Origin of the sequence: Winogradskya humida, assembly GCF_016862215.1 — a bacterium.
Lineage (GTDB): Bacteria > Actinomycetota > Actinomycetes > Mycobacteriales > Micromonosporaceae > Actinoplanes > Actinoplanes humidus.
In genome coordinates this window covers 1-55544 of the sequence record NZ_BOMN01000040.1, presented here as the reverse complement: position 1 = coordinate 55544, position 55544 = coordinate 1, and the positions used below count along the sequence as shown (strand labels likewise).

The window sequence follows — 55544 nt, the reverse complement described above, 5'->3', positions numbered from 1 at the left end:
CTTCTGGTTGGCGGCGCCCGTGCAGGTCCAGAGCTGCAGTTTGGCGCCGTTCGCGGAGCTGTTCCCGACGATGTCCAGGCATTTGCCGGCACCGGCGTTCACGAGGTCATGGGCGGCGTTGAAAGTCCACCGCTGATTGGCGCCACCGGCGCAGTCCCACAGCTGCACGGCCGAGCCGTCCGCCGTGCCGTTGTCCTTGACGTCCAGGCACTTTCCGAGCGCGCGAACCGTCCCGTCCGCACCGACCGTCCAGCTCTGATTGGGCCCGGCGGTGCAGCTCCACATCTGCGGAAGATTGCCGTTCACCGTCGAGCCGCCGGTCACATCGAGGCAGGTGCCGAGATTGCTGGTGATCGCGCCACCCGTCGTGCCACCGCCCCCGGACTGTGTGCCGGACCAGGTGAAAGTCGCGGACGTACGGGTCGGCAGGCTGTACACAAAGGACTGGCCGCCCCAATTCACCTTCACGGTCTGCGTGCTGCCGCTGGTGTTGTAGGCGATCAGCGCCTTGGAGCCGTCGGGGTTCTTCCACGCCACGTTCTTGACGGTGCTGTTGGCCGTCGAATCGACGCGTACGGCGCCCGGCCTAACAAATTTCGTCAGGTGACCCATCGTGTAGTACTCGACGGTGTAATCGACCTGCCCGCTGCGGCTGTCCCCGTTGTGCACGGTCACCAGGCCGGTGCAGGTGCCACAACCCCCGTTGTGCGGACCCATGTTCTGGTCGACCGCGAGGCTCCATTTGGTCCACGAACGGGCCCAGTTACGGGTGTAGTCGATGAGGTTGTTCATGTCCTCGGCGTGCTGATTGCCGACCCAGGTGCCACCGGAATGCTCGGTGAAGTACTGGTTCATCGAGGGGTACTGAGTGCGTACCGTCGAAGCCTTGCTCGGATCGCCGCCGTAACCGTGCCAGGCGACGCCGCCATAATTGGGGTGGTTCCGGATCGTCGCGTCGTTGACCAGGGGCGCGCCCCATGTGTCGTAGTCGCTGTAATTCCAGTCGTGCACCAGCAGTTTCGTGCTCAGCCCGGCCGCTTGCAGCGCCGGCAGCAGGTCGTTCTTGGCGAACGACTGCAACCCCGAAACACTCCACTGCATGGACGGATAGCCGGCACAGCAACCGGGTTCGTTCTGCTCAGTCACATAATTCACGTGTACGCCCTGAGCCTCGTACCCCTGGATGTACTTCACGATATACTGGGCATAAGCCTTGTAGTACTCCGCCTTGAGGTAACCCTGGTCGTACGAGTTGTTGTCCTTCATCCAGGACGGCGCGGACCACGGCGAGGCAAAAAGCGTGAGCTGGGGATTGAGGCTCCGCGCCTGCTTCGTCAGCGCCAGCACATCCACGTCACGGGTCAGCGTGAAATCGTTGAGGTCGCAGCACGTCCCGTCGTACGAATAGCTGCTTCTCGCAAGGTCACTGGACCCGATGACATTCCGGACAGCGCTGACGCCGATGCCCGCGGTGGGGCTGAAAAGCTTGTTCATGACGTCAGCCTTCGTGGCCGCACTCAGCGCACCACTGCCATTGATGAGCCACGCCGCGGTGTCCGTGAACGACGCACCGGCACCCTCGAACTGCTGGTACGTGGTGTTCTCATTGACGGTGATCGTCTGGTTGGCACTGCCCGAGCTCGCCGCGAAATTCACCGGCGTCTGCTGCTGCAGCCCACGCGTGACGGTCCGCCCGGCACTGTCACTGGTGGTCGTCAGATAGACCTGCACCTGCTCGTTCGCCGCAAAGGCACTGGGCGCGAGCACCATCGCGGTGCCGGCGCCGACCAGAACCGAAGCGGTCAGCAGGGCGGTCCGGGCTCTCGTTCCTCTGGTTCCTCTGGTTCTTCTGGGGATGGGCACGGTGGGGACTCCTTGGCCGAAGGTGGGGGCCTGGCCGTAATAGGTAAGGCTCTGAACAATAAACATGCCCATCTATGCTGTGTCAACCAGGCATCTCGCTCCCGGGAGCGATGTTTCTGCAGCTCAGAAGCCTGTTAAGACAGTTAATATAAGTTTCGCTTAGCTACTGTCGGCTACCGCTCGGGTGCATAACAAGAACTTCGTCGATCAGAGCCGATCAGGCAGCGGATGCACCCCGCGCCGCCCGACCTTTCTCAGTGGCCTTGAGCTGCGGGTACGCGCACTCCAAGACTGGTCGCAGTCTTGGAAGGGAGCCCGGTCATGCAGCACAGACGCCCCACCAGCCGGCGACGGATCATCGCGCCGGCAGCTTTCGTCGCTGCGGCACTGGCGGTGACGGTTGCGGGGTCGCTCACGTACGCGTCAGCTTCCGACCGCCCGCGCCACCACAAGCCGTCGGCCCGGCCCGCGGCCTCCCCCTCCGTCGCTCCAGCGATCACCGCTTCGGCGTCCCGATCCGCGTCCGCCTCGGTCTCCGCGTCCACGCCGGCCTCCGCCCCGGTCTCTGCCTCCGCCTCGGTCTCCGCGGGGAACGGCTACGTCATGGCGCCCGACCCGGTGACGAACGTGACGCCGTCGAACCTCGTGCCCGAGCACAAGTTGTTCCACGAGTTCCAGGCGAACTGCGCCGTCAGCCGCACCAACCTGCCGGACGACCCGATCGTCTTCCCCAAACTCCCCGGCGCCTCCCACTCGCACACATTCATCGGCAACACGACCACCAACGCCGACACCACCCCGGCATCGCTCTCGGCCGGCGCGACCAAGTGCCTGGCGAAGGGCGACCTGTCCGCGTACTGGATGCCGACGCTCTACAAAGGCGACAAGGCAGTCAACCCGGTCGGCGTACAGACCATTTACTACAAGACCGGCGTCAACGACTACACCTCGGTCCGCCCCTTCCCCAAGGGCCTGCGCTTCGTAGTGGGCAACGCCAAGAACACCGACTCAGCCGCGTTCCTGAAAGCCACCGTCGAAGGCTTCGAATGCGGCGACAGCTACAAGAACGCCGACATCCCCGCCACCTGCCCCAGCACGGCCAGCACCCAGCTCAACATCCGCTACCAGGCCCCGAGCTGCTGGGACGGCATCCACCTGGACACCCCTGACCACCAGAGCCACATGGCCTACCCGATCATCAAGGACTACCCGATCGGCGCCGTCTGCCCCGACGACCACCCGGTCGCCCTCCCGATGCTCGAATTCAAAATGGCCTGGCCCGTCAACGGCGACATGTCCGACATCCACTTCGCCAGCGGCCGCGGCTACACCTTCCACTACGACTTCATGAACGCCTGGGACCCCGCCACCCTCCAAGCCCTGGTCAAGGCCTGCATCAACGGCGGCCGCCAGTGCAACGCCCGGGGCTACGACGAACGCGAATCCCCCTCGACGGCAGTCCTCACCACCGGCTACGTCCTCCCCTGACCACCCACCCATCCCCCAGACAGGGGCCTGGCCGACGCGGGGGCGCGCCGGCCAGGCCCCGTGTCCGTTCAGCACACCCGAACCCCATCTGGCAGACTGAGTACCGCCACAAGCCGGGAGGGCTCGCCTAGTGGCCGATGGCGCCGGTCTTGAAAACCGGTGAGGCGTTACGCGTCTCCGTGGGTTCGAATCCCACGCCCTCCGCTTCAAACACCGAAAGGCCCAGCTGATCGCTGGGCCTTCAGTAGTTCTGCTTCCGGTCAGGCCGCGGCGGGCTTGGGGTAGTGGCGGCGAAGGTTGGCGGCGCTTACTCGGTCGAGGGTTCGGTCGGGGAGGAAGCGGGACAGGCCGATGAGCATCGCGGCGTCGCGGCCGACCGTGTACCGGGTTCGGGGTCTGCGGGCGGTTACCGCCTTCGCGATGATTCGGGCGGCCGCGTCGGCAGTCAGGCCTGAGGCCGTGCCCGTTTCCATCAGGGTGTTGATCGCGTGGACCAGGCCGCCATAGCGACCCTCTTGCTCGGGTGTCATCTGCGCGGCCAGGTGGTTGGCCGTGGCCACCCCGCGGTGGGCGATCTCGGTGCGGACGCCGCCGGGTTCGATCACGATCACGTGTACGCCCAGAGGTGCCACCTCGCGCCGAAGGGCATCGCTCACCGCCTCAAGAGCGAACTTCGCCCCCGCATAGGCACCGTACGTGGGCATGGCGACCTTGCCGCCGATGGAGCTGATGTTGAGCACGCGGCCCTTGCTGCGCAGTAATGCAGGCAACAGTGCCTGGGTCATCGCGATGTGGCCGAACAGGTTGACCTCGAAGACCCGGCGCCATTCCGGTAGAGGGAGGGACTCGACCGGGCCGTTGACCTGGATGCCGGCGTTGTTGATGAGGGCGTGCAGCGGGCGGCGGTCGGCCGCGACGCGGGTAGCCAGCGCTGCCACCTGGTCGGGCTCGGTGATGTCGAGGATGACCGGCTCGACGCCTGCGGTCCGGATGGCGTCGCCGTCGATGTCCCTGCGGACGCCTGCCAGGACGTGAAATCCCTGGCGGGCCAGTTCGTGCGCTGTGGCGGCGCCCAAGCCGGTGGAGGCTCCGGTTACGACGGCCAGTTTCGGGGATGTTGTCACGAGTAATAATGTATGCAGCGACAACAATGATGTCAACGACAACTTTGCCACATGAAAACGGCGGCCGGTCGACCGGCCGCCGTTGGTGAAGAGGGTTAGAGGCGTAGGGCCTGGCGGCCGGAGAAGGCGATGCTGGCTGCCAGGAATGCGCCGTTGATGAGGGTGAAGGCGCCGATTACCCAGATTGTCCATTGGGGAGCAACCGTGAGGACCGCGCCGGCCAGGGCGATCACCGCGCCGTAGTCGCGGACCAGTTTGACCACGCGGATCGGGAGGGCGCTGCTGGTCACCATGCTGGAGGCCTGGTCGCCGCCCTGCATGACCGAGGTGACCAGGTTGACCATCCAGGTGCCGGCGAAGGCTGCCAGGAGCCAGGCCGGGGTGGCCGGGACCTGCGCGGATGCCGTGGCGCACAGAGCCGCTACCAGGGCGATCTGGGCTGCTACGTCGCAGAGGACGTCGACGCGGCCGCCGGCGGTGCTCGCTTGGCCGGTGACGCGGGCGAGTTGACCGTCGGAGCAGTCGAGGCCGTAGGCGAACTGCCAGCCCAGGAGCGCCAGCAGGCCGATCGGCCAGGCCCAGATGCGGCCTTCGGCGACCGGGCCGGCCGCTGCGACCACGATGAAGGACACCAGGCAGCTCAGGCCGAGGTTGGCGACCGAGAGGACCGTGGGGGCTAGTTGGTATTTGTGGGCGAAGACGGCGATGTGGGAGCCGAGGCGCTGGCTGATCGCCTCGCTGAAGAGGCCGCCTCCGCGGTTGACCTTGTAGTAGTCCGCTGCCGTCGGCGCGGATGAGGCAGGCGGCGGCGGGCCTGCCACGGTGGTGGCGTTGGGGGGATTCTCAGCGCTTGGCGACGGCGTCGACATAGTCGGCCAGCTTCCTGCGGATCTCTTCCGGGGTCATCGCGAGGTGTTCGAGGATCGTGTAGCGGTCCGGGCGGGTGCGCGGCGCGAACTCGACGATCTGGACGAACTGCTCCACGTCCAGGCCGACGTCGGCCGGGGTGCGGGGCAGTTGGTGGCGGGCGAGACAGTCCGACATCTCACCGAAGCGACGTTCGTCGCCGCGGAGGAAGGTGCAGAACAGTGCGCCCATGCCGGCGAGTTCGCCGTGCGAGGCGGTGTCGGGAAAAAGCGAGTCCGTGGCGTGCATGATCTCGTGGCAGCCACCGCTGGAAGGCCGGCTGCTGCCGCAGACCGCCATGGCGAGGCCGCTGGAGATCAGGGCTTCGGCGAGCACCGTCACGAACGCATCGTCGGTCATGTCACCGGGCATGTTGAGGACCGCTTCGGCACCCATGCGGGCCAGGGACGCAGCGAGGCCGTCGACCGGTTCGCCGCGGACCTCGCGGGCGAGCTCCCAGTCGGCGAGCGCGCTGATGTTGCTGATCACGTCGCCGATGCCGGAGCGGTTGATGCGTTCCGGGCCGTTCTCGACGAAGTCCAGGTCGACGATGACGGCGATCGGGATGTGTACGCCGTACGACCCCTTGATGCCGTCGTTGACCAGGCTGGCGACCGGGGAGGCGACGCCGTCGTTCGCCAGGCTCGTCGCGACCGAGACCATGGGCAGCGCGTACCGGGTGGCGGCGTACTTGGCGGTGTCGACCGTTTTGCCGCCGCCGATCGCCACCACCGCGTCGTACGAGCGGGAGCGCAGTTTCGCGCCCAGCTCGATCGCCGCGTCGAGGGTGCCGCCGACGGTCGTGTAGACGTCGGCGGACTTGAGTGACGGGCGGATCAGCTCCGCGATCTTCTCGCCCTGGCCTGGGCCGACCACCACGGCCACATCGCCGCCGGCGGAGATCCGGCCGTCGGCGAGGATCGCGCCCAGGTCGCTGACGGCGCCCCGGCGGACGTCGATGTGCAGCGGCGTCTGGACGCTACGGGCTAGTAGCGGCATGCGATTTCCCGCGCCTTGGCGAGGTCGTCGTGGTTGTCCACCTCGACCCAGGGGATGTCGCCGATCGTCGCGGCGCGGATCTCGCCGCCGCGGTTGGCGAATTCCTGGTAGCCGTCTTCGTAGTACAGGTCGGGGTTCTTCTCCCAGGTGGCCTTGAGACAGTCGGCCAGCTCGGCGGCGGCTTCAGCCTCGATGACCGTGGCGCCGATGTACTCGCCGAACGCGTCCGCGGGATCCATGATCTTCGTGATCTTCGTGAGCCGTCCATCTTCCGAGAAGATCGTTTTCATCTCCTCGTCAGCAAGCTTCTTCACATTGTCAACAGCGAGAAGAATGCCCGGGCCACGGCTGGCGAGGAGGGTCTGCTCGACACTGACGGGGTGCACGGTGTCACCGTTCACCAGCAGCGCGCCCTGCGCGAAACGGTCACGCGCGAGCCAGAGCGAGTAGGCGTTGTTCCACTCCTCGGCCTTGTCGTTGTAGACCAGGGTGATCTTGACGCCGTACTTCTGCTCGAACGCGTCCTTGCGCTCCTCGACCGCGCTCGCGCAGTAGCCGACGACGATCGTCACGTCGGTCAGCCCGGCGGCGGCCAGGTTGCGCAGGGAGATGTCCATGATCGTGGTCTCCCCGTCCACGGGGACGAGCGCCTTCGGCAGCGTGTCGGTGTAGGGACGCAGCCTGCGTCCGGCGCCGGCGGCGAGTACCAGACCGATCATGGGGTGGTTCCTTCCGAAGTTCGAGGGGGGTGCCAGCAGAGGATAGTCGGTGCTCTCACGTCCCGAGACCGTGCAGGACCGCGAAGCCGTCCTCCGCGAGCTGACGGATCATGCCGTCGTTGATGTGGGCGCTCTCGTCCAGCACGTCGAGCTCATCGTCGGCGAGCCAGCGGAACTCCGTGTGTTTACCCACTTCGAGCTGTGGGCGTGCGAGATCGCCGTCCACGCGTACCAAAAAGTCTGTTTCCCAGCGCTCGAAGCCGTCCTCGCCGGTGTATCGGTAGTCACCGACGGTGGCGAGCACCTCGGCGAGATGCCAGCCGGTCTCCTCGTGGATCTCCCGGGCGAGCGCCTCGGCGACCGTTTCGCCCGGTTCGAGGTGGCCGCCCACGACATCCCAGGAATTCGGGAAAAGCTTCCGTTGGGCCGATCGCTTCTGGAAGAAAATACGGTTGTCCGCGCCCACGACGAGAGCGGCAGCGACACGTAGCGGTTCCTGGGACACGATTAAAAATGATATAGAGCCTGCTCGTAAGCTGAGGGTATGACCGCTGAGCAGCTGATCTCATTCGCACGAGGCGCACCGTCGCTCGACATCATCGACGTGGCCGGCCTGAAGGCCGCCGCCGCGCGGGCCTTCGACGCCGATCCGGCCGGGATGACGGCCTACGGCACCTCCGTCGGCTACCTGCCGCTGCGAAAGTGGATCGCGGACAAGCACGGCGTCACGCCCGACCAGGTCATCGTCACGAACGGCTCGCTGCAGGCGGATGCCTTCTTCTTCAACCACCTGGTGAAGCCCGGCGATGACGTGATCGTCGAGAAGCCCACCTACGACCGCACCTTGCTGAGCCTGCAGAACCTCGGCGGCAAGGTGCACCAGGTGACGCTCGAGTCCGACGGCATCGACGTCGAGGAGCTGCGCGAGCTGCTGAAGTCCGGCGTACGCCCCAAGTTCGCCCACATCATCCCGAACTACCAGAACCCCGCGGGCATCACGCTCTCGCTGGAGAAGCGCCGGGCCCTGCTCGAGCTGGCCGCGGAGTACGAGTTCCTGATCTTCGAGGACGACCCGTACGTCGACATCCGGTTCCGTGGCGAGGCGCTGCCCTCGATGCTGTCGATGGACACGAACAGCCTGGTCGTGCACGCGTCGAGCTTCACCAAGACGGTCTGCCCCGGCGTGCGGGTCGGCTACCTGGTCGGCCCGGCGGCGTTCATCGACGCGGTCGCCAAGAAGGCCACCAACCTCTACATCTCGCCCGGCATGGTCTCCGAGGCGATCGTGCACCAGTTCTGCGTCTCGGGCGACATCGACCGCTCGGTCCAGACCGTGAGCGCGGCCCTGGGCGAGCGCGCGCGGGTGCTGGCGGAGTCGCTGCGCAAGCACATCCCGGGCGCCACCTTCACGGAGCCCGACGGCGGCTACTTCCTCTGGGTCGACCTGCCCGACGACGTCGACGTGGACAAGCTCTTCCTCGCCGGCATGAAGAAGGGCGTTGCGATCGTCAAGGGCACCGACTTCCTGCTCGAGGGCGGTCAGAGCTCGGTACGGCTCGCGTTCTCCGCGGTGACCGTCGACCAGATCGACGAGGGTGTCCGCCGGATCGCCGAAGCCATCGCCGAACTCAAGGCGTAACCGGCCCACCTGTCGGGTTTCCGACAGATAGCGCTGTCCGCCGGTTCCGGGTTTCCCCCGGGACCGGCGGACAGCTCACAATGCTTGCGGCGTCAGGCTGCATGATCATGCGGTTTGGCGCGTTGACACCCACCCCGCCCCCTGGCGCCGGGCGGGCCGTGCCCGCACCCTTCACCCCCCGAAATGCGGCCGGCCCGCCCGGCGCCCCCCGGCTCCCGGCTCCCGGCCCTGGCAGGCCTGTCTCCCGGCTCTCCCGCCCTGGCGGGCCCGGCTCTCGGCTCTCCGGCCCTGGCCGGCCCGGCATCTGGCGGCGGACCGCCGGGCCGTTCACGGGCAACCCCGCGGGCGTAACCTCGTGCGGGACCCCGCCACCTCGGCCGGAACCGCAGCACCCCTGGGGGAGGCAGTCATGAGCGAAGACAGCGTGCGCCGCAGCCGGCAGGTCGGCGTCAACAGGTCCCTGTCGCGAGCGTGGACCGCCCCCGTCAGGGCGATGAACCGCTTCCTCGGCACGGTGGACGGTCAGCCGCCGCCTCCGGGCGAGAAGTTCCAGGGCAGCTCGGTTGTCGACTGCGGTGTGTACGTCGAGGGCAAGCGCGAGCCCGGCGAGTTCAGCCCCGATGAGGCGCTGGCCGAGGCGTGCAGCCGCGACAACGCGTTCGTCTGGCTCGGCCTGCACGAGCCGACCCAGGAGGAGATGTCCTCGATCGCCCGCACGTACGGCCTGCACGAGCTGGCCGTCGAGGACTCCGTGAAGGCGGAGCAGCGGCCCAAGCTGGAGCAGTTCGGCACGGTGCACTTCCTCGTGCTGCGGACAGCCCGTTACGTGCCGCACGGTGAGCTGACCGAGACGTCGCAGATCGTCGAGACCGGTCAGATGATGATCTTCGTCGGCGAGCAGTTCGTGATCACGGTCCGGCACGGCGACGCCACGAAGCTCGCGCCGGTCCGCGCCGACATGGAGGCCCGGGGTGACCTGCTCGCGCAGGGTCCGTGGGCCGTCGCATACGCCGTGACCGACCGGATCGTGGACGCGTACATCGAGGTGGCCGACCAGGTCGAGGCGGATCTGGACATCATCGAGGAGGGCGCGTTCTCCCGGGACCGGGGCAGCCCGGTGCAGGCGATCTACCAGATGAAGCGCGAGATCGTGGAATTCCGTCGCGCGGTGGTGCCGCTGCAGCGCCCGCTCGCCACGATCACCGCGCCGCAGAGCCGGCTCGTGCCCAAGGAGATCCGGCGTTACTTCCGGGACGTGCAGGACCATCTGACGCGTACGGTCGAGCAGGTCTCGTCGTACGACGATCTGCTGAACTCGATCCTGCAAGCACGTCTGGCGCAGGTGACCGTCGACCAGAACAACGACATGCGCAAGATCGCCGCGTGGGCCGGCATCTCGGCCTGGTGGACGGCGGTCGCCGGGGTCTACGGCATGAACTTCGCGCACATGCCGGAAACCCAGTGGCGCTACGGCTACCCGGTGGTGATCACGGTCATCGTCGGAGTGTCCGTGCTGCTCTACCGTGCTTTCCGTCGCAACGGGTGGCTCTGACCCTGCCCCCCATGAACGGTCGCTGACCTTTACAGTGGCGGTTGTCGAACCGGGGAGGGAAGTCGCGTGCCGTCTCGGCAGGATCAGCTGCACTCGTACCAGTACTCGCAGCAGCGGGTGGTGGCTGCGCTGGTTTCCCACGATCCCGACCCGCACCGCTCACCGCTGCGCCGGGCCGGGGCGACCGTGCTGGTCAGCGTCGTCGTCGCGGCGCTCGCGGTCGGTGGCGCCGCCGTCTACGGCCTGATCACGGGCAACAGCTCGGTCGAGCCGCGGGACGACAAGGTCGTCTTCATGGAGAAGGGCACGGGCGCGCGCTACGTCTATCTGAAGTCCGACGACAAGATGCACCCGGTGCTCAACTACACGTCGGCGCTACTCATCACGAACTCCACGGAACCCTCGATCAAGAACGCCTCCCAGAAGAGCCTCGCCGAGGTCCCGCTGGGTGACCCGCTCGGCATCCCGAACGCTCCCGACACGCTGCCCGCGGCCAAGGACGGGCTGCTGCCAGCGATCTGGACGGTGTGCTCGCAGATCCCCGACGGTTCCGGGCCCAAGAGCGTGGTGTCGCTCGGCGAGTCGATCAGCGACGGCACGCTGCTGCCGGTCCCGCGCGCCGACACCCCCGCCGCTGAGCTGCGCGGCCTGCTGGTCAGCGACTCGTCCGACCGTACGTTCCTGGTCTACGGCAACAAACGCTTCCTGATCCCGGCCAACCGCCTGGAGCAGACGCGGGTGCGTTTCGGGTGGAACCAGGAGCCCCTCAAGGTCGCCCCGGCCTGGGTGAATGCGATTCCGCTCGGGCCCGACCTCGCCGCACCGTCGATCGACGGCTTCGGGGACGACTCCGAGGTGGCCCCGGGTTACCAGGTGGGGCAGGTCCTGCTCGTGAAGGGCGACAACGGCTCGCCCGACCAGTGGGGCGTCGTGCTCAAGGACGGCATCGCCGACCTCACCGACGTGCAGGCCCGTCTGCTGCGCGCCGAGCCCGACTTCCTGGGGCAAAAGGAACTGGACATCACGCTCTACGGCAGCCTGGCCAACAAGGCGCGGTCGAAGACGCAGCTGGTCACCCAGGCCAACGCCGACGGGGTGCCGCCCTCGGTGCCGGTGTTGCTCAACGGCCCGGAAAGCGTCTGCGCCACGTACAACGGCGGCAACAACGGGGCTGTCAGCATCCGGATCGGCCCCACCGTTCCCGTCGGCACGGCTGTTGTCGGCTCCACGACGACACAGGGCGACGTACAGGCCGATCAGGTGAAGGTGCCGCGCGGCAAGGGCGCACTCGTGGTCTCCGCGGCCTCCCCGACCGCCCCGGCGACCATCGGCACGGTCAGTGTGATTACCGACACCGGTCGCAGCTATCCGCTCGCCAGCCGCGATCTGCTGTCCCGCCTCGGTTACGCCGGTGTCACTCCGGCGGCCATCCCGACCCAGCTCGTCGGACTGCTGCCGGTGGGCCCCGCCCTGGATCCGGAGCGTGCCCGGCAGGCGATCACCACCGTCGAGGACAAGCCTACGAACTAAGCAGCGGCCGGGCCCTCGAAAGGGTCGGCCGCCGCTTGGTCGCTGCTGGTCAGATCTTGTTGACCGGGGGAATGACCGGCTCGGTCTTGCCGACCGGCGTCGTGAAGCCCGACGGTCCCGCGAGATCGGCCGGCTCGAACGCCGAGTCGTCCGCCCCGACCTCGGCCGGGTTCACCGGGCCGCTGGGGTCGTACTCGTCCCACTGCGCGTTGCGACGCTTGCGGACGAAGTAGGCACCGGCCGCACCGACCGCGGCGCCGGCCAGCGCGAGACCCACGAGCTTGCGGCCCGTACCACTCTGCTTGCGGCCGATGACCTTGTTGGCCCGCTTCTCGAGCCTCTTGGCGTTCTTCTTGTTGGCCTTGACCGCCTTCTTGCTGGTCACAGCCGACTTCTTGCCCACCTGCTTGGCGTTCTCGCTCGCCGCCGCTACCAGCGGGGCCAGCGTCGCTACAGCGCTTCCCCAACCGCTGGAGGCAGCGCCCACCGCGCGGTCGGTCGCGGGCTGAACCCGGTCACGAGCTGCGGAGATCTTCGGCCCGACGGTTGCGCTGGTCTCCTGGGCGGCGATCGAGGCCGCGCGCCTGAAGTGATCAACGCTCTGACCGAGCTCGCTCTTCATCTTGGCGTTGCGGTTCTTCCGTCGCATCGATGCGAACACCAGTGCCCACCTCCTGAGGTATCTCCCACGACCATGCTGCCCTCTTGGGTACCCCCGCGTAGCCGGTTCAGACACATGGGGGAGGATCCGAACTGCAAAGAACTGTCCTGCGCCGGTCGTAATCTCGCGAACCGGCGACCGCGACACCGATAGGAGTACCCGTGGCTGAGACGCTTTACGCCACCCTGCACACCAACCACGGACCGATCCGGCTGCAGCTCTTCCCGGACCACGCGCCGGCGACCGTGCGCAACTTCGTGGAACTCGCGGAGGGGACCAAGGACTACGTCGACCCGCGGACCGGCCAGAAGGGCAGCGGCCCGTACTACGACGGGACCATCTCCCACCGGGTCATCGCGAACTTCATGGTCCAGATGGGCGACCCGACCGGCACCGGCCGCGGCGGCCCGGGCTTCCAGTTCGCCGACGAGTTCCACCCGGAGCTCCAGTTCGACCGCCCCTACCTGCTCGCGATGGCGAACGCCGGGCCGGGCACCAACGGCTCGCAGTTCTTCATCACGGTCGGCCCGACGCCGCACCTCAACCGCCGGCACACGATCTTCGGCCAGGTCGCCGACGAGCAGTCTTCCAAGGTTGTCGACTCCATCGCGACCACGCCGACCGGCCCCGGCGACAAGCCCCGCGAGGACGTCGTCATCGAGCGCGTCGAGATCGAGCGCGCGTAAGGGATTTTCACCCTCCGGGTAACCTTGGACCATGAGTGAGTCTCCGGTGACGGCGCCCGTCTGCTATCGGCACCCGTCCAAGGAGACATACATCCGGTGCACCCGCTGTGAGCGGCCCATCTGCCCGGATTGCATGAACGAGGCTTCGGTCGGTCATCAGTGCCCTGAGTGCGTCGCCCAAGGGCGGCGCACTCAGCCGGCGGCCCGCACCGCGTTCGGCGGCAGCCTGGCCGGTCGCGCCGCGATAGCCACCAAGTCACTGATCGGCATCAACGTGCTGGTCATGGTCATCTCGATCCTCTCCTCCGGCAGCGCCAACGCGGTCGCCGGCGGGGGGCTCGGTGGCCTGCTCGGCGGCAGCACCCCGCTCACCGACTGGGGCTCGGTCGTCAGCTACACCACGGTCGGTGAGATGGGCATCTCGGGCAACGGCGAGTGGTGGCGCCTGTTCACCGCGATGTTCCTGCACTACGGCGTGATCCATCTGCTGCTGAACATGTACGCGCTGTGGATCCTCGGCCGTGACATCGAGGGCACGCTCGGCCCGCTGCGCTTCACCGGCCTCTACCTGCTGGCGGGCTTCGGCGGCAACGTGGCGGCCTACCTCTTCACCGGCCCCAACACGCCGACCGCCGGTGCGTCGACCGCGGTCTTCGGCCTGATGGCGGCCATGCTGGTCCTTCTGAAGCGGCTCAACCTGAGCATCGCCCCGATCCTGCCGGTGATCGTGATCAATGTCATCTTCACGTTGACGGTCAGCAACATCTCGATCCCCGGGCACCTCGGCGGGATGCTCACCGGGTTTCTGGCCGCGATCGCCATCGCCTACGCCCCGCGGGACAAACGCAACCTCGTCCAGGGTGTCGGGCTCGGCGCGATCTTCCTGGTGCTCGTCGTGCTCGCGGTGGTCAGGACGATGTCTCTGCCGTAATCGCGGCTTCCCGCAGCTCGGCGAGGGCCTCGGCCACCTCGTCCGGCTCGGTGCCCAGCTCGTGCACGCTGAGCAGGTGCAGGCTGTCGCCCGCGTCGATCTCGAGGAGATTGCTGCGGATGCCACGGCGGGCGCGGGTGTCGACGCGTACGTGCTCGATCTGGGACCAGGGCAGGTGGCGCCGGGCGGCGTAGCCGGTGACCACGGTGACCCCCGTCAGGTCCGCGGCGAGCCGGACCGGCCTGATCAGATCGCGCAGCGCCCAGCCGGTGAGACCCGCTGCGACGGTCAGGGCCAGCACCCACTGCACCGGATCATTGCCACCGAAGGCGACCACCAGGACCACGAGCGCCACCGCGCCGAGCAGTTTCGTCACGGGCAGCACGGGCTTCACCCGCCACAACAAAGGCGACATGCCCACCACTATGGCAGCCCGGCATACAGTCGCAAGTATGCGAGATGCGGTGATCGTCGGCGCGGTGCGGACCGCGGTCGGAAGGCGTAACGGCGGGCTGTCGGGCGTACACCCCGTGGATCTTTCTGCGGAAGTGCTCACGGCCCTGAGCGGACGCACCGGTTTTGATCCTGCCGACGTCGAAGACGTGATGTGGGGCTGCGTCTCGCAGGTGGGTGAGCAGTCGTGGAACATCGGCCGCAACGCGGTCCTCGCGGCCGGCTGGCCCGAGTCGGTGCCCGCCTCGACCATGGACCGGCAGTGCGGATCGAGCCAGCAGGCACTGCACGTGGCCGCCGCGACGGTCATGTCCGGCCAGGCCGACCTGGTGGTCGCCGGCGGCGTCGAGTCGATGAGCCGGGTGCCGATGGGTTCGAGCGCCGCAGGCCAGGACCCTTACGGATCAAAGATCCGGGAGCGTTACGGCGACGCCGCTTTCAACCAGGGTGTCGGCGCCGAGATGATCGCCGCGCGGTGGGGTTTCACCAGGGCTCAACTCGATGAGTACGCGCTGAGCAGTCACGCCGCTGCGGCCAAGGCTCAGGACGCCGGGGATTTCGACGCGGAAATTACCGGGGTTGTCAGAGATGAAGGCATTCGTCGCGACACCACGATCGAGAAGCTGGCCGGGCTGAAGACGCCGTTCAAGGCGGGCGGCGTCGTCACGGCGGGTTCGGCATCGCAGGTCTCCGACGGTGCCGCCGCGCTGGGCGTCACGACCTCGGAGTGGGCATCCGCGCACGGACTGCGGCCTCTGGCCCGCGTCCACACCGCGGTGGTGGCCGGCGCCGACCCCGTGATCATGCTGACCGCGCCGATCCCGGCCACCGCGAAGGTGCTGGCCCGCGCCGGGCTCACCCTCGACGACATCGGCGTCTACGAGGTGAACGAGGCGTTCGCGCCGGTCCCCCTCGCGTGGCTCGCTGAGACCGGCGCCGACCCCGCACGGCTCAATCCCCGGGGCGGCGCCATCGCGCTGGGTCACCCGCTCGGTGCGTCCGGCGCACGCATCATGACGACGATGCTGCACCATATGCGACAGACCGGGATCCGCTACGGGTTGCAGACCATGTGCGAGGGCGGCGGAATGGCCAACGCCACGATCGTCGAGCTTCTGTAATTCGATATTCATCTCGACACGGCCGAGCCTTACCACGGACGTCACCGTTAAACGCCACATGGACGTGTTCTCCCGTACGTTCCTTCCCGCCGCCGCCGAAGCCGGAGTTCCCATTCCGACCTTGAGCCGGCACATGCCGATCTTTCGCCGCTGCGTGGATTCGGACGACGCGACCGTACTGGTCACCCGTTGCGTCAGCACCGACCGCCCGATGTCCGGCGAATTCCTGATGGTGCTCACCAGACGCCGGCTCGTCATCACCCAGGAAACCCGGATCCTGCACCGCCTGCGACTGCACCTCAACGCGAACCTGCGCCACCTCAGCGACGTCACCTGGAGCCCGGACCTGCGCGAATCCACGGTCGACGTGGCCGCCACCGCGGTGGACGGGGTCCGCGAACGATTCCGGCTGCGGGTCAGCGAACCAGACCGCGTCTGGCATTTCGACGCATTGCTCAAGCAGGTCTTCCGCGAGCGCCGTGGTGGCCTAGTCCTTTCGTAAAAAGGCGTCGATCGAGGCACGCAGGCCCGCCGGATCAAGACCATGCCATTGAGCATGGTCAGCCGGCGACCCATATCCGCGGTGTTCGGTCCGGCTCACCCCGAGATGCAATTCCCGATGGGGTACGCGAGAAAGCGCCGCCGACACCGCCCGGCTGGAAGTCCCCGCGAGATACGGCTCCACCATCACCATCTCGTCGGTAACCAGCTCCCGCAGACGATTCACGTCCAACGGTCGTGGCGTATTCGTGTAGGCAACGGTCACATCCAGTCCCGCCCGCAGCACGGGATCGAGCATCGGCCCCACCGCCAGCACCACGGCACCATTCTGTGGCCCCCGACGGACGACCTTGAGATCAGTGCCGGGATAGGCCGCCGCGTTCTGCTGCGACGAGAGCCGGATGTAGACACGTTCGTCATGCCGGGCGGCGGCCCACAGCATTCCCGGCACCTCATCCGGATGCCCGGGAACGTGCACGGTCCACCCCTCAAGAGTGTCCAGCAATGCGACGTCACCGGGCGACTGGTGCGTGTAGCCCTCGGCGGAGGCGTCGTAAGACCCCCCGATGCTCACGATCACCGCCCCGGCGTTCTGGTGCCCCAGGTCCAGCTTGATCTGCTCGTACGCGCGATCGATGACGAAGGGGGCGTACGAATGGAGGAAAGGTCGTAACCCGGTCAGCGCGAGCCCGCCCGCCACCCCGGCCATCAACTGTTCCCGGATCCCGACATTGAGCACCCGATCGGGATGCCTGCGCATTGCGGGAGCGAAAGCATCGGCCGAGATGTCAGCGAGCACGAGCGCGGTCCGGGGATCCTCCTCCAGAATCGCGGTGGTCGTGGCGACGAAGGTATCCCGCATGATCAGCTCTCCTTCTTCTCGACCGCGGCGATCACCACGCGGGGGCCGCCTTTCAGCGTCAGCGCCGCCTCGATCTGGTCCCGGTCCCGCCCATCCACATGCGATACCCGCCACCCGATGAACCGTGCGGCGATCCCACCGGGCCACCCGTGCGTCGCGGACCGGTTGTCGATCACGATCGCGGTGAGGTCCAGTCCGACCGCGGCGGCGTACGCGATGGCCTCATGGTTGGATCCCTCGTCCAGCTCCGCATCGCCCAGCAGCACAAACGTCCTGGTCTGCACGTATCCCTGCGCCCGCAATCCGAGCGCGGTCCCGACGGCCAGCCCGAGCCCGTGCCCGAGCGACCCGGTGCCCACCTCGACGCCCGGCACCAGCACCCGGTCGGGATGATGCCCGAGCCTGCTGGTCGCGCTCCCGACATCGTCGAGCCATTCCTCGGGAAAGAACCCCTTGGCGGCGAGCACCGAGTAGTAGGCCAGCGGCCCATGGCCCTTCGACAGGAAGAACCGATCCCGGTCCGGATCGTCAACGGTCTCCGGGCTCACCCGCAGAACGCGGTCATAGAGCACCCACAGAACATCAAGCGTCGAGTACGCACTGGGCGCGTGCTTGGCGTCTGCTCGCTTCAAGGCGTCAATCGTCATACGCTAACCCTGCAAGTTAAAGTTCACTTCAACTCAAGGACTTTTCTGCGGTGGAACTCCTGACGATCAGCGACATGGCCGCCCGAAGCGGCGTAGCCCAGTCCGCGCTGCGCTTCTACGAGAAGGAAGGCCTGATCACCTCCACCCGCACCAGCGGCAACCAGCGCCGTTACGAACGGCACGAGCTGCGGAGAATCGCGTTCATCCGGATCGCCCAGCAGGTCGGCGTGTCCTTGGAGGAAATCCGTTCGGCGCTCGCCGCCCTCCCCGAGAACAGGACGCCCACCAAGACGGACTGGGCACGGTTGTCGGCCCGGTGGCAGCGCAAGCTTGAGGAGCGGATCACGATGATGGAACGGCTCCGGGATCAGCTCACCGGGTGCATCGGGTGCGGCTGCCTGTCACTGCAGCGGTGCAGCTTGATAAACCCCCACGACGAGCTCGCCTCCCGCGGCGAGGGCCCCCAGATGATCCTCAACCCGCCACGCGAGTGACGTAAATTTCCCCTGCAACAGGCCCAAGCGGAACAGGCAAGCCCGGGGCGGTGTGCCATGCTCGATCAGGCGGCAGCTACGACGGGAGAGGGCATGGTCGACAGGTTCACGGTTCCCCTGCTCACCCCCTTCGAGGCTGCGACGCACCTGCAGATACCTGAGCGCACCATGCGCAGATGGCTGGTTCCCGATCCAGGCCACCCCGCGCTGGTGCACAGCGTCAGGCCCGAAAAGCGTGGCTGGCCGTCGGTGCCGTTCATCGCCCTGGTCGAGGCCTACGTGCTCCGCGCCCTACGTGATCTCGGTTTGAACCCGCGAGCGATCGCTGCGGCAGCCGCGGAGGTCCGGGCCGAATTCGGCACCGAATACGGCCTCGCGACCCGACGGATCGCCACCGACGGGATCGATGTGTTCATTCACTACCTGGACAGCGATGAACTCCACCGAGCCACAGACCGGCAGATCCCCATCCGGAGTGTGGTCGAGGACTATCTGAAGTATGTGACCTGGGACGACGACGGCTTCGCCCAGCGCCTGATCCTGCGACGATACGACCCCGCGGTCGCACAGGTAGTCATCGATCCTCGCTTTGCCTGGGGCGCACCGATCATCGAGCCGGCGAAAGTCCCGGTCGATGCGGTGCTCGGTATGTGGCGAGCAGGAGAGTCGTACGAAGTGGTTGCCGACGAGTATGGATTGAGCGTTGACCAAGTCGAAGCGCTTGTCAGAGTCGCAGCCTGAGTTTTTCGCGGACAGGTGCCTCGGACGGGGTGCCCCGGTCCTGCTGAGCGAACTCGGTTGGCTCATACACGTCATCGGTGATCACTTCCCGGATGACGCTCAGCACGCGGGTGACGACGAGTGGATCGAGTTCGGTCTGCGACGTGGCTGGTCGTTGCTCACCCAGGACGAGCGGATCTCCACCCAACCCGCCGTGCGTACGCTGCTGAACCAGTACGGCGGGTGCGTGCACTGCCTCGACAACGCCAATCTGACAGCAGCAGCAAAAGCTGCCCGCTTCGACGCTCACCGGCGTTCGATCTTCCAGCGCGTCCGCGATCGGCGAGTGGGCTTTTACGTGCTCCACGAGTTCGGTCCGCCGAGACGCAAACGCATCGGCTGAATCACGAGAGGGCATCCCGAACGGCGGAGGTCGGGGGCGAGCTGACGGCAGGGTGTCGGCCCCGGACTACGTCCCAGGCGGCTTTGCCGCTGGCGAAGTAGTCGCGGACGGATTTCTCGGCGAGCAGAGCTTTGCCGCAACCGTCGCATCGGGCTTTGACACCGTCGATGTCGAGGCCGATCTGGCGGCAGAGGGTCACCGCGCGGGACAGGTGGTAGGACTGCGTGACGATCAGGGCCTTGGACAGGCCGTAGACGTCCTTGGCCCGGGCGCAGCTGTCGTAGGTGTCCAGGCCGCTCGGGTCGGCGACGACGCGCTGCTTGTCGATGCCGAGCTGATCGGTGAGGTAGGACGTCATCGCGGCGGGCTCGTCGCCCGAATCGCCGCCGCCGTCCCCGGAGACCAGGATCACGCGCGCTTTGCCGGCCTTCACGAGAGCTGCCGCGGTCTGCAGCCGTCCAGCAAGCCTCGCCTCGGGCGTACGCCGATCCGTCGCCACCTGCGTCCCCAGCACAATGACAACGTCAGCGGCCGGAGCGTCAGCCTCGTCGTAAAGGTGCCCCTGAGCAGCAAGCGTCGTCCACAACCAGGGCGCACTCATCAGCACCACGACCACCGCGACCGCCACACCCAGCCGCCGCCAACTCACCCAACGCCGCAACCCGACCTCCCCAAAACGTGCACCCTAGCGATGGCTGTCCACAATGTCGGGCTCCGGAAAGTGTCGTAGGGGTGGAGCATCATCCTGCCTGTGAACATCTTTAGGCTGCGATTCCTTTCCTGCTGCGCATCGCCGGTGACGTCGGGCGGCCTGGCAGGGCTGAGGTGGTTACGCTGGTCGCTTCCATCGGTGCCCACGATGCGGCCATGGGCGCGCTTCCGATGTGGCCGGCCCTTCTGACAGATCCCGATCCTTGGGTACGGGCGGAGTCCGCCACGCTCATCGCGGAGCCGGCTGTGCTGCGGGGGCGGTTCCCCGATGAGCCCGAGGCGTTTGTGCGGGCGAGTCTGGTCGCGGCGGTGGCACGACTGGCTCGTCACGGCGTTGGCGCTGATACCGCCCAGGAGTGGCTCGCCGGTGTCCTCGAGGACGACGAGCCGCGGGTCCGGATGGCAGCGGTGGCGGGGATGGCCCCCGCCGTTGATGTGCGCCTGGCTCGCGATCTGCTCGTTGGCGGATACCGCGGCGATGCGACTGCGGAGTTCGAGACGGTGGTCCGCACTGTCAGCGAAGCGCTCGAGGACCGGGTCGTGGAGCGCGTCACGTTGCTCACCGGGTTGCTGCGGGAGGCTGAGCCGAGGGCTCGACTCGATGCCATGGGGCCGGCGGCCGATCTGGTGCAGCGTTGGCGTGGGTCCTACGACGAGCTGATCGGACTGGTCGGGGATCAGCTCAGCGACGGGCGGCCGCTTCTTCGGGATCGGGCTCTGGGGCTGCTGCGGCGGTTGGGTGAGGGGGCTGGTCCGGCTGCTGACGGCGTACATGTCGCTTTGATCGGCACTGATCGGCGCGTGGCGGAAAGTCCCGACGCTGAGGAGAGCGTGGTCTGGATCAGGCGGTGGACGTCCGGGGAGCCTGCCGTCGGGGTGGCGCTCGCCTGTCTTGCCGGCACCGGCGATGAGCGTGCGCTGGCAATGCTGGAGTGGGTTTTGCGCAACGACGAGTTGGCACGCGATGTCGGGCAGTTCCTGGGTCCGTTCGGGGAGCGGGCCCGGCATCTGGCTCCCGTGGCCCTCGGGCGGCTCGATGAGCTGCGCGGGAAGAACAGGCGTGAGTTGCTGCACGGGCTGGCCCGGATCGATCCGGCTGCGGCAATTCCGTTGATCCTGGTGGAGCCGATGCGGGAGGACACGTTGCGGGTGCTCGCCTCGATCGGATCGCCGGCTGCCGAAGCGCTGCCCATGGTCCGGGGTGCGCTGACCTCGGCCGATCCGGCGACAGCGATGGCCGCCGCCGGGGCGGCGCATGCGCTCGGTGGTGACCCTGCCGAAACCGAAGCCGTTTATGACCGCTATCTCGGCGATCCGGTGTGGCAGGGGCGGGCCACCGAAGGCCTGGGTGAGCTGGGCGAGCACGCCACCGGCAGCGCTGAGAAGCTTCGGGGTCTGCTGGCGCGGTGGGATGACCTTGGTGCGGCCCGGGCGTTGTGGCTCGTGGCCGGGGATGCGAGCGGCCTGGATGTGCTCGAGCGGACGTGGCAGGTGAACCGGCGCGCCCGGCCGTATGTAGCCGAGACCTGGGCGTTGATGGGGACGGGCGCGGCGTCGGCTCGGCCGTTGGTGGAGGTCGAGGTGGCCGCGCGCCGCCGGCACAACGCGGATCCGACGGTGGTCGGTGCCGATGACATTCGCCGCGACGAGCAGCTTCTGCGGGCGTTGCGGAGGTGGTCAGACGCGAACGGGCACGGCTGAGGAGGTGCCCAGGACCTTGCCGGTGGGGTCGAGGGCGTCGACGGCTACGTATTCGGGGGTGCCGGGGAGGGTGAGTTCGGTTTCGAAGCCGGTTCGGGGGGCTTCGACGGACTGGTTGAGGGCGCCCGGCTGAGTGCCGCCTCGGGCTCGCCAGGTGGTGACGGTGGTGGCGCCGTTCCAGCTGGCGGTGATGATGACGGAGCCGGCTTCGGTTCGGACGCCCAGGGCGGGTTGGTCGAGCGGGGTGCCGGTCCAGGCTGCTTTGTAGGCGCGGTACGACTGGTTGTTGAGGGGGATGTGACCGTCGAGGCGGACTGTGCCGTCGGGGGCGTACTCCGTGAACCAGGGCATCTGGCCCCAGCCGATGAAGGAGCCGCCGTCGGGGAGTTCGCGGAAGCTGCCCTGGGTGGGCGCCAGCAGTTTCTGGGGGTGCAGGAATTCCTGAGCGAAGATGACCGTCTTCGCGCGTTCGTCGACCTTGAAGACCAGGCCGCGGGACTGCTCGTGGACCGTGGTGACGCCGGCGCCGTTGTCGAAGACGCTGTAGGTGCCGTCGCGGCGGCGGCGGAAGTCGTGCTGCCAGGCGAAGGCGGCTCGCTCGTCGACGGCGAAGTCGGACTTCTTGCCGCCGATGCGCCAGATCACGTCGCCGGAGGTGCGATTGATCTTGTAGGCCGTCCACGTGTGCCGGGACGAGATGATGATGTTGCCGTCCGTGTCGAGGCCGACCGAGTTGGCGTGGAAGTAGTCGTACGGGAGGTGCGCCGAGTCGCCGGTCGGCAGCGGGGCGTACGACTCGTCGAGGCCCACGTGCTCGCTCGCGTGCCACTCGAAGAGCCGTTTGCCGGTCCTGATGTCGATCTCCTGGATGACGCCGTCGTGCAGCACGCCGTCGGCCGGGCCGCCCAGCGACGTCAGGTCGTACGGGATCGGGTTGTAGACCCAGAACAGCGCGGTGCCCTCCGGCGTGATCACGAAGTCGTGCTGGTCGGCCTGTTCACTGCCGGACGCCCGGACCCGGGTGATCTCCCGGTAGGCGCTGTCGGCGATCACGAACTCGCCCTGCCCCACGCCCTGACCCCCGGTGCCGCCGATGGTCCCCTCCCACCAGGTCAGCACGGGCTTGTTCAGATATTGCTGCGCCTTGAAGTCGATGGCGACCGTTGCCGGGTCGGGCACCTTGCGGAACCAGACCGGCGAGCCCTTCTCGTCGACCATCAGCGGGCCCCACAGGCTCGTTCCCGACGCCGGGCTCAGAAAGACGCAGCCCGGCGTCGTGCCGGTCGCGGGCGTGGTGATCGTGACGTCGGGCAGCGCGCTCAGGTCGGGACGCGAGCGGTATTTCGGCGGCACGGCCTGCGGCGGAGTAGTTCCGGGGTTCGAGCCGTCGGTGTTGGCGATGGCGTAGCCCGCGCCACCGCCGGCAGCCGTCAGTACGACCGCGCCTCCGGCTCCCAGCAGGACGTTGCGGCGTGAGGTCATGCAATCGAGCTTGCCCAGCTCGCAACGGGCCTACCTGGGTGCCGGGTGGGAATTTGCTCGGAGGCCGGTGTAAATGTCGATCAGGCGGGCGGTGAGGACGTCCGGGTGGAACGCGCGCAGGTAGCGGTCGCGGGCGGCCGGGGCATAGCGGGCTGCTTCGGCGGCGGCGATCGGGAGAGCGGCGGCGAGGGCGGCCGGGTCCGGGGTCACGGCCCAGCCTGCGGCGGTGGCGGGTGCGTCCAGGCCGAGGAGGTAGGGGATGCCACCGACGTCGGTGCCGAGGACGGGACGGCCCGCCGACATCGCTTCGAGGATCACCGTGGGGAGGACGTCGTTCCAGGTGGGGACGGCTACTACCACGGCGGCGGCGTTGCGGGCGGCGGTCATGCCGGCGCGGTCGAGGGCGCCCAGGTACGTGACGTCGGTGCGCTCGGCGGCGGCCTGTTCGGCGAGGGGGCGGAGTTCGCCGTCGCCGGCGATGCGCAGGTGGCCGATGGAGGAGTCCGGGTGGCGGCGCCAGGCGTTGAGGAGGAGGTCGAGGCCCTTCTCGGGGGACAGGCGGGCGGCGTACAGAAATCCTGTTCCGAGCGGGGCGGGCTCACCCGGGTCCGGCAGGCCGTTGGGTTTGACCACGATGTGGTCGTCCGGGATGCCGTAATCCGTCAGGTGCGTGGCGATCCGGTCGGTAAGGGCGATGTAGCGGTCCACGGATTTCCAGGTCGGCCGGTGCACGGCGAGGGTGGTCGCCATCAGAGCGCTCTGGGCCGTCGAGCCGCGGTAGCACTTGTGCTGGATCGCCGGCCAGCCGAGCGCCTTACCCCGGCAGTCGAAGCAGTTGTGACCGTCGCGGAAGTACAGCCCCGAGGAGCAGACCTGACGGTAGTTGTGGACGGTCTGCACGACCGGCACGCCGTGCTTATGGGCCGTTTTGACAACCCAGGGCGACAGCAGTGGGTACGGGTTGTGCAGGTGAAACACATCCGGACGCTCGCGGGACAGCAGCTCGCCGAGATCGCGCTGGGCGGACCGGCCATAGATGGGGGAGAGCGGCAGCAGCGCCTTCTCCGTGAGCGGCAGGTCACCGATCGAGTCGGAGGCGCGCTGGAACGGCAGCACCTCGACACCCGCGGCGGTGAGCTGGGCTATCTCGGTGTCGACGATGACGTTCTCCCCGGAGGGGATCGCTTCCCGGTACCGATTGTGCGCAACGACGACCTTCACGGCGACAAACGCTACCGTTGAGGGCGTGCCTGAGTTGCCCGAGGTCGAGGCGCTCGCCGCGTACCTGCGGGAGCGTGCTGTCGGCCATACCGTGGAGCGCTTCGAGGTGTCCTCGTTCAGCGCGCTGAAGACGTATGACCCGGCGCCGAGCGCGGTGGCGGGTCTCAAGATCACCGACGCCGGCCGGCACGGGAAGTTCCTCGACGTGACGCTCGGGGACGACCTGCACCTCGTCGTGCATCTCGCGCGGGCCGGCTGGCTGCACTACCGGGACGCGTTCAAGTCGCCGGCGCCGTTGAAGCCGGGCAGCGGGCCGATCGCGGTGCGCGTACGCCTCGATGACGGGTCCGGTTTTGATCTGACCGAGGCCGGCACGCAGAAGTCGCTGGCGGCCTATCTGGTGCGTGACCCGGCGGAGGTGCCCGGCGTGGCGCGGCTCGGCCCGGACGCGCTCGCCGTCAGCCGCGACGAGTTCGCCGAGCGGATCCGGAGCCGCAAGGGCCAGATCAAGGGCGTACTCGTCGATCAGGAGGTGCTCGCCGGCATCGGCAACGCGTACTCCGATGAGATCCTGCATGTGGCCAGGATGTCGCCGTTCGCGCTCACGGGGAAACTGACCGACGAGCAGATCACCACGCTCTACGAGGCGACCCGGTCGGTCGAAACGGATGCCGTGACCCGGTCGGTCGGGCAGAAGGCCGCGGAGCTCAAGGGCGAGAAGCGGGCCGGGATGCGGGTGCATGCCCGCACGGGGCTGCCGTGTCCGGTATGCGGCGATACGGTGCGTGAGGTGTCGTTCGCTGACAAGAGCCTGCAGTACTGCCCTACCTGTCAGACCGGCGGCAAGCCACTGGCCGACCGGCGCCTGTCCAAACTGATCCGCTGAGTGATCCGAGCGCGCCGCGACGATCACGCTGCGTACACATTCGCCAAGCTCGGCCGAATGCGACCACAACGTCACCTTCTTCTAAGTCGTTCCATCGGTATAGTGGCCCGGTCCCACGGCTTCGTCCGCGACGCGCGAGGGGCCGGCGGCCCGCCGGAGACCCGGGGGTCGTGGCAGTGCGTAATGTTCTCGGTGTGGGCGGTACGTGATGCGGGAGGACACAGGCGAGGTGACCACAAGCCTCCATCGTCCGGCGTCCAGTACCAGCAACAGCCGGAGCGGCATGCCGTACGACAGCTTCGAGTGGCAGCAGGAGCCACCCCCGAGCAACGGGGTCGCGCGTTCGGCGTGGACCCGCTCGCACAAGCGCGTGTCCACCTGGCACCGGCCCTACACGCTTGTCCTGATCATTCTCGACCTCATCTCCACGGTGTTCGCGAGCTGGCTCGCCGTGTCCCTGATCGAGAAGTCCAACTCGGGTTTCCAGAACAGCGAGAAGATCTTCTACCTGGTCGCCTTTGTGGGCGTTCCGCTCGGCTGGCTGATCATTCTCTGGGGCAACGGCACCTACGACCGCCGTTACCTGGGGCTGGGCAGCGAGGAGTTCAAACGGGTCGTCCGCGCGTTCGTGACGCTCGTGGCCGTGGTGTCGCTGCTGGCGTTCGGCACCAAGACCGAGCTCTCCCGGGTCACGATCGCCTACGTCTCGATCACCGCCCTGGTCTTCATCCTCTTCGGCCGGTATTCGGCACGCCAGGTCCTGCACGTCGCCCGTAAGAAGACCGGTCACGGCGCGCACCGGATGGTCCTGGTCGGCACGCTGCCCGAGGCGCTCGAGGTCTACACCGCGGTCACCCGCAGCCCTGCCGCCGGCCTCATCCCGGTCGCCATCCACATCACCGACGGATACGCCGCGGCACGGGGCATCGAAACCCCCGTGCCCGTCTACGCGAGCCGCGACGTCCTCGGCCTGGTCCGCGAGGTCGGCGCCGACACGATCGCGGTCTGCGGCTCGGCCAGCTCGGAGCCCGGCGAGCTGCGCCGCCTGGCGTGGCAGCTCGAGGGCACCGGTGTCGACCTGGTGGTCGCGCCGCAGCTCACCGACATCGCCGGCCCCCGCGTGCACATCCGCCCGATCGAGGGCCTGCCGCTGCTGCACGTCGAGGAGCCGACCCTCTCCGGCCCCGGATGGCTCACCAAGAACCTGATCGACCGGGTGGTCGCCTTCTTCGGCCTGGTCGCGCTGAGCCCGGTGCTGGCCGTGATCGCCATCGGCATCCGGCTCTCCGACCCCGGCCCGGTCTTCTTCCGCCAGCCCCGCGTCGGCCACGAGGGCCGCACGTTCCGGGTGTGGAAATTCCGGACCATGTATGTCGACGCCGAGGAGCGCAAGGCCAGCCTGGAGGAGCTCAACGACTCCGACGGCATGCTCTTCAAGATGAAGGACGACCCCCGCATCTTCAAGTTCGGCAACAAGCTGCGGGGCACGTCCCTGGACGAGCTCCCCCAGCTGATCAACGTGCTCAAGGGCGAGATGTCCCTGGTCGGCCCGCGACCGCTGCCCGCCGACGACGGCGATTACCTCGGTGACGTGCGGCGCCGGCTGCTCGTGCGCCCCGGCATCACCGGCCTCTGGCAGGTCTCCGGCCGCTCGGACCTCTCCTGGGACGAGTCGGTGCGGCTCGACCTCTACTACGTCGACAACTGGTCGCTCACCTACGACCTGGGCATCCTCTGGCGCACGATCTGGGTCGTCCTCAAGCGCAAGGGCGCCTACTGAGCCCGTTTCACAAGGCCCACCAGCAGTAGAGATGGCTCTCACCGCCATCTCGGGCCAGTGCGGCGAGATCTCTGAGAAAGCCGGCCAGGCCGTCGGGGTCGGTGCCTTCCAACTCTTCCGTACGCGACCAGTGCGCGGCCGTCTCCACCAGGCGCGCGTCGTCCGCCGCCACCAGGGCATCGCGCAACCGGTCAGTGACCGCGACGACGTGTGACTCGGGGCTCGCCTCCGGGTCACTGACCAGATCGCCCTGACGCGGGCCCTCGATCACCTCGTCGTAGGACAGCCCGGTGAGCAGGGATTCGAGCGTGCCGAGGTTGACCACCGGGTCGAGGTTCTTCGACTCGAGCGTCGGCAGACCGGCCGCGATCGGCCCCTCGGCGAGCCCGGCCAGCGCGGCCCGGTCGTCGGGGGCGGTGAAGTAATCGGTGATGGGCATGCCGAGATGCTCCCACCGGGGTCCGACAAAATCGGGCGGGCATGGTGTTTCGGCGCGTCACCAGTCAGGATCTCTGCGTGGCCGGACAAGTCGGAAGTGTGCTCGCGGTTGTTGCCGTGCTCGCCGCGCTGGCGGGTGCCGTGGTCGCGGTGCTCCGGCTGCGGGCCCGGCGCGGGGTGGCTACGGCGGGGCAGCGGGCCACGTATGACGTGCTGCACTCCGCGTCGCTGGCCGCGGACCCACTACGTACGGGATTAACTGCTGCCTCGGCCGGAAAGGCCGCACGTCATCTCCGCCGGCTGGTCGGCGCCCCTGGTCTTTCCGTGGCGGACGCCGACCGCTGCCTCGCGTTCGACGGGCGTGGCAGCCATCACAGCGACCAGTTCGTGGCGGCGACGCGGCGGGTCGTCACGACCAACCGCTCGATCGTCCTGGGCGCCGGGGACCTGCCCTGCGACAGGGTCGACTGCATCGTGCGGGGAGCCGTGATCGCGCCGCTGACCGGTGCCGACGGGCAGGCGCTCGGGGCCCTGATCGCGGTCGCCGACGATCATCCGGCGCCCGGGCTCGTGCAGGCCACCATGGAGACCGCGCGCTGGGCCGGGTCGCAGCTGGCGCTCGCCGAGCTGGACTCCTCCCGCGAGCGGCTGGCCCGGGCCGAGGTTCGCGCCCTGAGGGCCCAGATCAGCCCGCATTTCATCTACAACGCGCTGACGGCGATCGCCTCGTTCGTGCGTACCGATCCGGAGCGGGCCCGGGAGTTGATCCTGGAGTTCGCGGAGTTCACCCGCTACTCGTTCCGCGCGCACGGCGACTTCACCACCCTGGCCGAGGAGCTTCGCTCCATCGACCGCTATCTCACCATCGAGCGGGCCCGGTTCGGCGACCGCCTGCAGGTACGCCTGCAGATCGCACCCGAGGTCCTCCCCGTCGGGCTGCCGTTCCTGTGTCTGCAGCCGCTCGTGGAGAACGCCGTGCGTCACGGGCTGTCCCCCAAGCCGGGCGTCGGTATGGTGAGCATCGAGGCCCGGGACGCGGGTGCCGAATGCCACATAACGGTCGAGGACGACGGGGTCGGCATGGACCCGGCGGCGCTGGCCGAGGGGATCGCGGAGGCTGCCAACGGCCGCGACGACGAGGCCGGACGCCATGTCGGGCTCTCCAACGTGGACGAGCGGCTACGCACGGTCTTCGGTGAACGCTTCGGCCTGGTTGTGGAGACAGCGCCCGGAGCGGGGACGAAAGTGAGCATGCGCGTGCCCAAATTCCACCCGGGAGTCCGAGCGTGAGTCTGGTAGTGCTGGCTGTGGACGACGAGCCGCCCGCCCTCGACGAGTTGGCGTATCTTCTCAACGCCGACAAGCGGGTGGCGTACGTGCATCGGGCGGGGGACGCCACCGAGGCCCTGCGCGTGCTGCGTGACACCGAGGTCGACGCCGTCTTCCTCGACATCCGCATGCCCGGGCTCGACGGCATGGAGCTCGCCCGGATCCTGCGCCGCTTCGCGCGCCCGCCCGCGATCGTGTTCGTCACCGCCTACGACGACGGCGCGGTGGACGCCTTCGACCTGGGCGTCACGGATTATGTGCGCAAGCCGGTGCGGGCCGAGCGGCTGGGTGAGTCGCTGCGCCGGGTGGCGGGGCTGCAGCTGCCCGCGGCTCCGGCCCAGGTCACGCGCGAGGACGAGCCGAGCATTCCGGTCGAACTGGCCGGCACCACCAAGCTGTTGCCACGATCATCGGTACGGTGGGTGGAAGCGCAGGGCGATTATGCGCGGCTGCACACCTCAGACGCCTCCCATCTCGTACGCGTATCGCTGGCCACTCTCGCCGAACGCTGGGCCGACGCGGGCTTCGTACGTATCCACAGGTCCTATCTTGTGCAGTTACGCCTGGTCAGAGAGTTGCGCCTCACTCAGTCGGGGTATGTCGTGAGCATCGACGGCACGGAGTTGCCGGTCAGCCGGCGGCATACGCGCGAGCTCAAGGACAAGCTGATCCGGGCCGTGAAGAACGACTGGAGTCGCTGAGATACGCCGCTGATACGCAGCGTTATCCACAGAAACATTGCACTATCCCCAGGGTTATCCACAGGCTGCCGATCTTCACAAGTTATCCACAACTCAGCCCCACCTCCTGCACTCCGACTCAATAAGCTGCTCCCCGCAGCAGGGTCGGCGCGCCACGGGGGCACACCGGCCTTGCCGCAGCTCGGCATGATGCCGGGCAAGGTTGGGGGGTTGGGATGAACGTGCACAAGGTGCTGGTGGTCGAGGACGAGCGGGCGATCGCCGACGCGGTCGTCGCCCGGCTGAGGGCCGAGGGCTTCATGGTCGAGGTGGCCGTCGACGGACCCGGTGCGGTCGAGGCGGCCCGGCGGGTCCAGCCCGACGCGATCGTGCTCGACGTGATGCTGCCGGGCTTCGACGGGCTCGAGGTCTGCCGCCGCGTCCAGGCCGAACGCCCCGTGCCGGTCCTGATGCTGACCGCCCGCGACGACGAGACCGACCTGCTCGTCGGGCTCGCGGTCGGCGCCGACGACTACCTGACCAAGCCGTTCTCGATGCGCGAGCTGACCGCCCGGGTGCACGCGTTGCTGCGCCGGGTCACCCGCAACGCGGCACCGGCCGGGCCACCACCGCTGCGCTTCGGCGACCTGGAGATCAACCTCACCGAGCGCCGGGTCCAGCGGGCCGGGGTCGAGGCGCACCTCACGCCGACCGAGTTCGACCTGCTCGCGCATCTGGCCGCGCATCCCCGCGCGGTGCTGCCCCGGGAGCGGCTGCTCGCCGAGATCTGGGGGTGGGCCGACGCGTCCGGGACGCGTACGGTCGACAGCCACATCAAGGGTCTGCGCCGCAAGCTCGGCGCCGACCTGATCCGCACGGTCCACGGCGTCGGGTACGCCCTCGAGGTCGCCCGATGATGGCGCTCGTGCGCCGGGTCGCCACGCCGATGTTCGGCTGGCTGCCGCGGCCGCTCGACCCGGTCCGCTCGATCAAGGCGAAACTCTCCGGCGCGCTCGGATTCGCCGGCGGGGTCGGTCTGCTCATCTTCTGGTGGAGCCTCGACTGGGTCCGCATCGACGTGATGTGGTTCGCGGTCGCGGTCGCGCTCGGGCTGGTGACGCTGCAGGTCATGGCGCACGGGGCGACCGTGCCGCTCCGGGAGATGACGATCGCCGCCAAGGCGATGGCCCGCGGCGACTACACCCGCCGCGTCCGCGCCACCTCGAAGGACGAGGTCGGCGAGCTGGCCCAGGCGTTCAACCAGATGGCTGCCGACCTGGCCGCCGCCGACCGGCAGCGGCGCGAGCTGATCGCGAACGTGTCGCACGAGTTGCGTACGCCCATCACGGCCCTTCGTGGTGTGCTCGAAAACATCGTCGACGGTGTCTCGCAGGCCGAGCCCGAGACCATGCGGGTCGCGCTGACCCAGACCGAGCGTCTCGGGCGGCTGGTCGCCGAGTTGCTCGACCTCTCCCGCCTGGACGCCGGCGTTGTCCCGCTGACCAGGACCGCGATCGACGTGCGCGGGTTCCTCGAGGACGCGGTCAGCGAGGCCAAGGTGACGGCCGAGGGCGCCGGGCACGACGTGCGGTTCGAGGTAGCCGCCCCCGAGATCCGCCTGTCCGCCGACCGCGAACGGCTCTGCCAGGTTTTCGCCAACCTCCTCGACAACGCGGCCCGGCACAGCCCGCCCGGCGGCACCGTCCACGTCCGGGCCGAACGCCACGACGACCACGTCCTCATCGCCGTCATCGACGAGGGCGACGGCATCCCGCCCGCCGAACGCGAACGGGTCTTCGAACGCTTCACCCGCGGCGAACGGGCCCGCGACGGCGGCACCGGCCTCGGCCTCGCCATCGCGCACTGGGTCGTCCAGCTGCATCACGGCACGATCGCCGTCGTCGAACCAGCCCACACCACCGGCTGCCACATCCACGTGACCCTGCCCCTCGAAGCGCCCGACCGTACGGGGAGATGAGCCATGCCCATTACCGCTCCGCAATCGCCACTGCCGCCGCCGGCCGCCGCCAGAGCACCCGGTGCTCCCGGGCCCATTCCGCTGTCGCCGATCGCCCCGCTGCACGGACCCTGGCCCGACCTCTCACTCTGGGGCCGGCGTTGGCAGGGCCCGCGCCGGCCCGCCTCCCCGGCTGCCACCTGGGCAGTGCTGGCAGCCTCCGCGGTCGCGGCGCTCAGCATCCCGCTCAACGAGGCGGGCATCGGCTGGTTCATCGCCGCTGTCGCCGGCGTCATCGCGCTGATCGTCGCCCGCGCGGTGCCTGACAGGATCTCCGCCGAGGGTCCGTCCCCGCTCGTCGCATGGCGGCCGCCCAGTCTCGGCAGGGCGCGTTTCGGCTGGTCAGCCGCGACCGTGGCACTGCTCGCGGTGGGCACGTTCCGCGCCGCCGGCTGGCTCTTCCTGCTCTGCCTCGCCACCGCGCTGCTGACCGGCGCCCTGGCCGTGGCCGGCGGACGTTCGGCCCGCGGCATGGCCACCGCCGCGTTCATGGCACCCTTCGCCGGGTTCCGCGCGCTGCCCTGGTTCCGCCACGGCATGAAAGCCGCCCGGCGCAACGGCACCCAGCTCCGCCTCGCCGCCACCATCGGCGTCTCCGTGGTGCTGCTGCTGGTCTTCGGCGCGCTCTTCGCCTCCGCCGACGCGGCCTTCGCCGGCATCGTCGAAGCCGCGATCCCCGACCTCGACGCCGGCACGGTCTTCCTCTGGATCTTCCTCTTCATCGTGGCGGCCCTCATCCTGGGCGGCGCCGCCTACCTGCGCGCCGCACCCCCCGACCTCACCGGCCTGGACAACGCCGGCCCCCGCCGGGTGGCCCGCCTCGAATGGGCGATCCCGCTGACCCTGCTCGTCCTGCTCTTCACGATGTTCGTCGGCGTTCAGCTGACCGTCCTCTTCGGAAACTCCCAGCACGTCCTCGAAACCGACAACCTCACCTACGCCGACTACGCCCGCGGCGGCTTCTGGCAACTCCTCGTCGTCACCGGCCTCACCCTGCTCGTTCTGGCAGCCGCAGTCCGCTGGGCCCCCCGCGACACCCCCACCGACCGCACCCTCATCCGCGTCATCCTCGGCGCCCTGGCCCTGCTCAGCCTCGTCATCGTCGGCTCCGCCCTGCACCGCATGGACCTCTACGCCGACACGTACGGCCTCACCCGCCTGCGCCTGCTGGTCCCCCTCTGCGAAGCCTGGCTCGGCGTGGTCTACCTCCTCATCCTCGGCGCCGGCATCCGCCTCAAAGCCCCCTGGCTCCCCAACGCCATCGTCGCCGCCGGCGTCCTCGCCCTCCTCGGCCTGGCCGTCGCCAACCCCGACAACCTCATCGCCGACCGCAACATCACCCGCTACGAACAAACCCACCGCATCGACACCTACTACCTCTCCACCCTCTCTCCGGACGCGGTCCCGGCCCTCAACCGCCTCGCCCCCACCGACCGGGACTGCGCCCTCACGCCGATCGCCCTGGACCTGGAGAACAACCGCGACGACTGGCGAACCTTCAACCTCGCCCGCCAGAAGGCCCGTTCCCTCCTCGCAGCCAACCCCGCGAACTGGTCAACCACGCCGTGCCCGGACTACTACGGCCGCTGACCGCGCTGTCCCGGCCGCTGTGAAGTGGGAACTCCTGGTTTCGTAGCAGCGGGCCAGGCGCCGGCACCCGGGGGTGATCCACTGCAGGCACCGGCAGGCCGGACAGTCGTAGCCCTTGTCGTCGTGCAGCTCACCGGGCGACGACAGCTGGATCGGTGTAAATCGTGGCGGAGTCGCTGAATGGCGCCAGTCTGTCCCCATTGGGGACGACAAGCGACCCGTTTCCTACCACCCCTGTGTGGGCCCGCGAGGCGGGTCGCGGTCATCGTTTCGGCAGGTCAAGACGTTGCGGCACAGGCTGAGTGGGCTTTGTCGGTCAATGGGTACGACTCCATGCGCGGTTCGGTGGACCGGAGAATTGGCTCCGGTACATCGCGATGCGGTTCAGCGGGCGGACGACCCAACCGGGCCGGAGCCGTTGTGTCGCTCGCCCCGATGGGAGACCGACGTGAGCACACTGCCGACCGGGCCGGAGCCAACGCCGAAGCCGGCACCGGATCACCATTCCGCTGTTGCCAGGGCGGCCCTCGTGACCGGGGGGAGATTCTCAATCGCGATTGCGGGAGTTCTCGGGGCCGCCGGCATGTGGGGGCTCGGTGACCGGACGGTTCTCTATGCGCTGGTCGCGCTCTGTGTGATCGCCGCGCTGACGATGTTCACCGCGGCTTTCGATGGTTCAGTCCAGATCGCGGCGGTCATGGCGGGCAGTCGCTGGGACCGGGGTGGAGTTTCCGGGGCTTCGGGGGCTTGACTTTGGGGGGAGGGTGGCGAGACTGCCGGGCATGGGTGATGTGCCGGGGCGGGTGGTTCGGACTCGGGTGGTGCTGGGGGAGGCTGCTGGGCGGCGGCCGGGGGCTGACAGTGCTCGGGTGGAGCTTGCTGAGCAGACCGATATTGGTGAGGCGCTGGTCAAGGGGCTGGTTCGGGCTCAGTTGGCGTTGGCGGTCCGGTTGAGTCTTGTGGTGGTGGCGGGGTTGGGGGCGTTGCCGTTGTTGTTCGCGGTGGCGCCGGTTGTGGGGCGGGTGGAGGTTGCGGGGGTTAATTTGCCGTGGGTTCTGCTGGGGTTTTTGGCTTTTCCGTTTTTGGTGCTGGTCGGGTGGGCGTATGTGCGGTGGGCTGAGCGGAACGAGCAGGATTTCACCGCTGTGATTCGCGGGCCTGAGGCGTGAATCCGTACGTGGTTCCGGGGCTGGTTGCCGTTGTTCTGATCACGGTGGGGATCGGGGTCTACGGGCTTCGGTTTGCGCGGACGACGTCGGATTTTCTCGTGGCCTCGCGGTCGGTCAGTCCGGCTTGGAATGCGGCGGCGATCAGTGGCGAGTATCTTTCGGCGGCTTCGTTCCTCGGGGTGGCCGGGCTGGTTCTGCGGTACGGCGTGGACGTGTTGTGGTATCCGGTCGGGTTCGCGGCGGGGTATCTCGCGCTGCTGCTCTTTGTCGCTGCGCCGTTGCGGCGGTCGGGGGCGTTCACGCTGCCCGACTTCTGTGAGGTGCGGCTGCGGTCCGGGTTTCTGCGCCGGCTGGCCACGGTTTTTGTGGTTTTCATCGGGTGCCTCTACCTCGTGCCGCAGTTGCAGGGGGCGGGGCTGACGTTCACCACGGTGACCGGGGGGCGGTACGAGTGGGGGGCGCTGCTCGTCGGCCTCGTTGTCACGGCGAATGTGGCACTGGGCGGGATGCGGGCCATCACCTTTGTGCAGGCGTTTCAGTATTGGCTCAAGTTGACCGCTCTGGCCGTACCTGTCGTCTTTTTGTTGTTGCACTGGCAGGCGGATGGGCGACCGGCTGTCACCCCGCCTGCCGGCCCCGCGTTTTCGTCCGCGACCACCGTGGTGGTGCAGCAGGATGCGGTTCTCGATGACAACAGAACCGTCCACAAGGGCGACGAGCTGACTTTCGCGGCGGGGGATCCGGTGCCGCAGGTGAGTTCTGTGGACCGCAATGATGGGCTGGGCTGGCTGTTACCGGGTGGGAATGCCAGCCTGTTCTCCACGTATTCGCTGATTCTGGCGACGTTTCTCGGCACCATGGGGCTGCCGCACGTGCTGGTCCGGTTCTATACGAACCCTGACGGGGCTTCCGCGCGCCGCACGACGCTTGTTGTGCTTGCCATGGTGGGCGCTTTTTATCTGCTGCCGACCCTTTACGGCGTGCTCGGGCGGGTTTATACGCCGCAGCTGCTGATGACCGGGCAGACCGATGCGGTGGTGTTGCTGCTGCCGGAAGCCGCGCTCGGGAGTGGGCATCTCGGGCAATTGCTCGGTGCGCTGGTGACCGCCGGGGCGCTCGCGGCGTTCCTCTCCACCTCGTCGGGGCTGCTCACCAGCGTGGCCGGGGTGGTCTTCACGGACGTTCTGCACTCGACTCACAAAACCGTACGCGATTTCCGCCTCGCCACCGTACTGGCCGCGATTGTGCCGATGACGCTGTCGTTGTATGTGGCGAACATGGATGTGTCGCGCGTGGTGGGGCTCGCTTTCGCGGTGGCGGCGTCGAGTTTCTGCCCGTTGCTGGTGCTCGGGATCTGGTGGCGGGGGCTGACCGATGTGGGGGCGGCGGCCGGAATTGTCGCGGGGGGTGGTGCGGCGATGGCGGCGGTGCTGGTCACGGTTATGGGGCCGCCGTTGCACGGGTGGTTCGCCCAGTTGGTGGAGCAGCCTGCCGCGTGGACGGTGCCGCTCGCATTCGTGGTCATGGTGGTCGGGTCGCTGCTGACCAAGCGCAGGATTCCCGCGGATATCGGCGCGACGATGCTCCGGCTGCATGCCCCGGAATCGCTGCGGTTGCCAGGTTAAATATCTTTAAGGTTAGTTTCCTGAACCCCTTGATACCCGTGCTCCGTACCAATGCGCGAACCCCGAGGCGCGAAGGAGCGGCGGCATGAAACGCAGGACCAGCAGCTGGAGCAGGACGTCCGGGCGTACCCGCAAGGTGTTGATCGGTATTACCGCCGCGGCCCTCGCGGGTGGCGCGTTCGCGATCAGCACGGGCGTCAGCAGTGCCGGCGAGAACTGCAACGGCCTGGACACCGCGCTGCAGAACAACCTGAGTTTCATCGCCGACCAGAAGGCGAATCCGGATGCGCTCTCCGACGCCCGGATCGCCAATCGCCAGGCCGTCGTCGACCTGATCAACCAGCGCCGGGTCGTCGCGGGCTGCACCGGGAACGTCCAAGCGGTGGCACCCCCGGTAAAAGCGCCGACAGCGGCCCCCACAAAAACTACGAAAGCCCCCACGAAAGCCCCCACGAAAGCCCCGACCAAGGCCCCGGCGGAAAACACGGGCGCCGGCGACGTCGTTTGCAAGGGCAGCACCGTCACGCTTTCCGGCGAAGCGGGAGCACCGGCCGCGTCCAGCGGCACCTTCCCGATCGGCACCACACTCCGGGTCACCAACCTGGACAACAACAAGAGCATCACCGTGAAGGTCGCCACCCCCTCCGGAAGTTGCGTCCTGCTCAATGACGCAGCCTTCGAGCAAGTTCGCGAATCCGGCAAATTCCTCATTCGACGCGCTGTGATCGAACGAATCGGCTGAGTAGACAAACCGAGGTCACGGGGTATCCCGCCGGGGTAACCAACCGTTAAGTTCGGGGGCATGACCGTCCCCGAACAGCGCAGGAGCCCCGATCCGGCGCTCGCCCTGCGCGGGCTGGTCAAGCAATTCGAGGCAAAAGTCGCGGTTGCCGGAATAGATCTGGATGTGCCCGCGGGTTCGTTTTTCGGCCTGCTGGGCCCGAACGGCGCGGGCAAGACCACGACCCTCTCCATGGCGGTCGGCCTGCTGCGGCCCGATCTCGGTCAGGCCCGGATCCTCGGGTACGACGTTTGGGCCGACCCGATCGCCGCGAAGTCGAGAATCGGCGTGCTCCCCGACGGCGTACGCCTCTTCGATCGGCTGACCGGCACCGAGCTGCTCGCGTACCAGGGCCTGCTGCGCGGGATGGACCCGACGGTGGTCGACCAGCGCAGCGTCGAGTTGATGGACGTGCTGCAGCTCGGTGCGGGTAACCGGACCCTCGTGGTCGACTACTCGGCCGGCATGAAGAAGAAGATCGGGCTGGCCTGCGCGCTGCTGCACGCCCCGCGGCTGCTCGTGCTGGACGAGCCGTTCGAGGCGGTCGACCCGGTGTCGGCGGCGCTGATCCGCGGGATCCTGCAGCGGTATGTCGCGGGCGGCGGCACCGTCGTCTTCTCCAGCCATGTGATGACGGTGGTCGAGCGGCTCTGCAGCCACGTGGCGATCATGGCGGACGGGCGGATCCGGGTACGGGGCACGCTCGACGAGGTGCGCGGCGACCGGTCGCTCGAGGACGTGTTCGTCGAGGTCGTCGGTGGGCGTACGGCAACCGGCTCGGAGCTTTCGTGGCTGTGAGCGCGCGTTACTTCGTACGTCTCAAGCTCCGCCTTCTCGCCAACGGCCTGCGCGGGCGCACCCAGCGGGTGGCCCTCTTCGTGATCGGCGCCGTGATGGCAGCAGCGGCCGCGGTCTCCGGGTACGCCCTGTTCAGCGTCATCGGCGTGCTCGGCGAGCAACGGGCCGCCGAGGTCGTGTTCCCGCTGGCGGGCAGCGCCGTCGTCCTGGGCTGGCTGTTCCTGCCGTTGATCATCTTCGGGGTGGACGAGTCGCTGGATCCCGCCCGGTTCGCCCTGCTCCCCCTGCGCCACGTGACGCTGGTCCGGGGCCTGTTCGCGGCCTCGCTGGTCGGCGTGCCGGCGATCGCCACGTTCGCGGCCACGCTGGGCATGGTCCACGCCGCGGCGATGCTGGGCGGCTTCTTCGCGGCAACGGTCGAGCTCGTCGGCCTGATCGGCGGGATCCTGCTCTGCGCCGCGCTGAGCCGCGCCGTGACCAGCGCATTCGCGACCGCGTTGCGCAGCCGGCGGTCCCGGGACCTGGCCACCGTGGCGCTCGCCGGTAGCGCTGCCCTGCTCGGCCCGCTACAGCTCGGACTGCGTTCGGCGATCGAACGGGCCGACTGGCAGGGCATCGGGCATGTGGTCGATGTGCTCGCGTGGACGCCGCTCGGGGCGCCGTACAGCATGGGCCTCGATGTCGCGACGGGCCGGCTGTGGGCCGTACCCATCAAGATTGTGGTTGTTGCCGCGACCATCGCGCTTTTGCTGTGGTGGTGGTCGGGCTCGCTGGAGAAAGCGATGCTCGGGGCGAAGAGCGGGTCCCGGGAGCGGACCGCGTCCCAGCTCACGCCCGTCGCCCAGCTCGTGCCGCGCTGGCTGCCACGCAACCGGTTCGGTGCGCTGGCGGGCCGCGAGATGCGCTACTGGTGGCGCGAGACGCGGCGGCGCGCGACCCTCATCTCGTTCGTCGCCGTCGCCCTCTTCCTGCCCGTCCTGGTCGCGGTCAGCGGTGGACCCGCCGGCGCCTCCGGGGCCGTGCTGGTGTTCGTGGCCGCCCTCGCCGCGGTCAGCCTGACCAACCAGTTCGGCTTCGAGGGCAGCGCCTACGCGGCCAACGTCGTGGCCGGGGTTCCGGGGCGGGTCGAGCTGGCCGCCCGAGCGACGGGCCTGTCTGTGTACGTCCTCCCGCCCCTGCTGGTGATCTCGGTGATCGCAAGCGTCGTGCCGGGCCGGGGCGCGGCGGCTCCCGCCCTGATCGGGACGGTGCTCGCGGCGTACGGCGTGGCCCTCGCGGTGGCCATGCCGATCTCCGTCCGGGCCGCCTACGCCCTGCCCGACTCCACCAGCCCGTTCGCCATGTCCTCGGGCGGCGGCACGGCGAAGGGCCTGCTCAGCTTTGCCGCCCTGATCGGCGCGACGATCGCCACCGCACCGCTGCAGATCGGCGCGTGGCTGCTCGGTGACGTGTGGCTGTGGATCGGACTGCCGGTCGGGATCGCGTACGGTGCCGGCGGCTTAGTCCTCGGTCTGCGCCTTGCCGCCCCGATGCTGGACGACCGCATGCCCGAGCTCCTGGCCACGGTCAGCGCGGGCAGTCAGTAAACGGTCCCCATGGCCACGCGCACCTCCTGCAGCGTCTGATCCGCCAGCTCGTTCGCGCGGGCGTTCCCGCGACGCAGCAGATCACGGACAAAACCGAGATCCTGTGCGTACGCCGCCCGCCGCTCCCGCATCGGCGCCAGGAACTCGTTCACCGCCTCCGTGACGGTCCGCTTCAACGCCGCCGACCCCGCGTCCTCGATCTCCGCCGCCACCTCGTCCGGCTCCCTGTCCAGGCACAACGCGGCAAGCTGCACGAGCCCGGACACTCCTGGCCGGCGTTCCGGGTCGTAGCTGATCTTCCGGTCGGAGTCCGTGGTGGCGCTCCTGATCAGCCGGGCGGTCTCGTCGGGGGTCGAGGAGAGCGCGATCGCGTTGCCGCGGCTCTTGCTCATCTTCCTGCCGTCCGTGCCGGGCAGCACGGGCGCAATGCTGAGCAGTCCCTCGGGCACCGGAAAGACCGGGCCGTAACGCTCGTTGAAACGCCGGGCCACCGTCCGGGTCACCTCGATGTGCGGCATCTGGTCCTGCCCGACCGGCACGAGGTTGCCCTTGCAGAACAGGATGTCGGCGGCCTGATGCACCGGGTAGGTGAACATCAGCCCGCTCACCGAGCTCTGCCGCGAGTGCTGGATCTCGTCCTTCACCGTCGGGTTGCGCTGCAGCTCGGGGACGCTGACCAGGCTCAGGAACGGCAGCAGCAGCTGGTTGAGCGCGGGCACGGCGCTGTGCGTGAAGATGGTCGTCGCGTCGGGATCCAGCCCCGCGGCGAGGTAGTCCAGGAGCAGCCCGTCGACGGTTTCGCCGAGGCGCTCGGCCACGTCGCGGTCGGTCAGCACCTGGTAGTCCGCCACGATCACGATCATGTCGACGCCGCGGCGCTGTAGTCGTACCCGATTGCGCAGGGTCCCGAAGTAATGGCCGAGGTGCAGCGGGCCGGTCGGGCGGTCCCCGGTGAGCACCCGGAAGTCCTGCGGTGCGGCTTCGATCCGGTCTTCGAGCGAGTTCATCGTGTCTCCTTCAGGGTGGTGGACAGCCCTGGGGAAACCAGGGCCGGGGACGGCCCTGAAGAAACGAAAAAGGGCCGTCCGATGGGACGGCCCGAGCGCGCGGGTTGGTATCCGTCCCTAGGACGGACGCCAGCTCTGCACACACGCGCTCATGACGGCCAGCTTACCCGGGTTTGGCCGGCATGACCGACGGTTAACTGAGTCCAATGACGACGGACGGGCCCGAGCAGTACGACCGCATCGGCCGGATCTCTCATGCGCGGCCTGTTCGCGAATCTTGCCGTCGCGCGGACCGTCGATCTGGCGATCGCACCGGCGTGGATCGCCCTCGCCGCCGCATTCGTGCTGCTGCGGCGGCAGAATGTTTCCCGTGAAACCTGAAAACGGCGGGCACATCCACTCCACCGACCCGTTCGCCACTCCGGAGCAGGACAAGTCGGCCGTGCGTCGGCTCCGGGGGCGGCTGGCCGCGCCCGTCACGCTGTGGACCGCGCCTGGGCCGGCCGGGCTGACCGTGTCGTCGATGCTCGTCGCTGACGGGGATCCCGGGCGGGTGCTGGGGTTGGTCGATGAGGAGAGCGACTTCTGGGACGCCGTATCGGTTGCGCGGCGCTTCGCGGTGACCCCGCTCGGGCCCGATGACCAGCAGCTGGCCGACAAGTTCGCCGGGCTGATGCCGGCGCCGGGCGGATTGTTCGCAGCCGGGGACTGGGTGGAGACCGAGTTCGGGCCGGTGCCGCGCGATGCCGGGAGCTGGGCGGGGTGCCGGCTCGATGCCGAACGGGAGTACGGGTGGGCGCTGCTGGTCGAGGCGACCGTTGAGCGGGTCGTGATCGGGGACGCTGCTGGCGTACCACTTCTGCACTTTCGTGGGCGTTACCGCTCGCTCGACCGGTAAGCGCAAGCCGTCCGCCGCTCGGCGCAACCGTCGACCAACGGTCCGTGACGGCCTCCTCACCTTCGTACGGTGCCGGTGATACCCCTCATCCGGCCCCACGAAGGTGGTGACGACGTGACAACCGAAGCGACATCCAGCGAAAAATATCTCGAGGTACAACGTTCCGCGGAATTCGCAGGGCTACGCCGCAAGCTGCGCAACTTCGTCTTCCCGATGACGATCGCGTTCTTCCTCTGGTACGCGCTCTACGTCCTGCTCTCGGCATATGCCCGCGGGTTCATGTCGGTCAAGATCGTCGGCCACATCAACATCGCGCTGCTCTTCGGCCTGCTGCAGTTCCTGACGACGTTCCTGATCGCCTGGTACTACTCGCGGTACGCCGCCAGGGAGCTGGACCCGACCGCCGACAAGATCAAGGCCGAGCTCGACGAGGCGGCCCACTGATGCTGAACATCGTCGCGGCCGAGTCCGCATCCAGCCGTCCCCTCACGATCACGCTCTTCCTGATCTTCGTCGCCATCACGCTGGCGATCACCATCTGGGCCAGCCGGCAGACGAAGACGGCCACCGACTTCTACGCCGGCGGCCGCCAGTTCACCGGGTTCCAGAACGGCCTCGCGATCGGCGGCGACTACATGTCGGCTGCTTCGTTCCTGGGCATCGCCGGGCTCATCGCGCTCTACGGCTACGACGGCTTCCTCTACTCCATCGGCTTCCTGGTGGCATGGCTCGTCGCGCTGCTGCTGGTCGCGGAGTTCCTGCGGAACTCGGGCCGCTACACGATGGCCGACGTGCTGGCGTTCCGGATGCGTCAGCGCCCCGTGCGTACGGCTGCCTCGGTCTCGACGATCGTGGTTTCGATCTTCTACCTGATCGCGCAGATGGTCGGCGCCGGCGCGCTCGTGTCCCTGCTGCTCGGTATCAAGCCCGGCACGACGTTCCTGGGCATGGACGCCGACACCGCCAAGGTCGCCACGATCATCCTGGTCGGCGCGCTGATGATCGTCTACGTGGTCGTCGGTGGCATGAAGGGCACCACCTACGTCCAGATCGTCAAGGCGTTCCTGCTGATGACCGGCGCACTGGTGATGACGATCCTGGTGCTGGCGCACTACAAGTTCAACCTCTCCACCCTGCTCGGCGACGCCGCGGCGCAGTCCGGCAAGGGGGAGGCTTTCCTGGAACCGGGGCTCCGGTACGGCGTCGAGTCGGCCAGCGGGTCCGCCACGTTCTACAGCAAGATGGACCTGCTCTCGCTGGGCATCGCGCTGGTCCTGGGCACGGCCGGTCTGCCGCACATCCTGACCCGCTTCTACACCGTCCCGACGGCTCGGGTCGCCCGCAAGAGCGTGCTCTGGGCCATCGGCATCATCGGCACGTTCTACCTGTTCACCCTGGCGCTGGGCTTCGGCGCGGCAGCCCTGGTGGGCGGCAAGGCGATCACGGCGCAGGACAAGGCCGGCAACACGGCGGCACCGCAGCTGGCTCAGGCGCTCGGCATCGACTACCTGGGCGGCGCCACCGGCGGCGCGATCCTGCTGGCGATCATCGCGGCGGTCGCGTTCGCCACGATCCTCGCGGTCGTCGCGGGGCTCACCCTGGCCTCCTCGTCGAGCGTGGCGCACGACTTCTACGCCAGCGTGATCAAGCGGGGCAACGCCGGCGAACGTGACGAGGTGCGGGTCGCCCGGATCTCGGCGTTCGTCATCGGCGCGGTGGCGATCGTCCTGTCGATCTTCGCCCAGAGCCTGAACGTCGCGTTCCTGGTGGCGCTCGCGTTCGCGGTGGCAGCCTCGGCCAACCTCCCGGCGATCATCTACAGCCTGTTCTGGCGGCGGTTCAACACCTCCGGGGCGCTGTGGTCGATCTACGGCGGCCTCATCGCCGCGGTCGTGCTGGTCTTCTTCTCGCCCGTCGTCTCCGGCTCGCCCACGGCGATGTTCCCGGACAGCGACTGGCACTTCTTCCCGCTCAACAACCCGGGCATCATCTCGATCCCGATCGGCTTCCTCTGCGGCTGGATCGGCACGGTCATCTCCAAGGAGACCGACCCGGAGAAGTACGCCGAGCTGGAAGTTCGGTCACTGACCGGACACGGAGCGCACTAATTTGCGCAGGGGCCGACGGGCACCTCACCCGTCGGCCCCGCTCGCTAAGGTTGCTCTCATGTCAGTGCAGCAGCGGTTCGGCGAGGGACATCGGATTCTGGTCAGCGGCGGGGCCGGCTTCGTGCCGTCGCACGTCGTCGATGCGCTGCTCGCGCGGGGTTGCACGGTTGTCGCCGTCGACAATTTCGTCACGGGCAGCCGCGACAACGTCGCCCACCTCGCCGCCGAGCCGCGATTCACGCTCGTCGAGGGAGACCTCGCCGAGGGGCTGCCCGCCGACGCCGCGCTGACCGAGCGGTTCGACGCGATCCTGCACATGGCGTCGCCCGCCAGCCCCACCGACTTCGCGAAGCTGCCCGTCGAGATCCTCAAGGTGGGTTCGGCCGGCACGCTGGCGCTGCTCGAGCGGGCAGTCGCCGACTCGGCGCGGTTCCTGATGGCGTCGACGTCCGAGGCGTACGGCGACCCGGCGGTGCACCCGCAGCCGGAGAGCTACTGGGGCAACGTCAACCCGATCGGCGTCCGGGCCGTCTACGACGAGGCGAAGCGGTTCTCCGAGGCGGCCACCATGGCGTTCCACCGCTTTCACGGGCTCGACACCGCCATCGTGCGGATCTTCAACACGTACGGTCCGCGGATGCGCCCGGATGACGGGCGGGCCATCCCGACGTTCATCAGCCAGGCGCTGCGGGGCACCCCGCTGACCGTGCACGGCACCGGCTCGCAGACGCGGTCGATCACGTACGTCGACGATCTGGTCCGCGGCATCCTGCTGCTGCTCGACTCGAGCGAGACCGGCCCGATCAACTGCGGCACCGAGCATGAGCTGACGATGCTGGAGCTCGCCGAGCTGATCGTGAAGCTCGCCGGCAGCGACTCGCGGATCGAGCTGGTCGAGCGCACCTCCGACGACCCGGAGAAGCGCCGCCCCGATCTCACGCTGGCTCGCACGCTGCTCGGATACGAGCCGCAGGTCGGTCCCGAGGACGGTCTGCGCCGCACGATCGACTTCTTCGCGGGATCTTCGGCTGCTGAGTAGTTCAGCACCGTAGTGAACGTTGCACGAACAGTAATTGTCTCCCACCTTCGTGCCACCCCGTGCCGATAGAGGGTTCAGCTGGTCCCGTACTCGTAATCTGTTCTCATGTCTGCGAATTCGTCCCCTTGGGGTGGCCCGGCCGGTCGGGCTTCAGTGCCGGGCTCGGTGGGTATTCCGGGCGCCATGGATCGTTCCGCGGTGCCCGGCTCCTCCGGTCGGGTCGGCTCAGCCGCGCCGGCGTACGGCAGCGGCCGGTCTTCCGGCGGCGGCCCTTCCTATGGCGCGCCGTCCAGCCGCCCCTCCGGCGACGGGGACTGGCCGCCGCGTGGCTCCGGCCCCGGTGGCCCCAGCGGACCCGGCGGTCCGCCGCGCGGGCCGGGTGGAAGTCCCGCAGGACGGCCGTACAAGGGCAAGCGCAAGCCGAAGTGGGGCCGCATCGCCCTGGTGGCGGGCGCTGTCCTGATCGTAGCCGGCATCATCGCGGGCATTTCGCTCTATGGGTACGCAAACGGCCTCAACGACGACCTCAAGCGCACCGACGCGTTCTCCGAGCTCACCAACGGCCGCCCGGCCAAGACGGTGGACGGCGCGCTCAACGTCCTGCTGGTCGGCAGCGACTCCCGGGACCCGGACGCCGCCAAGGACACGACGAACGCATGGCGCGCGGACACGCTGATCCTCATGCACATCCCCGCGGACCATAAGTCCGCGCAGCTGATCTCGATCCCGCGCGACCTGTGGGTCAACATTCCGTCGGCCAACGACGCGGCGTGTGACAGCGGCAGCCGGGCCAAGATCAACGCGGCGTTCGCGTTCGGCGGGCTGCCCCGGGCGGTGCGGACGGTCGAGTGCATGACCGACGTGCACCTGGACCACGTGCTGGCGATCGACTTCGGTGGCTTCAAGGAGGTCACCGACGCGCTCGGCGGCGTGGACCTCAAGGTGGACCAGACCATCACGTCGATCCACAAGCCGCACCGCAAGTTCGTCAAGGGCACCATGCACATGAACGGCGAGCAGGCGCTGGACTGGATCCGTCAGCGCAAGCAGTTCCCCCGCGGCGACTTCGACCGGATGCGTCACCAGCAGGAGTTCCTGAAGGCGCTGATGGACAAGGCTGCCAGTGGCGGCACGCTGAGCAACCCCAGCAAGCTCAACGACTTCCTCAAGTCGGTCACCAAGGCCGTCACGGCGGACCAGGACTTCTCGCTCACCGACATGGCGGTGCAGTTCCGCAGCCTGCGCGGCGAGAACCTCACCTTCATCACGAGCCCCAACAAGGGCAGCGAGACGATCTCGGGGCAGAGCGTCGTCGTCGCGGACCGGGAGAAGGCACTCGTCCTCTACAAGGCGGTCGCTTCCGACAAGATGACCGAATGGATGGCAGCGAACAAGAGCTGACGCCCCAGAAACAGTCAAAGGGTGCGGGTCGGCGGATAACGCCACCCGCACCCTTGCATTAACAATGCGTGTCATTGACTTGAAACCGGCAAGACCTCGCCAGAGATGACAGTTGAACGTACAGTGACACCCGCCATTGCCCCGAAGAGCTTGGAGCGCGCATGTCCGTCCACACCACCGGCCGTCGACCGGCGTTGGACAAGGACGGGAACCCCACTCGCGATCACCCTTCGGGACCGATGCCCAAATCGCCGAAGAAGGGCCGCAAGCGCAAGGATCCGCTCTGGGCGAAGCTCACCGTTACGTTCGGCGCGGTGCTCATGATCGCCAGCGGGGCCGGTGTCGCGGGCACCAAGTGGCTCGTCAGCAGCGCGAGCAACGCCGTCACCCAGGAGAACCTGCTCGGCGGCAACCAGAAGACCGGGGCCGAGGGCGGCGGCGACATCAAGGGCGCGGTCGACATCCTGCTCATGGGTGTCGACGCCCGTAAGCGGTGGGCCGTCGACGACCTGCGCTCCGACACGATCATCGCGCTGCACATCCCGGCCAGCCACGACCAGGCGTACCTCGTGTCGATCCCCCGGGACACCGAGATGCAGGTTCCGGCGTTCCCCAAGGCCAAATACGCCGGCGGCGTCGCCAAGGCGACCGAGGTGTTCTTCCACGGCGCCCAGAACGGTGGCGGGTGGGCCGGTGGCGCCCAGCTGATGGCGCAGACCATCAAGGCCAACACCGGGATGACGTTCGACGGCGCCGCGATCATCGACTTCAACGGGTTCAAGAGCATCATCGACGCGCTGGACGGCGTACGCATGTGTGTCGACCAGCGGGTCAAGTCGCATCACATCCAGCTGGTCGACGGCAAGCCGCTCTACCTCGCCGACGCCCGTAAGACGGCCGGCACGCACAAGGACATCTGGTACGAGAAGGGCTGCCAGGACCTGGAGGGCTGGCAGGCACTCGACTACGCCCGGCAGCGCTACGGCCTGAAGAACGGCGACTACGACCGTCAGCGGCACCAGCAGCAGCTCATCAAGGCGATCGCCAAGAAGGCCGCGAACAGTGGCGTGCTCACCAACCCGGTCAAGGTCAACAACCTGATCAAGGCGGCGGGCGACGCGTTCGTGCTCGACACCGGCGACGTCAAGGTCACGGACTTCATGTTCGGGCTCAAGGGCGTCGCGGCGAACGACATGGTGCTGCTGCGTACCAACAACGGCACGTTCGCGGGCAACGAGAACCAGCGTGAGTCGATCACGCCGAAGAGCATGGAAATGTACAAGGCCGTCAAGCAGGACAAACTCTCTCAGTTCATCCTGGCGAACCCGGACGTCGTGGCGAACGAGAAGTAGCTCTAGGCTGGAATCGTGTTCGGACCTCAGGTACCCAGCGTGACACCCACTCAGGTCGAGCCCTCGGCCTATCTGCTCGACGTGCGCGAGCCCGATGAATGGGCGGCGGGTCACGCACCCGACGCCCACCACCTGCCGATGATGGAGGTGCCGGCCCGGATCGCCGAGATCCCGACCGACGCCGAGGTCGTGGTGGTCTGCCGCTCCGGCGGGCGCTCCGGTCAGGTCGTTTCCTATCTCATGGGCAACGGCTGGGACAACGTTCGCAACCTCGACGGCGGCATGCAGGCGTGGTCCGCCGACGGGCGCGACGTGGTCAGCGAGAACGGTCAGCCGGCCCGCGTGCTGTGACCACCGGGCGCCCTTTCGTCTTCGCCCACCGTGGCGGGGCTGACGCATTGCCGGAGCACACGCTCGCGGCATACCTGCGCGCACTCGACGACGGTGCCGACGGTGTGGAATGCGACGTGCGGCTGACCCGCGACGGGCATCTCGTCTGCGTGCACGACCGCCGGCTCAACCGCACCTCCAACGGCACCGGCCTGGTCAGCACGAAGACCCTGGCCGAGCTGGAGGAGCTCGACTTCGGCTCGTGGCACGCCGGGGCCGGGGAGCTGCCGCCGGACCACCTCAGGCTGCTGACGCTCGACCGGTTACTCACCGTTCTGCGTGATTACGGCCGTCCCGTCCGGTTACTCATCGAAACCAAACATCCGTCACGGTACGGCGCCGAGGTCGAGCGCCGGCTCGTCGAGATGCTCCGTAAGTTCGATCTCGCGGAGCCCGTGGCGGGCGACCCGCTGCACGTGACGGTGATGTCGTTCGCCGCCCTCGCGCTGCGCCGCATCCGCGCGCTGGCACCGGCCCTGCCGACCGTCTATCTGCTGGAGATCCCGCCACCCGGGGTGAGCCGCGGACGACTTCCCTTCGGTGCCCGGATCGCCGGCCCGGGGATCTCCCTGGTCCGCTCGCGGCCCACGCTGATCCGAAACTTTCAGGCGGCGGGCCATCAGACCTATGTCTGGACGGTGAACGAGGAGCCCGACCTCGATCTTGTGCTCAGCCAGGGCATCGACGGGATCATCAGCGATCGACCACGCTTCGTGATCGATCGGTTGAATAGCGCACCATCAGTGTGACAACCGCCACTTCCACCGGAATTATCGTCAAGATCCACAGGTGTCGCCCTGCCCAAAAGGCCGGATACGAGGCAGACTCGCAGACATGCCGGATCGACCCGACTACACCGCTCTGACGCGGGGGCAGATCACGCTCCTCGATCGGGTCAGCGCGGGCGAGACCGGCCTGGCCGTGCTCAATCAGATCGTCCGGCTCGCCCAGCAGGTCCTGCGCGCACGCGGTGCGGGCTTCGCCGAATACCGGCCCGGCCACGGCCGTGTCATCGCCGCGAGCGGTGCCTGCGAGAGCGCCCTGGGCCGCCGGGTGGACCGCGAGGACGCGGGTCTGCTCCCCGACCGCCGGGCCCGGCACATCACCCTCGACTCCATGCATGACGAGTTCTCCCGCAACGTCGACGAGCCGGGCCTGCACGACGTCCTGGGCGCCCGCTGCGAGACGGTCGGGCTCGTCGTCGGCTCGCTGCACGTCTACTACGCCGCCGAGGATCCCCGGCCCGGCCCGGAGCACCACGCCGTGCTGGAGATGCTCGCCGCGAACGTCGGCCACCTCTACGGCGCGCGCGGCGGCGACGACCCGAAAGCGGCGGTGCTGCACCGTGACGCGGCCGCCAGCCAGCGCCGGCAGGAGGACCGCGATCTCTTCGTTGCGGTGACCAGCCATGAGCTGCGTACCCCGGTCACGGTCATCAAGGGTTATGCGGACACGCTCACCAACCATTGGGATTCCCTCGGTGAGGACGGGCGCCACGAGGCGGTCCGCGTGATCGGCGCGCGGGCCGGCGAGCTGGCCCGCCTGGTCGACCGGCTGCTCGCCGCGACCAGCGACGACGGCGAGACGACGGGTTCACCACCCGGCCCGTTCGACCTGGTGGAAGCCATCCGGGTGAGCGCCGCGGAGCTCCCCGGCAACCTCCGCGGCCGGCTCGTGCTGGATGACCTGCCCGCCGAGCTGCCCAAGGCGTTCGGCGACCGCGAGTCGCTGGCCACGATCCTCACCGAGCTCTCCACCAACGCCGACAAATACTCCCCGGCCGAGACCGAGGTGACCGTCACCGCCCAGGCCGACGACGCCACCGTGACGTTCCGGGTCGCCGACCGGGGCGTCGGGGTCAAGCCGGAGCACGTCGAGCTGGCCTTCGAGCGCTACTGGCAGGGCGACCCGGACAGCACCGGCCGCAACCCGGGCGCCGGGCTCGGCCTCTACCTCGTCCGCCGGATCGTGGAGCGCCAGCACGGCTGGGTCTCGCTGCGCCCCCGCGACGGAGGCGGCACCGTCGCAGAAGTGAGGTTCCCCCGCGCGTAGGGGCGGAACCGATAGGGTGGTTCGTCGTGAGCAAGCGTCGAAAGAACCCCCGAGCCGCAGCCGACGCGGCACCCAAGCGCGAGAAGGTCCGCGACATCTTCGTGGCCCGGCCGTTCGAGGGCCTGGCCGACGAGACCGAGTGGATCGCGATGCGTGAGCTGGTCCCGGCCGCCTCGGCGCCGCTGACCCTCAAACCGGAAGTGATCGAGGAGTACGGCGACCGCGAGGTCACCCTCTCCACCGTGCTGCCCATGGCGTGGCCCGCGATGACCCGCGCCGACGGCCGCGTCTTCGTCGGCCTGCAGCGTCACGTCCAGTCCGGCGACGTGTCCCGGGACATCGCCGTGGCGATCCTGCGCGCGTTGCAGACCGAGCCCGGCGAGACCGTCTCCGTGCCGTCGCTGCCGGGTGAGGGTGTGCGCCTGCAGGACATCCTCGTGGACGGCCCGCTCGACATCACCATGCACGAGGGCTTCGAATACTGGCTGGACGCCCAGCAGGCCGAGGACCCGAACGTGAAGGCGTCGCTCGAACGGGCCAACGCCTCGATCTACCCGACCGTGCGCATGGCCGCGGCGCACGCGGCGTACTGGACCCGCGTGCCCGACAAGGCACACGTGCGCTGGGTCCTGCCGGAGCAGGAGGACGCGGCGCTGGACGCCCTGGCCCGCCTCTCCGCCGCCGGTGATCTGCTGCTCGGCGAGGACACCAAGTTCGCCGGCATGTTCCGCGCACACGGCCTGCTGGTCCCGGTCTGGGATGTGCCGGGCGAGCCGGAGGCCGGCGAGTGGGAGGCCGCCCTCGCCGACTTCGCGAAGCGCTACGCCGACACCCTCGCCGAGACCGGGCCGCTCGACGGTGCCGCTCGACGCGCCAAGCAGGGCCTCGTAGGGCGACAGCTGACGCTGCGCTGATTTTCGCCGGGGACGCTCCACAGTGGGTGCGTCCCCGGCTCTGTCAGCCCGGCGTGCGCTCGATGGGGCAGGACATGCAGCGCGGGCCGCCGCGTCCCGAGCCCAGCTCCGATCCGCTGATCGCGATGACCTCGATGCCGGCCCGCTCCAGCTGGGCGTTGGTCTCGACATTGCGTTCGTACGCGACACAGACGCGGGGCGCGATCGCCAGCGTGTTGTTGCCGTCGTCCCACTGCTCCCGCTCGGCCGTCACGGGGTCGAGCCCGGTGTCGATGATCCGCAACCGGTCGATGCCCATCGCCTCGGCCGCCGCGTCCAGGAACGGCCGCGCCGCCCCCACCTTCGGTTCACCATCAAAACCCGCAGTCACGGGGTACGCCCGGAGCGCGTCAGCGATGTTCGGATACATCACCACCGCATCCACGTCGACCATCGTGCAGACGGTGTCGAGATGCATGGTGGCGCGTTCCTGCGCGATCGGCACGACCAGGATCGTGTGCGCGAGGCCGGCCGCGAAGACCCGCCGCGCCAGTCGCTCGGCCCCCGCCGCGGTGGTGCGCTCTCCCACGCCGATCGCCAGGACGTTCGGGGCGAGAAGCAGGATGTCGCCACCCTCCACATTCTCCAGTCCCGGGTTGTAGAGCAGCTCGGTGCCGGCGAATCGGGGGTGGTGCTTGTAGATGGCCTTGGTCAGCGTCGTCTCGCGGTTGCGGGCGGGCATCGCGAGGCTGGTGACGGCGACCTGGTTGCGCACCCATGCGGAAGAATCTCGGGTGAACAGCAGGTTGGGCAGCGGATCGATGACGAAGTCGTGCCGGTCCATCAGCTCGTAGACCAGACCGCCCGGCTTGCCCGGCCCCGGCTTGAGCTCCTCGTGCGCCAGCCCGGCCATCAGCACCTGGGCCAGGTCACGCGGGTCGAGGTCGGCCAGGTGCGCACTGACCCGGCCCCGCAGGTTGTCGCCGAGCCGCGGGTCCTCGAGGACGCTCTCGGTGAGCGCGGCCCTGGCCGCGGGCTTCTCCAGCGTCTCCTTGAGCAGCTCGCCCAGATAGAGAACCTCGACGCCGCGGTCGCGCAACGCCTGGGCGAAAGCGTCGTGCTCCTCCTGCGCCCTCCCAACCCATGGGATGGCGTCAAACAGCAGCGAGTCGTTGTTCCTCGGGGTCAGGCGCGCCAGCTCGGCGCCCGGGCGGTGCAGCATGACCGTGGCCAGGCGGCCCACTTCACTGTCTACAAAAGGAGGCACGAGCCTGACTGTAAGGCCTCGATCGAGTGTTTTCAGCGCGTCGCGGCAGCGGTCTGCCCTGGCGCTCCCGGCTTTTGTCACCTACTGTCCGCATCGGTCCTGTGACGTAGCGCCAAGATCCGAGACACGGCTGCGTAACCGCTAAGGGCACGCTAACTTGGCGGAGGACGTTTTGGATTCCAGGGGAGCCCTAGGTCGCGTGATGCACCATACGGAAAAACACCTTGTGCGTGAATGCGGCATTCATCCCCAGTCATTCCGCTTTCTTTCCCGCCCAATGTCTTGCTTGGGTACCGGGTTAAACACGTACCGTAGTGACAAGAGAGCCCGATGGACCTTTTGCCGGAGGTCGCAGTGACTGTCTACCCCGCAGGCCCAGCCCTGCCCGCCCCGCACCGCTCCGCACCGTCAACCACACTCGAACCACATCGAGGCGCACCACGCACGGAACTCGAGCCGGTTCGACCTAGCCCCGTCGAGTGGGCGCGCCGACGTCGCGCCGAACGAGACGCCCGTCGACTCGAGGCAGCGGGCAGCCGCGCGCTGACCCGTCTCGACCGCCTCGGGCCCGCCTGGCACATCGTCGACTGGCCCCGCACCGACTCCCTGGGATACGACCACGATCCGAGCGACGATCGTGCGGGCTTCCTCGCGATCGGCCCGGGCGGTGTGTTCGCGGTCACCGTTGCCGATCATGGCCGCGCCCGGGTACTCATCGCCGGAGACGTGGTTCAAATCAACGGGAAGCGCCCGGCGTACGTAGCCGAGTCCCGCCGCGACGCCAAGCGCGCCGGACGGGCAATGAGCGCCGCCGTCGGGCTGACCGTGCCCGTGACACCCGTACTCGCGTTCGTGGGTTCCGGGGTCATCAGCGTCCACGGTCTGCCCAAGGACTGTCTCGTCGCCACCCACAAGGAGCTCGACCGGCTCCTGATCGCCGGTGGGGCGAAAATCTCGCCCGCTACGGCGAGCAAACTTTCTGCCGTGGCACAACACCCCACTACCTGGGCAAATGCCCCCTACCGACCCGCGGGCGACTACCGCTGGTACCCGGGGGGCCAAACGGCCGCTGACAAGCGGGCGACCCGCCGGTAACGTTCCTCCCAGTGCACCGCTTGCCGTAGAGGGTTGACGCGAGCGACGCCGACCGGACACTCGAAGGGTCGAGACCTCACGTCTCGGCCCGTCGGTCCGGCGCGGAGTCTCGTGCGGTCCAGCGGCAAACAGGGATCAGGGAGGTGCGGGTGGCGCACGTCGAGCTCTCGCTGTCGGGAGCGTTCGTGCCCCAGGCGCGTACGCCGATCGAGTCCGAGTTCGTCTCGAACATCGACCGGTGGGCGTCCACGGTCTGGCAGGCGGTCGAGCCGTGCCTGGTCATTGACGTCGGCGCCACCATCGTGGCCGTTTCCCCGTCGGGCAGCGAGCTGCTCGGGCTGGGTAAGGGCGCGGAGGTCGTGGGCAAGCCGCTACTGGGCGGCGAGGGCGCTCTGCAGCTCATCGACTTCACCGCCGGCGGCGGCGACCTGAGCGACCAGGAGCGGGAGAAGATCCCGCCGTTACTGGCGCTCTCCTCCGAGCGGCTGGCGCGCGGCCTCATGCGCATCCAGCCCCTGGGAGACGAGCGTCACGTCACCGTGGACGCGATCGCCACCCCGCTGCTGGAGAACGGGCGCGTGATCGCCACGCTCACGTTTTTCTCGGCGATCCGCTACTGACCCGGAACCCGTCAGCCATTCGTGTGGCGATGAACGCACCGGTCACCCATTGGGGTTAACAGGGTTCGGACCGTAGTGTCACCATCATGCTCGACCTAGATCTGCTACCCGAGGAGTACGCGGTGTCCCGGCTACCCGCCGGATCCGCCCTGCCCGCCTCCCTCAGCAGCGGGCCGAACAACAAAACCGTCATCTCGGTGACCTGGGCCCCCGACGAGCTCTCCATCATCTGCCCGACCGACCGGGTGCCGCCCGGTGCGATCGCCGAGGCAGCGTGGCGGTGTCTCCGGGTGGTCGGGCCGCTCGATCTCGCGCTCACGGGGGTGCTCGCCTCGCTGGCCGTCCCGCTGGCCGACGCCCGCGTGAACATCGTCGCGTTCTCGACGTACGACACGGATTACATCCTGGTCCCCCAGGTCCGCCTCAGCGAAGCCATCGCCACCCTCACCGCCGCCGGCCACCGCGTCGCCGCCTGACCACTGCCCGCTGCCGGCCGCCGGCTGTCCTCCGCCTGATGAGGGCGGGGCTCGGGGTGGGGCTCGGAGTGGGGCTCGGGGTGGTGCCAAATTGAGACGGTTGTCTATCCGGTTCTCGTCCTAATATGGGGCCGTGCTCCACGGTGTGGTTCGTCGGGCGGGCGTGAGTGTCCTGCCGGTTATCGGCGTGCTGGCGTTTTTGGGCGCCTGTGGGGAGCCTCCGGAACCGCCGAGGACGGCGCCGCCGATCTCGGGTGCCTCGGTGCCGGTTCCCTCGTCCTCGTTGTCGGTTCCGCCGCTCGGTGGGGTGCCGACGGGTGGGGCGACGTATCCGGGCGTGGTGCCGACCAATCCGGTGATTACGCCGCCGCTCTACACGCCGCCGCTCTACACGCCGCCGGTTGTCGTTCCGACTACGACGACCACTCCGACGCCGACGCCGACCACGCAGGGGCCGTCACCGGCGCCGAAATGCACCGGTGGTCCCAGCGCTCAGCAGCTGATCGCCGTTGTCGAAGGCACGCCTGGCATCCCGGACGAGCCGCTGAAGGTCACCACCGGGCCGTTTTGCTCAGGTAACTGGCAATTCTCGGTGATGGAGATCGTGGCGGACGACGCCGAGGATGAGTACGAGCCGCTTGCCGTGGTCACCACGGGCCTGCCGGCTGCGCTCAAGCTCATCGAGGCCGGGGCCGACGTGTGCAGTAACGAGGTTCAGACCCAGGCACCGATCGGCATCCGCGTACGGGCCTGCGGGGCTTGATCGGGTGTTGGTCATAGGGTGGGGGGATGCCCGGAAACCCGCCCACGCGTTTTGTCTATCTCGGGCCTGAGGGCACCTTCACCGAGCAGGCCCTGCGGACGATCCCCGCAGCCGAGCATGCCGTGCGGACACCCGCGCGCAGCGTGCCCGAGGCGCTGGAGGCTGTGCGGGTCGGGGATGCTGACGCTGCGCTGGTGCCATTGGAGAATTCCGTCGGCGGGGCTGTGCCGGTCACCCTTGATGAGCTGGGCACCGGGTCGCCACTCGTGATCACGCGGGAGGTGGTGCTGCCGGTCGAATTCGTGCTGGCTTCGGCGTCGCTGACCCCACTCGCCTCGGTGCGGGCCGTGGCCGCGCACCCGCAGGCTTCCGCGCAGTGCCGGGGCTGGCTGCAAGCGAACATGCCCGACGCCGTGATCGTCGACGTCCTCTCCAACGCCGCCGCTGCGCTGGCCGCCGCCGCGGGGGACTTCGACGCTGCCATCTGCGCGCCCATCGGGGTTCCCCGGAACAACCTCACCGTGCTCGCCGAGAAGATCGCCGACCGTGCGGACGCGGTGACGCGGTTCGCACTGCTGTCCCGGCCCGCCCCGCCGGCCCCGCCGACCGGCGACGACGTGACCTCGCTGGCCCTGATGATCGATCACGACCGGGTGGGCGCGCTGCTCTCGGTCCTCACCGAACTCGCCGTCCGGGGCATCAACCTGTCCCGCATCGAGTCCCGCCCCACCGGCGAGCAACTCGGCGTCTACGTCTTCTTCCTCGACTGCACGGGGCACGTCGCCGAACCCCGGCTCGGCGAGGCACTCCAAGGCCTGCGCCGCATCTGCTCGGAGGTGCGCTTCCTCGGTTCCTACCCCAAGCACCGCTGGTCCAAGAAGGCCCGCGAGGAACCCCTGCCCTCCCAGCCCGGCCTCACCAACACCGACTTCGCCGACAGCGCCGCCTGGCTCACCCGCCTCCGCTCCGGCGAACCCGCCTGACCCCAACCGCGGGCGCGGGATGCGGCGCGGACTGCGGGGGTGTGGCGCGGAGTGTCGCCCGGGTGCGGAGTGCGGCCGGAGCGCGGAGTGCGGCCCGGAGCGCGGAG

57 protein-coding genes and 1 tRNA gene (1 of these 58 running past the window's edge) are annotated in these 55544 nt (G+C 68.5%); 42 read left to right on the top strand and 16 right to left on the bottom strand.

The annotated features are described in order from the left end of the window. On the bottom strand, positions 1-1863 hold the 5' portion of the coding sequence (locus Ahu01nite_RS16495; RefSeq protein WP_239158895.1) for an RICIN domain-containing protein. The gene continues 18 nt to the left of window position 1, outside the view; the window shows 1863 of its 1881 coding nt (coding positions 1-1863); its start codon is at positions 1861-1863; its stop codon lies off the left edge, out of view. Between the two features lie 321 nt (positions 1864-2184). Between Ahu01nite_RS16495 and Ahu01nite_RS16490 the strand changes: the two genes are divergently transcribed. Further along, positions 2185-3351 (top strand): DUF1996 domain-containing protein, encoded by a 1167-nt coding sequence (locus Ahu01nite_RS16490; protein ID WP_203837405.1) that lies wholly within the window; start codon positions 2185-2187, stop codon positions 3349-3351. A 116-nt stretch (positions 3352-3467) separates the two neighbouring features. Further along, positions 3468-3555: transfer RNA gene (locus tag Ahu01nite_RS16485), tRNA-Ser, on the top strand. Positions 3556-3611: 56 nt separating this feature from the next. Here Ahu01nite_RS16485 and Ahu01nite_RS16480 read toward each other — a convergent pair. From Ahu01nite_RS16480 to Ahu01nite_RS16460, 5 genes are all read right to left on the bottom strand, one after another. Beyond that, complete coding sequence (locus tag Ahu01nite_RS16480) at positions 3612-4475, bottom strand: SDR family oxidoreductase (protein ID WP_203837404.1); 864 nt, start codon at positions 4473-4475, stop codon at positions 3612-3614. A 95-nt stretch (positions 4476-4570) separates the two neighbouring features. Next, positions 4571-5344 carry a CDP-alcohol phosphatidyltransferase family protein gene (locus Ahu01nite_RS16475; RefSeq protein ID WP_203837403.1) on the bottom strand — a complete coding sequence of 258 codons (774 nt, stop codon included), beginning with the start codon at positions 5342-5344 and terminating at the stop codon, positions 4571-4573. Continuing rightward, positions 5319-6380, bottom strand: a complete 1062-nt coding sequence (locus Ahu01nite_RS16470; RefSeq protein WP_203837402.1) for an iron-containing alcohol dehydrogenase family protein — start codon at positions 6378-6380, stop codon at positions 5319-5321. Before Ahu01nite_RS16470 ends, Ahu01nite_RS16475 begins: the two co-directional genes overlap by 26 nt. Then, positions 6368-7099 (bottom strand): phosphocholine cytidylyltransferase family protein, encoded by a 732-nt coding sequence (locus tag Ahu01nite_RS16465; RefSeq protein ID WP_203837401.1) that lies wholly within the window; start codon positions 7097-7099, stop codon positions 6368-6370. The genes Ahu01nite_RS16470 and Ahu01nite_RS16465 overlap by 13 nt, the downstream gene beginning before the upstream one ends. Positions 7100-7154: 55 nt before the next feature. Further along, entirely contained in the window at positions 7155-7604 is a 450-nt protein-coding gene (locus tag Ahu01nite_RS16460) for an NUDIX hydrolase (protein WP_203837400.1), read from the bottom strand. A 39-nt stretch (positions 7605-7643) separates the two neighbouring features. On the opposite strand from Ahu01nite_RS16460, the gene Ahu01nite_RS16455 reads away from it, so the two are divergent. The 3 genes from Ahu01nite_RS16455 to eccB all read left to right on the top strand — a co-directional run bounded on the left by Ahu01nite_RS16455 (position 7644) and on the right by eccB (position 11820). Further along, positions 7644-8738, top strand: a complete 1095-nt coding sequence (locus tag Ahu01nite_RS16455) for an aminotransferase-like domain-containing protein (RefSeq protein WP_203837399.1) — start codon at positions 7644-7646, stop codon at positions 8736-8738. A 409-nt stretch (positions 8739-9147) separates the two neighbouring features. Then, positions 9148-10290 (top strand): magnesium and cobalt transport protein CorA, encoded by a 1143-nt coding sequence (locus tag Ahu01nite_RS16450; protein WP_203837398.1) that lies wholly within the window; start codon positions 9148-9150, stop codon positions 10288-10290. A gap of 66 nt (positions 10291-10356) precedes the next feature. Then, positions 10357-11820, top strand: a complete 1464-nt coding sequence (eccB, locus tag Ahu01nite_RS16445) for a type VII secretion protein EccB (RefSeq protein ID WP_203837397.1) — start codon at positions 10357-10359, stop codon at positions 11818-11820. A 49-nt stretch (positions 11821-11869) separates the two neighbouring features. Here the strand turns inward: eccB and Ahu01nite_RS16440 are convergent, their stop codons facing one another. Next, positions 11870-12469, bottom strand: coding sequence for a hypothetical protein (locus Ahu01nite_RS16440; protein ID WP_239158894.1), 600 nt, complete (start codon positions 12467-12469; stop codon positions 11870-11872). A gap of 173 nt (positions 12470-12642) precedes the next feature. On the opposite strand from Ahu01nite_RS16440, the gene Ahu01nite_RS16435 reads away from it, so the two are divergent. Together Ahu01nite_RS16435 and Ahu01nite_RS16430 are read left to right on the top strand one after the other, a co-directional pair. Then, positions 12643-13167: a peptidylprolyl isomerase gene (locus Ahu01nite_RS16435; protein ID WP_203837395.1), complete on the top strand. Its 525-nt coding sequence runs from the start codon at positions 12643-12645 to the stop codon at positions 13165-13167. Between the two features lie 31 nt (positions 13168-13198). Continuing rightward, complete coding sequence (locus tag Ahu01nite_RS16430; protein WP_203837394.1) at positions 13199-14098, top strand: rhomboid family intramembrane serine protease; 900 nt, start codon at positions 13199-13201, stop codon at positions 14096-14098. Here Ahu01nite_RS16430 and Ahu01nite_RS16425 read toward each other — a convergent pair. Next, positions 14076-14513 carry a PH domain-containing protein gene (locus Ahu01nite_RS16425; RefSeq protein ID WP_203837393.1) on the bottom strand — a complete coding sequence of 146 codons (438 nt, stop codon included), beginning with the start codon at positions 14511-14513 and terminating at the stop codon, positions 14076-14078. The genes Ahu01nite_RS16430 and Ahu01nite_RS16425 overlap by 23 nt on opposite strands. A 37-nt stretch (positions 14514-14550) precedes the next feature. On the opposite strand from Ahu01nite_RS16425, the gene Ahu01nite_RS16420 reads away from it, so the two are divergent. Continuing rightward, positions 14551-15672 (top strand): acetyl-CoA C-acyltransferase, encoded by a 1122-nt coding sequence (locus tag Ahu01nite_RS16420; RefSeq protein WP_203837392.1) that lies wholly within the window; start codon positions 14551-14553, stop codon positions 15670-15672. Positions 15673-15730: 58 nt separating this feature from the next. Then, positions 15731-16174, top strand: coding sequence for a hypothetical protein (locus tag Ahu01nite_RS16415; protein ID WP_203837391.1), 444 nt, complete (start codon positions 15731-15733; stop codon positions 16172-16174). Here Ahu01nite_RS16415 and Ahu01nite_RS16410 read toward each other — a convergent pair. After that, on the bottom strand, positions 16160-17035 hold the full coding sequence (locus Ahu01nite_RS16410) for a transketolase family protein (RefSeq protein ID WP_203837390.1): 876 nt from the start codon (positions 17033-17035) through the stop codon (positions 16160-16162). The two genes, Ahu01nite_RS16415 and Ahu01nite_RS16410, sit on opposite strands and share 15 nt — an antisense overlap. Positions 17036-17037: 2 nt before the next feature. Beyond that, positions 17038-17682 carry a thiamine pyrophosphate-binding protein gene (locus tag Ahu01nite_RS16405; RefSeq protein ID WP_203837389.1) on the bottom strand — a complete coding sequence of 215 codons (645 nt, stop codon included), beginning with the start codon at positions 17680-17682 and terminating at the stop codon, positions 17038-17040. A 50-nt stretch (positions 17683-17732) separates the two neighbouring features. Here Ahu01nite_RS16405 and soxR point away from each other — a divergent pair, with 50 nt between their 5' ends. From soxR to Ahu01nite_RS16390, 3 genes are all read left to right on the top strand, one after another. Continuing rightward, positions 17733-18176 carry a redox-sensitive transcriptional activator SoxR gene (gene soxR / locus Ahu01nite_RS16400; protein ID WP_239158893.1) on the top strand — a complete coding sequence of 148 codons (444 nt, stop codon included), beginning with the start codon at positions 17733-17735 and terminating at the stop codon, positions 18174-18176. Positions 18177-18269: 93 nt separating this feature from the next. Next, positions 18270-18917: a DUF433 domain-containing protein gene (locus Ahu01nite_RS16395; RefSeq protein WP_203837388.1), complete on the top strand. Its 648-nt coding sequence runs from the start codon at positions 18270-18272 to the stop codon at positions 18915-18917. Continuing rightward, complete coding sequence (locus Ahu01nite_RS16390) at positions 18880-19299, top strand: PIN-like domain-containing protein (protein ID WP_203837387.1); 420 nt, start codon at positions 18880-18882, stop codon at positions 19297-19299. Before Ahu01nite_RS16395 ends, Ahu01nite_RS16390 begins: the two co-directional genes overlap by 38 nt. Position 19300: 1 nt before the next feature. Here Ahu01nite_RS16390 and Ahu01nite_RS16385 read toward each other — a convergent pair whose 3' ends face one another. Continuing rightward, positions 19301-19960, bottom strand: a complete 660-nt coding sequence (locus tag Ahu01nite_RS16385) for a SanA/YdcF family protein (RefSeq protein ID WP_239158892.1) — start codon at positions 19958-19960, stop codon at positions 19301-19303. A gap of 206 nt (positions 19961-20166) precedes the next feature. On the opposite strand from Ahu01nite_RS16385, the gene Ahu01nite_RS16380 reads away from it, so the two are divergent. After that, positions 20167-21711 (top strand): hypothetical protein, encoded by a 1545-nt coding sequence (locus Ahu01nite_RS16380; protein ID WP_203837386.1) that lies wholly within the window; start codon positions 20167-20169, stop codon positions 21709-21711. Here Ahu01nite_RS16380 and Ahu01nite_RS16375 read toward each other — a convergent pair. Beyond that, a complete protein-coding gene (locus Ahu01nite_RS16375; RefSeq protein ID WP_203837385.1) occupies positions 21688-23193 on the bottom strand; it encodes an arylsulfotransferase family protein in 1506 nt (501 codons plus the stop codon). The two genes, Ahu01nite_RS16380 and Ahu01nite_RS16375, sit on opposite strands and share 24 nt — an antisense overlap. 30 nt (positions 23194-23223) lie before the next feature. Further along, positions 23224-24414: a glycosyltransferase family 4 protein gene (locus Ahu01nite_RS16370; RefSeq protein WP_203837384.1), complete on the bottom strand. Its 1191-nt coding sequence runs from the start codon at positions 24412-24414 to the stop codon at positions 23224-23226. 25 nt (positions 24415-24439) lie between these two features. On the opposite strand from Ahu01nite_RS16370, the gene Ahu01nite_RS16365 reads away from it, so the two are divergent. Both Ahu01nite_RS16365 and Ahu01nite_RS16360 read left to right on the top strand, forming a co-directional pair. Next, positions 24440-25300: an Fpg/Nei family DNA glycosylase gene (locus Ahu01nite_RS16365; protein WP_203837383.1), complete on the top strand. Its 861-nt coding sequence runs from the start codon at positions 24440-24442 to the stop codon at positions 25298-25300. A gap of 283 nt (positions 25301-25583) precedes the next feature. Then, on the top strand, positions 25584-27080 hold the full coding sequence (locus Ahu01nite_RS16360) for a sugar transferase (protein ID WP_203837382.1): 1497 nt from the start codon (positions 25584-25586) through the stop codon (positions 27078-27080). 7 nt (positions 27081-27087) lie between these two features. Here the strand turns inward: Ahu01nite_RS16360 and Ahu01nite_RS16355 are convergent, their stop codons facing one another. After that, entirely contained in the window at positions 27088-27519 is a 432-nt protein-coding gene (locus Ahu01nite_RS16355) for a hypothetical protein (RefSeq protein WP_203837381.1), read from the bottom strand. Between the two features lie 41 nt (positions 27520-27560). Here Ahu01nite_RS16355 and Ahu01nite_RS16350 point away from each other — a divergent pair, with 41 nt between their 5' ends. From Ahu01nite_RS16350 to Ahu01nite_RS16300, 11 genes are all read left to right on the top strand, one after another. Continuing rightward, complete coding sequence (locus Ahu01nite_RS16350) at positions 27561-28808, top strand: sensor histidine kinase (RefSeq protein WP_438874791.1); 1248 nt, start codon at positions 27561-27563, stop codon at positions 28806-28808. Beyond that, positions 28805-29548 (top strand): LytR/AlgR family response regulator transcription factor, encoded by a 744-nt coding sequence (locus Ahu01nite_RS16345; protein ID WP_203837379.1) that lies wholly within the window; start codon positions 28805-28807, stop codon positions 29546-29548. Before Ahu01nite_RS16350 ends, Ahu01nite_RS16345 begins: the two co-directional genes overlap by 4 nt. A gap of 215 nt (positions 29549-29763) precedes the next feature. Next, positions 29764-30444 (top strand): response regulator transcription factor, encoded by a 681-nt coding sequence (locus Ahu01nite_RS16340; protein ID WP_203837378.1) that lies wholly within the window; start codon positions 29764-29766, stop codon positions 30442-30444. Continuing rightward, a complete protein-coding gene (locus tag Ahu01nite_RS16335) occupies positions 30444-31505 on the top strand; it encodes a HAMP domain-containing sensor histidine kinase (RefSeq protein ID WP_203837552.1) in 1062 nt (353 codons plus the stop codon). The genes Ahu01nite_RS16340 and Ahu01nite_RS16335 overlap by 1 nt, the downstream gene beginning before the upstream one ends. 3 nt (positions 31506-31508) lie before the next feature. Further along, positions 31509-33134 carry a DUF4153 domain-containing protein gene (locus tag Ahu01nite_RS16330; RefSeq protein ID WP_203837377.1) on the top strand — a complete coding sequence of 542 codons (1626 nt, stop codon included), beginning with the start codon at positions 31509-31511 and terminating at the stop codon, positions 33132-33134. Positions 33135-33663: 529 nt separating this feature from the next. After that, the gene (locus tag Ahu01nite_RS16325) at positions 33664-33885 is read left to right on the top strand and encodes a hypothetical protein (RefSeq protein WP_203837376.1); all 222 of its coding nucleotides are present in this window, start codon (positions 33664-33666) and stop codon (positions 33883-33885) included. A gap of 31 nt (positions 33886-33916) precedes the next feature. Further along, positions 33917-34303: a DUF485 domain-containing protein gene (locus tag Ahu01nite_RS16320; protein WP_203837375.1), complete on the top strand. Its 387-nt coding sequence runs from the start codon at positions 33917-33919 to the stop codon at positions 34301-34303. Then, the gene (locus Ahu01nite_RS16315) at positions 34300-35928 is read left to right on the top strand and encodes a sodium/solute symporter (RefSeq protein WP_203837374.1); all 1629 of its coding nucleotides are present in this window, start codon (positions 34300-34302) and stop codon (positions 35926-35928) included. The genes Ahu01nite_RS16320 and Ahu01nite_RS16315 overlap by 4 nt, the downstream gene beginning before the upstream one ends. A gap of 85 nt (positions 35929-36013) precedes the next feature. After that, on the top strand, positions 36014-36670 hold the full coding sequence (locus Ahu01nite_RS16310; protein WP_203837373.1) for an SCO2207 family protein: 657 nt from the start codon (positions 36014-36016) through the stop codon (positions 36668-36670). A gap of 60 nt (positions 36671-36730) precedes the next feature. Further along, entirely contained in the window at positions 36731-37507 is a 777-nt protein-coding gene (locus Ahu01nite_RS16305) for an ABC transporter ATP-binding protein (protein ID WP_203837372.1), read from the top strand. Continuing rightward, positions 37504-39093 carry an ABC transporter permease gene (locus Ahu01nite_RS16300; RefSeq protein WP_203837551.1) on the top strand — a complete coding sequence of 530 codons (1590 nt, stop codon included), beginning with the start codon at positions 37504-37506 and terminating at the stop codon, positions 39091-39093. The genes Ahu01nite_RS16305 and Ahu01nite_RS16300 overlap by 4 nt, the downstream gene beginning before the upstream one ends. Here Ahu01nite_RS16300 and trpS read toward each other — a convergent pair. Continuing rightward, entirely contained in the window at positions 39087-40100 is a 1014-nt protein-coding gene (trpS, locus tag Ahu01nite_RS16295) for a tryptophan--tRNA ligase (protein WP_203837371.1), read from the bottom strand. The genes Ahu01nite_RS16300 and trpS overlap by 7 nt on opposite strands. A gap of 255 nt (positions 40101-40355) precedes the next feature. Here trpS and Ahu01nite_RS51370 point away from each other — a divergent pair, with 255 nt between their 5' ends. From Ahu01nite_RS51370 to Ahu01nite_RS16245, 11 genes are all read left to right on the top strand, one after another. Next, on the top strand, positions 40356-40481 hold the full coding sequence (locus Ahu01nite_RS51370; RefSeq protein ID WP_275411754.1) for a hypothetical protein: 126 nt from the start codon (positions 40356-40358) through the stop codon (positions 40479-40481). Beyond that, positions 40462-40998 carry a flavin reductase family protein gene (locus Ahu01nite_RS16290; RefSeq protein WP_203837370.1) on the top strand — a complete coding sequence of 179 codons (537 nt, stop codon included), beginning with the start codon at positions 40462-40464 and terminating at the stop codon, positions 40996-40998. The genes Ahu01nite_RS51370 and Ahu01nite_RS16290 overlap by 20 nt, the downstream gene beginning before the upstream one ends. 114 nt (positions 40999-41112) lie before the next feature. Further along, positions 41113-41442 (top strand): DUF485 domain-containing protein, encoded by a 330-nt coding sequence (locus Ahu01nite_RS16285; protein WP_203837369.1) that lies wholly within the window; start codon positions 41113-41115, stop codon positions 41440-41442. Further along, on the top strand, positions 41442-43106 hold the full coding sequence (locus Ahu01nite_RS16280; protein ID WP_203837368.1) for a monocarboxylic acid transporter: 1665 nt from the start codon (positions 41442-41444) through the stop codon (positions 43104-43106). The genes Ahu01nite_RS16285 and Ahu01nite_RS16280 overlap by 1 nt, the downstream gene beginning before the upstream one ends. 58 nt (positions 43107-43164) lie before the next feature. Then, a complete protein-coding gene (locus tag Ahu01nite_RS16275; RefSeq protein ID WP_203837367.1) occupies positions 43165-44145 on the top strand; it encodes an NAD-dependent epimerase/dehydratase family protein in 981 nt (326 codons plus the stop codon). Positions 44146-44250: 105 nt separating this feature from the next. Next, a complete protein-coding gene (locus Ahu01nite_RS16270; RefSeq protein ID WP_239158891.1) occupies positions 44251-45546 on the top strand; it encodes an LCP family protein in 1296 nt (431 codons plus the stop codon). Positions 45547-45785: 239 nt separating this feature from the next. Continuing rightward, a complete protein-coding gene (locus tag Ahu01nite_RS16265) occupies positions 45786-46898 on the top strand; it encodes an LCP family protein (protein WP_239158890.1) in 1113 nt (370 codons plus the stop codon). 15 nt (positions 46899-46913) lie between these two features. Then, entirely contained in the window at positions 46914-47249 is a 336-nt protein-coding gene (locus Ahu01nite_RS16260; RefSeq protein ID WP_203837364.1) for a rhodanese-like domain-containing protein, read from the top strand. After that, on the top strand, positions 47246-48037 hold the full coding sequence (locus tag Ahu01nite_RS16255; RefSeq protein ID WP_203837363.1) for a glycerophosphodiester phosphodiesterase: 792 nt from the start codon (positions 47246-47248) through the stop codon (positions 48035-48037). Before Ahu01nite_RS16260 ends, Ahu01nite_RS16255 begins: the two co-directional genes overlap by 4 nt. An 85-nt stretch (positions 48038-48122) precedes the next feature. Next, on the top strand, positions 48123-49340 hold the full coding sequence (locus Ahu01nite_RS16250) for a sensor histidine kinase (RefSeq protein ID WP_203837362.1): 1218 nt from the start codon (positions 48123-48125) through the stop codon (positions 49338-49340). Positions 49341-49366: 26 nt separating this feature from the next. After that, positions 49367-50254 (top strand): DUF5926 family protein, encoded by an 888-nt coding sequence (locus Ahu01nite_RS16245; protein ID WP_203837361.1) that lies wholly within the window; start codon positions 49367-49369, stop codon positions 50252-50254. 43 nt (positions 50255-50297) lie between these two features. Here Ahu01nite_RS16245 and Ahu01nite_RS16240 read toward each other — a convergent pair whose 3' ends face one another. Continuing rightward, positions 50298-51500 (bottom strand): arginine deiminase, encoded by a 1203-nt coding sequence (locus Ahu01nite_RS16240; RefSeq protein WP_203837360.1) that lies wholly within the window; start codon positions 51498-51500, stop codon positions 50298-50300. 354 nt (positions 51501-51854) lie between these two features. On the opposite strand from Ahu01nite_RS16240, the gene Ahu01nite_RS16235 reads away from it, so the two are divergent. The 5 genes from Ahu01nite_RS16235 to pheA all read left to right on the top strand — a co-directional run bounded on the left by Ahu01nite_RS16235 (position 51855) and on the right by pheA (position 55437). Next, positions 51855-52595, top strand: coding sequence for a hypothetical protein (locus Ahu01nite_RS16235; protein WP_203837550.1), 741 nt, complete (start codon positions 51855-51857; stop codon positions 52593-52595). A 149-nt stretch (positions 52596-52744) separates the two neighbouring features. After that, positions 52745-53215: a hypothetical protein gene (locus Ahu01nite_RS16230; protein WP_203837359.1), complete on the top strand. Its 471-nt coding sequence runs from the start codon at positions 52745-52747 to the stop codon at positions 53213-53215. A gap of 86 nt (positions 53216-53301) precedes the next feature. Continuing rightward, positions 53302-53691, top strand: a complete 390-nt coding sequence (locus tag Ahu01nite_RS16225) for an ACT domain-containing protein (RefSeq protein ID WP_203837358.1) — start codon at positions 53302-53304, stop codon at positions 53689-53691. A gap of 262 nt (positions 53692-53953) precedes the next feature. Further along, positions 53954-54454 carry a hypothetical protein gene (locus tag Ahu01nite_RS16220; protein WP_203837357.1) on the top strand — a complete coding sequence of 167 codons (501 nt, stop codon included), beginning with the start codon at positions 53954-53956 and terminating at the stop codon, positions 54452-54454. Positions 54455-54480: 26 nt separating this feature from the next. Then, positions 54481-55437, top strand: coding sequence for a prephenate dehydratase (gene pheA / locus Ahu01nite_RS16215; RefSeq protein WP_203837356.1), 957 nt, complete (start codon positions 54481-54483; stop codon positions 55435-55437). The last annotated feature ends 107 nt before the right edge of the window (positions 55438-55544 follow it).

Excerpts from the sequence above, each read along its gene's own strand:
- Ahu01nite_RS16490 (WP_203837405.1), top strand. The coding sequence starts at position 2,185 with ATGCAGCACAGACGCCCCACCAGCCGGCGACGGATCATCGCGCCGGCA.
- Ahu01nite_RS16375 (WP_203837385.1), bottom strand. The coding sequence starts at position 23,193 with ATGACCTCACGCCGCAACGTCCTGCTGGGAGCCGGAGGCGCGGTCGTA.
- Ahu01nite_RS16265 (WP_239158890.1), top strand. The coding sequence starts at position 45,786 with ATGCCCAAATCGCCGAAGAAGGGCCGCAAGCGCAAGGATCCGCTCTGG.
- Ahu01nite_RS16395 (WP_203837388.1), top strand. The coding sequence starts at position 18,270 with ATGGTCGACAGGTTCACGGTTCCCCTGCTCACCCCCTTCGAGGCTGCG.
- Ahu01nite_RS16250 (WP_203837362.1), top strand. The coding sequence starts at position 48,123 with ATGCCGGATCGACCCGACTACACCGCTCTGACGCGGGGGCAGATCACG.
- Ahu01nite_RS16465 (WP_203837401.1), bottom strand. The coding sequence starts at position 7,099 with ATGATCGGTCTGGTACTCGCCGCCGGCGCCGGACGCAGGCTGCGTCCC.
- Ahu01nite_RS16360 (WP_203837382.1), top strand. The coding sequence starts at position 25,584 with ATGCCGTACGACAGCTTCGAGTGGCAGCAGGAGCCACCCCCGAGCAAC.
- Ahu01nite_RS16330 (WP_203837377.1), top strand. The coding sequence starts at position 31,509 with ATGCCCATTACCGCTCCGCAATCGCCACTGCCGCCGCCGGCCGCCGCC.
- Ahu01nite_RS16450 (WP_203837398.1), top strand. The coding sequence starts at position 9,148 with ATGAGCGAAGACAGCGTGCGCCGCAGCCGGCAGGTCGGCGTCAACAGG.
- Ahu01nite_RS16420 (WP_203837392.1), top strand. The coding sequence starts at position 14,551 with ATGCGAGATGCGGTGATCGTCGGCGCGGTGCGGACCGCGGTCGGAAGG.
- Ahu01nite_RS16355 (WP_203837381.1), bottom strand. The coding sequence starts at position 27,519 with ATGCCCATCACCGATTACTTCACCGCCCCCGACGACCGGGCCGCGCTG.
- Ahu01nite_RS16320 (WP_203837375.1), top strand. The coding sequence starts at position 33,917 with ATGGGTGATGTGCCGGGGCGGGTGGTTCGGACTCGGGTGGTGCTGGGG.
- Ahu01nite_RS16415 (WP_203837391.1), top strand. The coding sequence starts at position 15,731 with ATGGACGTGTTCTCCCGTACGTTCCTTCCCGCCGCCGCCGAAGCCGGA.
- Ahu01nite_RS51370 (WP_275411754.1), top strand. The coding sequence starts at position 40,356 with ATGCGCGGCCTGTTCGCGAATCTTGCCGTCGCGCGGACCGTCGATCTG.
- Ahu01nite_RS16475 (WP_203837403.1), bottom strand. The coding sequence starts at position 5,344 with ATGTCGACGCCGTCGCCAAGCGCTGAGAATCCCCCCAACGCCACCACC.
- Ahu01nite_RS16305 (WP_203837372.1), top strand. The coding sequence starts at position 36,731 with ATGACCGTCCCCGAACAGCGCAGGAGCCCCGATCCGGCGCTCGCCCTG.
- Ahu01nite_RS16440 (WP_239158894.1), bottom strand. The coding sequence starts at position 12,469 with ATGCGACGGAAGAACCGCAACGCCAAGATGAAGAGCGAGCTCGGTCAG.
- pheA (WP_203837356.1), top strand. The coding sequence starts at position 54,481 with ATGCCCGGAAACCCGCCCACGCGTTTTGTCTATCTCGGGCCTGAGGGC.
- Ahu01nite_RS16430 (WP_203837394.1), top strand. The coding sequence starts at position 13,199 with ATGAGTGAGTCTCCGGTGACGGCGCCCGTCTGCTATCGGCACCCGTCC.
- Ahu01nite_RS16275 (WP_203837367.1), top strand. The coding sequence starts at position 43,165 with ATGTCAGTGCAGCAGCGGTTCGGCGAGGGACATCGGATTCTGGTCAGC.
- Ahu01nite_RS16280 (WP_203837368.1), top strand. The coding sequence starts at position 41,442 with ATGCTGAACATCGTCGCGGCCGAGTCCGCATCCAGCCGTCCCCTCACG.
- Ahu01nite_RS16405 (WP_203837389.1), bottom strand. The coding sequence starts at position 17,682 with ATGACGATTGACGCCTTGAAGCGAGCAGACGCCAAGCACGCGCCCAGT.
- Ahu01nite_RS16335 (WP_203837552.1), top strand. The coding sequence starts at position 30,444 with ATGGCGCTCGTGCGCCGGGTCGCCACGCCGATGTTCGGCTGGCTGCCG.
- Ahu01nite_RS16340 (WP_203837378.1), top strand. The coding sequence starts at position 29,764 with ATGAACGTGCACAAGGTGCTGGTGGTCGAGGACGAGCGGGCGATCGCC.
- Ahu01nite_RS16410 (WP_203837390.1), bottom strand. The coding sequence starts at position 17,035 with ATGCGGGATACCTTCGTCGCCACGACCACCGCGATTCTGGAGGAGGAT.
- Ahu01nite_RS16455 (WP_203837399.1), top strand. The coding sequence starts at position 7,644 with ATGACCGCTGAGCAGCTGATCTCATTCGCACGAGGCGCACCGTCGCTC.
- Ahu01nite_RS16380 (WP_203837386.1), top strand. The coding sequence starts at position 20,167 with ATGGGCGCGCTTCCGATGTGGCCGGCCCTTCTGACAGATCCCGATCCT.
- Ahu01nite_RS16470 (WP_203837402.1), bottom strand. The coding sequence starts at position 6,380 with ATGCCGCTACTAGCCCGTAGCGTCCAGACGCCGCTGCACATCGACGTC.
- Ahu01nite_RS16310 (WP_203837373.1), top strand. The coding sequence starts at position 36,014 with ATGAAACGCAGGACCAGCAGCTGGAGCAGGACGTCCGGGCGTACCCGC.
- Ahu01nite_RS16350 (WP_438874791.1), top strand. The coding sequence starts at position 27,561 with ATGGTGTTTCGGCGCGTCACCAGTCAGGATCTCTGCGTGGCCGGACAA.
- trpS (WP_203837371.1), bottom strand. The coding sequence starts at position 40,100 with ATGAACTCGCTCGAAGACCGGATCGAAGCCGCACCGCAGGACTTCCGG.
- Ahu01nite_RS16225 (WP_203837358.1), top strand. The coding sequence starts at position 53,302 with ATGCTCGACCTAGATCTGCTACCCGAGGAGTACGCGGTGTCCCGGCTA.
- Ahu01nite_RS16270 (WP_239158891.1), top strand. The coding sequence starts at position 44,251 with ATGTCTGCGAATTCGTCCCCTTGGGGTGGCCCGGCCGGTCGGGCTTCA.
- Ahu01nite_RS16425 (WP_203837393.1), bottom strand. The coding sequence starts at position 14,513 with ATGTCGCCTTTGTTGTGGCGGGTGAAGCCCGTGCTGCCCGTGACGAAA.
- Ahu01nite_RS16290 (WP_203837370.1), top strand. The coding sequence starts at position 40,462 with ATGTTTCCCGTGAAACCTGAAAACGGCGGGCACATCCACTCCACCGAC.